Annotated in this window: 53 protein-coding genes and 1 pseudogene (1 of these 54 cut by a window edge); 29 read left to right on the plus strand and 25 right to left on the minus strand. The window is 63.1% G+C overall.

The window, feature by feature from the left end:
- The 6 genes in view from ROSMUC_RS05020 to ROSMUC_RS05045 are tightly spaced (at most 15 nt apart) and all read left to right on the plus strand, a layout consistent with a single transcriptional unit that may run on beyond the window.
- Positions 1-594, plus strand: the 3' end of a protein-coding gene (locus ROSMUC_RS05020) for a TRAP transporter large permease (protein ID WP_037270268.1). It extends 735 nt beyond the left edge of the window; the window shows 594 of its 1,329 coding nt (coding positions 736-1,329); the start codon falls outside the window, past its left edge; it ends in the stop codon at positions 592-594.
- Between the two features lie 9 nt (positions 595-603).
- Entirely contained in the window at positions 604-1,911 is a 1,308-nt protein-coding gene (gene hisD, locus ROSMUC_RS05025; RefSeq protein WP_037270270.1) for a histidinol dehydrogenase, read from the plus strand.
- The gene (locus tag ROSMUC_RS05030) at positions 1,904-2,662 is read left to right on the plus strand and encodes an SDR family NAD(P)-dependent oxidoreductase (RefSeq protein WP_037270272.1); all 759 of its coding nucleotides are present in this window, start codon (positions 1,904-1,906) and stop codon (positions 2,660-2,662) included. Before hisD ends, ROSMUC_RS05030 begins: the two co-directional genes overlap by 8 nt.
- Positions 2,659-3,642 (plus strand): zinc-dependent alcohol dehydrogenase, encoded by a 984-nt coding sequence (locus tag ROSMUC_RS05035; protein ID WP_037270273.1) that lies wholly within the window; start codon positions 2,659-2,661, stop codon positions 3,640-3,642. Before ROSMUC_RS05030 ends, ROSMUC_RS05035 begins: the two co-directional genes overlap by 4 nt.
- Before the next feature lie 15 nt (positions 3,643-3,657).
- Positions 3,658-4,062 (plus strand): universal stress protein, encoded by a 405-nt coding sequence (locus tag ROSMUC_RS05040; protein WP_037270274.1) that lies wholly within the window; start codon positions 3,658-3,660, stop codon positions 4,060-4,062.
- Positions 4,063-4,070: 8 nt separating this feature from the next.
- Positions 4,071-5,183: an alpha-hydroxy acid oxidase gene (locus ROSMUC_RS05045; protein ID WP_037270275.1), complete on the plus strand. Its 1,113-nt coding sequence runs from the start codon at positions 4,071-4,073 to the stop codon at positions 5,181-5,183.
- A 17-nt stretch (positions 5,184-5,200) separates the two neighbouring features.
- Here the strand turns inward: ROSMUC_RS05045 and ROSMUC_RS05050 are convergent, their stop codons facing one another.
- Positions 5,201-6,244, minus strand: a complete 1,044-nt coding sequence (locus tag ROSMUC_RS05050) for a transporter family protein (protein WP_245875113.1) — start codon at positions 6,242-6,244, stop codon at positions 5,201-5,203.
- A gap of 405 nt (positions 6,245-6,649) precedes the next feature.
- Positions 6,650-7,078 (minus strand): hypothetical protein, encoded by a 429-nt coding sequence (locus ROSMUC_RS05055; RefSeq protein ID WP_245875114.1) that lies wholly within the window; start codon positions 7,076-7,078, stop codon positions 6,650-6,652.
- Between the two features lie 398 nt (positions 7,079-7,476).
- On the opposite strand from ROSMUC_RS05055, the gene ROSMUC_RS05060 reads away from it, so the two are divergent.
- Positions 7,477-8,241 carry a Hint domain-containing protein gene (locus tag ROSMUC_RS05060; RefSeq protein WP_037270277.1) on the plus strand — a complete coding sequence of 255 codons (765 nt, stop codon included), beginning with the start codon at positions 7,477-7,479 and terminating at the stop codon, positions 8,239-8,241.
- 2 nt (positions 8,242-8,243) lie between these two features.
- Here ROSMUC_RS05060 and ROSMUC_RS05065 read toward each other — a convergent pair whose 3' ends face one another.
- A complete protein-coding gene (locus ROSMUC_RS05065) occupies positions 8,244-8,744 on the minus strand; it encodes an Lrp/AsnC family transcriptional regulator (protein WP_008279648.1) in 501 nt (166 codons plus the stop codon).
- Positions 8,745-8,942: 198 nt separating this feature from the next.
- Between ROSMUC_RS05065 and trxB the strand changes: the two genes are divergently transcribed.
- Positions 8,943-9,887: a thioredoxin-disulfide reductase gene (gene trxB, locus ROSMUC_RS05070; RefSeq protein WP_037270278.1), complete on the plus strand. Its 945-nt coding sequence runs from the start codon at positions 8,943-8,945 to the stop codon at positions 9,885-9,887.
- Between the two features lie 45 nt (positions 9,888-9,932).
- On the opposite strand, the gene yghU is transcribed toward trxB, so the two are convergent.
- Positions 9,933-10,796: a glutathione-dependent disulfide-bond oxidoreductase gene (yghU, locus tag ROSMUC_RS05075; protein ID WP_037270279.1), complete on the minus strand. Its 864-nt coding sequence runs from the start codon at positions 10,794-10,796 to the stop codon at positions 9,933-9,935.
- 112 nt (positions 10,797-10,908) lie between these two features.
- Complete coding sequence (locus ROSMUC_RS05080; protein WP_037270444.1) at positions 10,909-12,021, minus strand: S-(hydroxymethyl)glutathione dehydrogenase/class III alcohol dehydrogenase; 1,113 nt, start codon at positions 12,019-12,021, stop codon at positions 10,909-10,911.
- Positions 12,022-12,141: 120 nt separating this feature from the next.
- Between ROSMUC_RS05080 and ROSMUC_RS05085 the strand changes: the two genes are divergently transcribed.
- From ROSMUC_RS05085 to ROSMUC_RS05100, 4 genes are all read left to right on the plus strand, one after another.
- Positions 12,142-12,408 carry an I78 family peptidase inhibitor gene (locus ROSMUC_RS05085; protein ID WP_037270280.1) on the plus strand — a complete coding sequence of 89 codons (267 nt, stop codon included), beginning with the start codon at positions 12,142-12,144 and terminating at the stop codon, positions 12,406-12,408.
- A 303-nt stretch (positions 12,409-12,711) separates the two neighbouring features.
- On the plus strand, positions 12,712-14,358 hold the full coding sequence (locus tag ROSMUC_RS05090; RefSeq protein ID WP_037270281.1) for a Y-family DNA polymerase: 1,647 nt from the start codon (positions 12,712-12,714) through the stop codon (positions 14,356-14,358).
- A 52-nt stretch (positions 14,359-14,410) separates the two neighbouring features.
- Positions 14,411-14,758: a DUF2794 domain-containing protein gene (locus ROSMUC_RS05095; RefSeq protein WP_037270283.1), complete on the plus strand. Its 348-nt coding sequence runs from the start codon at positions 14,411-14,413 to the stop codon at positions 14,756-14,758.
- Positions 14,755-15,297 carry a GNAT family N-acetyltransferase gene (locus ROSMUC_RS05100; RefSeq protein WP_037270284.1) on the plus strand — a complete coding sequence of 181 codons (543 nt, stop codon included), beginning with the start codon at positions 14,755-14,757 and terminating at the stop codon, positions 15,295-15,297. Before ROSMUC_RS05095 ends, ROSMUC_RS05100 begins: the two co-directional genes overlap by 4 nt.
- Positions 15,298-15,301: 4 nt before the next feature.
- Here the strand turns inward: ROSMUC_RS05100 and ROSMUC_RS20970 are convergent, their stop codons facing one another.
- The 13 genes from ROSMUC_RS20970 to ROSMUC_RS05160 all read right to left on the minus strand — a co-directional run bounded on the left by ROSMUC_RS20970 (position 15,302) and on the right by ROSMUC_RS05160 (position 23,595).
- Positions 15,302-15,472 carry a hypothetical protein gene (locus ROSMUC_RS20970; protein ID WP_170062552.1) on the minus strand — a complete coding sequence of 57 codons (171 nt, stop codon included), beginning with the start codon at positions 15,470-15,472 and terminating at the stop codon, positions 15,302-15,304.
- A gap of 103 nt (positions 15,473-15,575) precedes the next feature.
- Positions 15,576-16,289 carry a ZIP family metal transporter gene (locus tag ROSMUC_RS05105; protein WP_037270286.1) on the minus strand — a complete coding sequence of 238 codons (714 nt, stop codon included), beginning with the start codon at positions 16,287-16,289 and terminating at the stop codon, positions 15,576-15,578.
- A gap of 13 nt (positions 16,290-16,302) precedes the next feature.
- On the minus strand, positions 16,303-17,082 hold the full coding sequence (locus ROSMUC_RS05110) for a succinate dehydrogenase iron-sulfur subunit (RefSeq protein WP_008279657.1): 780 nt from the start codon (positions 17,080-17,082) through the stop codon (positions 16,303-16,305).
- A gap of 14 nt (positions 17,083-17,096) precedes the next feature.
- On the minus strand, positions 17,097-17,417 hold the full coding sequence (locus ROSMUC_RS05115) for a hypothetical protein (RefSeq protein WP_037270289.1): 321 nt from the start codon (positions 17,415-17,417) through the stop codon (positions 17,097-17,099).
- On the minus strand, positions 17,417-19,219 hold the full coding sequence (gene sdhA, locus ROSMUC_RS05120) for a succinate dehydrogenase flavoprotein subunit (RefSeq protein ID WP_037270291.1): 1,803 nt from the start codon (positions 19,217-19,219) through the stop codon (positions 17,417-17,419). Before sdhA ends, ROSMUC_RS05115 begins: the two co-directional genes overlap by 1 nt.
- A 12-nt stretch (positions 19,220-19,231) precedes the next feature.
- Positions 19,232-19,603 carry a succinate dehydrogenase, hydrophobic membrane anchor protein gene (sdhD, locus tag ROSMUC_RS05125; RefSeq protein WP_037270293.1) on the minus strand — a complete coding sequence of 124 codons (372 nt, stop codon included), beginning with the start codon at positions 19,601-19,603 and terminating at the stop codon, positions 19,232-19,234.
- A gap of 10 nt (positions 19,604-19,613) precedes the next feature.
- On the minus strand, positions 19,614-19,997 hold the full coding sequence (gene sdhC, locus ROSMUC_RS05130; RefSeq protein WP_037270295.1) for a succinate dehydrogenase, cytochrome b556 subunit: 384 nt from the start codon (positions 19,995-19,997) through the stop codon (positions 19,614-19,616).
- A gap of 349 nt (positions 19,998-20,346) precedes the next feature.
- A complete protein-coding gene (locus ROSMUC_RS05135; protein ID WP_037270297.1) occupies positions 20,347-20,907 on the minus strand; it encodes a F0F1 ATP synthase subunit B in 561 nt (186 codons plus the stop codon).
- A gap of 5 nt (positions 20,908-20,912) precedes the next feature.
- Positions 20,913-21,446 carry a F0F1 ATP synthase subunit B' gene (locus ROSMUC_RS05140; protein ID WP_037270299.1) on the minus strand — a complete coding sequence of 178 codons (534 nt, stop codon included), beginning with the start codon at positions 21,444-21,446 and terminating at the stop codon, positions 20,913-20,915.
- Between the two features lie 84 nt (positions 21,447-21,530).
- Positions 21,531-21,767 (minus strand): F0F1 ATP synthase subunit C, encoded by a 237-nt coding sequence (locus ROSMUC_RS05145; RefSeq protein ID WP_008279665.1) that lies wholly within the window; start codon positions 21,765-21,767, stop codon positions 21,531-21,533.
- A gap of 100 nt (positions 21,768-21,867) precedes the next feature.
- Positions 21,868-22,650, minus strand: a complete 783-nt coding sequence (locus tag ROSMUC_RS05150; protein ID WP_037270301.1) for a F0F1 ATP synthase subunit A — start codon at positions 22,648-22,650, stop codon at positions 21,868-21,870.
- Positions 22,640-22,981: an AtpZ/AtpI family protein gene (locus tag ROSMUC_RS05155; protein WP_037270303.1), complete on the minus strand. Its 342-nt coding sequence runs from the start codon at positions 22,979-22,981 to the stop codon at positions 22,640-22,642. Before ROSMUC_RS05155 ends, ROSMUC_RS05150 begins: the two co-directional genes overlap by 11 nt.
- Before the next feature lie 200 nt (positions 22,982-23,181).
- Positions 23,182-23,595: a universal stress protein gene (locus tag ROSMUC_RS05160; protein ID WP_037270305.1), complete on the minus strand. Its 414-nt coding sequence runs from the start codon at positions 23,593-23,595 to the stop codon at positions 23,182-23,184.
- A gap of 147 nt (positions 23,596-23,742) precedes the next feature.
- On the opposite strand from ROSMUC_RS05160, the gene ROSMUC_RS05165 reads away from it, so the two are divergent.
- A complete protein-coding gene (locus tag ROSMUC_RS05165; RefSeq protein WP_037270446.1) occupies positions 23,743-24,078 on the plus strand; it encodes an ArsR/SmtB family transcription factor in 336 nt (111 codons plus the stop codon).
- Between the two features lie 12 nt (positions 24,079-24,090).
- Here the strand turns inward: ROSMUC_RS05165 and ROSMUC_RS05170 are convergent, their stop codons facing one another.
- Positions 24,091-24,984, minus strand: coding sequence for a DMT family transporter (locus ROSMUC_RS05170; protein WP_102105878.1), 894 nt, complete (start codon positions 24,982-24,984; stop codon positions 24,091-24,093).
- Positions 24,981-25,862, minus strand: a complete 882-nt coding sequence (locus ROSMUC_RS05175; protein WP_037270449.1) for a LysR family transcriptional regulator — start codon at positions 25,860-25,862, stop codon at positions 24,981-24,983. The genes ROSMUC_RS05170 and ROSMUC_RS05175 overlap by 4 nt, the downstream gene beginning before the upstream one ends.
- A gap of 120 nt (positions 25,863-25,982) precedes the next feature.
- Between ROSMUC_RS05175 and ROSMUC_RS05180 the strand changes: the two genes are divergently transcribed.
- The 14 genes from ROSMUC_RS05180 to ROSMUC_RS05245 all read left to right on the plus strand — a co-directional run bounded on the left by ROSMUC_RS05180 (position 25,983) and on the right by ROSMUC_RS05245 (position 39,356).
- On the plus strand, positions 25,983-26,531 hold the full coding sequence (locus ROSMUC_RS05180; RefSeq protein WP_037270308.1) for a hypothetical protein: 549 nt from the start codon (positions 25,983-25,985) through the stop codon (positions 26,529-26,531).
- 156 nt (positions 26,532-26,687) lie between these two features.
- Positions 26,688-28,193 (plus strand): signal recognition particle protein, encoded by a 1,506-nt coding sequence (gene ffh / locus ROSMUC_RS05185; protein ID WP_037270309.1) that lies wholly within the window; start codon positions 26,688-26,690, stop codon positions 28,191-28,193.
- Positions 28,194-28,266: 73 nt separating this feature from the next.
- Positions 28,267-28,830 carry a GNAT family N-acetyltransferase gene (locus ROSMUC_RS05190; RefSeq protein ID WP_037270311.1) on the plus strand — a complete coding sequence of 188 codons (564 nt, stop codon included), beginning with the start codon at positions 28,267-28,269 and terminating at the stop codon, positions 28,828-28,830.
- A 34-nt stretch (positions 28,831-28,864) separates the two neighbouring features.
- Positions 28,865-29,161, plus strand: a complete 297-nt coding sequence (locus ROSMUC_RS05195) for a chorismate mutase (protein ID WP_037270313.1) — start codon at positions 28,865-28,867, stop codon at positions 29,159-29,161.
- Between the two features lie 48 nt (positions 29,162-29,209).
- Positions 29,210-29,587: a 30S ribosomal protein S16 gene (rpsP, locus tag ROSMUC_RS05200; protein ID WP_037270315.1), complete on the plus strand. Its 378-nt coding sequence runs from the start codon at positions 29,210-29,212 to the stop codon at positions 29,585-29,587.
- Positions 29,588-29,605: 18 nt separating this feature from the next.
- Positions 29,606-30,235: a 5,6-dimethylbenzimidazole synthase gene (bluB, locus tag ROSMUC_RS05205; protein WP_037270317.1), complete on the plus strand. Its 630-nt coding sequence runs from the start codon at positions 29,606-29,608 to the stop codon at positions 30,233-30,235.
- A 34-nt stretch (positions 30,236-30,269) separates the two neighbouring features.
- A complete protein-coding gene (rimM, locus tag ROSMUC_RS05210) occupies positions 30,270-30,779 on the plus strand; it encodes a ribosome maturation factor RimM (protein ID WP_037270319.1) in 510 nt (169 codons plus the stop codon).
- Complete coding sequence (gene trmD / locus ROSMUC_RS05215) at positions 30,776-31,579, plus strand: tRNA (guanosine(37)-N1)-methyltransferase TrmD (protein ID WP_037270321.1); 804 nt, start codon at positions 30,776-30,778, stop codon at positions 31,577-31,579. Before rimM ends, trmD begins: the two co-directional genes overlap by 4 nt.
- A gap of 247 nt (positions 31,580-31,826) precedes the next feature.
- Positions 31,827-32,210, plus strand: a complete 384-nt coding sequence (rplS, locus tag ROSMUC_RS05220; RefSeq protein WP_037270323.1) for a 50S ribosomal protein L19 — start codon at positions 31,827-31,829, stop codon at positions 32,208-32,210.
- Between the two features lie 11 nt (positions 32,211-32,221).
- Positions 32,222-32,443, plus strand: a complete 222-nt coding sequence (gene rpmE / locus ROSMUC_RS05225) for a 50S ribosomal protein L31 (protein ID WP_037270324.1) — start codon at positions 32,222-32,224, stop codon at positions 32,441-32,443.
- A 464-nt stretch (positions 32,444-32,907) separates the two neighbouring features.
- Positions 32,908-34,263, plus strand: a complete 1,356-nt coding sequence (gene glmU / locus ROSMUC_RS05230) for a bifunctional UDP-N-acetylglucosamine diphosphorylase/glucosamine-1-phosphate N-acetyltransferase GlmU (RefSeq protein ID WP_037270326.1) — start codon at positions 32,908-32,910, stop codon at positions 34,261-34,263.
- Complete coding sequence (gene glmS, locus ROSMUC_RS05235) at positions 34,263-36,086, plus strand: glutamine--fructose-6-phosphate transaminase (isomerizing) (protein ID WP_037270328.1); 1,824 nt, start codon at positions 34,263-34,265, stop codon at positions 36,084-36,086. Before glmU ends, glmS begins: the two co-directional genes overlap by 1 nt.
- A gap of 106 nt (positions 36,087-36,192) precedes the next feature.
- On the plus strand, positions 36,193-38,505 hold the full coding sequence (locus tag ROSMUC_RS05240) for a rhamnosyltransferase WsaF family glycosyltransferase (protein ID WP_245875115.1): 2,313 nt from the start codon (positions 36,193-36,195) through the stop codon (positions 38,503-38,505).
- An 11-nt stretch (positions 38,506-38,516) separates the two neighbouring features.
- Positions 38,517-39,356, plus strand: coding sequence for a hypothetical protein (locus ROSMUC_RS05245; protein WP_037270330.1), 840 nt, complete (start codon positions 38,517-38,519; stop codon positions 39,354-39,356).
- 47 nt (positions 39,357-39,403) lie between these two features.
- Here the strand turns inward: ROSMUC_RS05245 and ROSMUC_RS05250 are convergent, their stop codons facing one another.
- A complete protein-coding gene (locus ROSMUC_RS05250; RefSeq protein ID WP_037270331.1) occupies positions 39,404-40,078 on the minus strand; it encodes an ABC transporter ATP-binding protein in 675 nt (224 codons plus the stop codon).
- A gap of 13 nt (positions 40,079-40,091) precedes the next feature.
- Positions 40,092-41,363, minus strand: a complete 1,272-nt coding sequence (locus ROSMUC_RS05255; protein WP_102105871.1) for a KpsE/RkpR family capsule polysaccharide export protein — start codon at positions 41,361-41,363, stop codon at positions 40,092-40,094.
- A 127-nt stretch (positions 41,364-41,490) separates the two neighbouring features.
- Between ROSMUC_RS05255 and ROSMUC_RS05260 the strand changes: the two genes are divergently transcribed.
- On the plus strand, positions 41,491-42,219 hold the full coding sequence (locus tag ROSMUC_RS05260) for an ABC transporter permease (protein WP_245875116.1): 729 nt from the start codon (positions 41,491-41,493) through the stop codon (positions 42,217-42,219).
- Here the strand turns inward: ROSMUC_RS05260 and ROSMUC_RS05265 are convergent.
- A complete protein-coding gene (locus tag ROSMUC_RS05265; protein ID WP_037270334.1) occupies positions 42,209-43,261 on the minus strand; it encodes a hypothetical protein in 1,053 nt (350 codons plus the stop codon). The genes ROSMUC_RS05260 and ROSMUC_RS05265 overlap by 11 nt on opposite strands.
- 147 nt (positions 43,262-43,408) lie before the next feature.
- Between ROSMUC_RS05265 and ROSMUC_RS05270 the strand changes: the two genes are divergently transcribed.
- Positions 43,409-44,242: a sulfotransferase family 2 domain-containing protein gene (locus tag ROSMUC_RS05270; protein WP_037270335.1), complete on the plus strand. Its 834-nt coding sequence runs from the start codon at positions 43,409-43,411 to the stop codon at positions 44,240-44,242.
- On the opposite strand, the gene ROSMUC_RS20810 is transcribed toward ROSMUC_RS05270, so the two are convergent.
- Together ROSMUC_RS20810 and ROSMUC_RS05280 are read right to left on the minus strand one after the other, a co-directional pair.
- Positions 44,229-46,625 (minus strand): calcium-binding protein, encoded by a 2,397-nt coding sequence (locus ROSMUC_RS20810; RefSeq protein ID WP_146005669.1) that lies wholly within the window; start codon positions 46,623-46,625, stop codon positions 44,229-44,231. The two genes, ROSMUC_RS05270 and ROSMUC_RS20810, sit on opposite strands and share 14 nt — an antisense overlap.
- 143 nt (positions 46,626-46,768) lie before the next feature.
- Positions 46,769-46,974, minus strand: a pseudogene (locus ROSMUC_RS05280) (calcium-binding protein); the annotation flags it as partial.

Here is a 46,974-nt window from a genome sequence, read left to right on the forward strand (position 1 = left end):
GGCATCTTTTCGGGACGGCTGACGCCGACCGAGGCGGGCGCGACTGCGGTCATTGTCACGGTGATCCTTGGCTTTATCCTTGGCACGCTCAAGCTGGCGGATTTTCCGGCCATGCTCATCAGTTCGGCCAAGGTCAACGGGGTGATCCTGCCGATCATCGCCTTTTCGCTGCCGCTGGCGCAGGCGCTGGCGATCATGGGCGTGCCGCAGGGGTTTGTCACCGCAGTCACGGGTCTGACCGACGATCCGGCGCTGCTCATCCTCCTGATGATCCTGATCCTGATTGCGGCCGGCTGTGTGATGGAGACGACGCCCAATATCGTCATCCTCGCGCCGATCCTGAAACCGCTGGCCGACAATATCGGCATGAATGAAATCCAGTTCTGCGTGATGATGATCACCGCGCTGGGTGTGGGATTCATCACGCCGCCGCTTGGCCTCAACCTCTTTGTCGTGTCGGGCATCACCGGCGAATCCATCCTGCGGATCGCGTGGCGGGCGGTGCCCTTTGTCTTCTTCATGCTGATCGTGGTGCTGCTGATTGCCTATATCCCGGCGATTTCGACCACGATGCTCCCCGAAATCTACAGATAGGACGCTCCAATGACCCGGGAATACCTCAAGAAAGCAACGCTGACCTCAACTTCGCACGCGAGCGATGTGCACGAGACCGTGCAGGGCATTCTGGCCGACATCGAGGCGGGGGGCGACAAGGTGGCGCTGGACTATGCCGCCAAGTTCGACCGCTACGAGGGCAACATCATCCTCACGCCCGAAGAGATAGCCGCCGCTACCGCGCTGGTGCCGGAAAAGCTCAAGCGCGATATAGAATTCGCCCATTCCAATGTGCGCCGCTTCGCGGAGGCCCAGCGCGAGACGCTGCGCGACATCGAAATCGAAGTGGTGCCGGGGCTGATTGCCGGGCAAAAGAGCATCCCCGTCCATGCCGCAGGCTGCTATGTGCCGGGCGGGCGCTATAGCCATATCGCCAGCGCCATCATGACCGTGACCACCGCCAAGGTGGCCGGCTGCAAGCATATCGTCGCTTGCTCGCCGCCCCGCCCCGGCGTGGGCGTGGCTCCGGCGATCATTTATGCGGCGCATATCTGCGGGGCCGATGTGATCATGGCCATGGGCGGCGTGCAGGGTGTGGCCGCGATGACCTTTGGTCTCTTTGGCCTGCCCCCGGCCAATATCCTTGTCGGCCCCGGCAATCAGTTCGTGGCCGAGGCCAAGCGCATCCTCTTTGGCCGCGTGGGCATCGACATGATCGCAGGCCCGACCGACAGTCTCATCCTGGCGGATGGCACGGCCGATCCGATGGTGGTGGCCACGGACCTGGTGGGACAGGCCGAGCATGGCTATAACTCGCCCGTCTGGCTGGTGACGGACGACCGCCCGCTGGCCGAAGAGGTCATGCGCCTTGTGCCCGATCTCATCGCCGATCTGCCAGAGGTGAACCGCGACAACGCCGCCGCCGCGTGGCGCGATTATGCCGAGGTGATCCTCTGCGCGGACCGCGAGGAAATGGCGGCCACCTCGGACGATTACGCGCCCGAGCACCTGACGGTGCAGGCCGAGGATCTGGATTGGTGGCTGGGGCGGTTGACCTGCTATGGCTCGCTTTTCCTGGGCGAGGAAACCACTGTGGCCTTTGGCGACAAGGCGTCGGGCACCAACCATGTGTTGCCCACCTCGGGCGCGGCCAGCTACACCGGCGGCCTCAGCGTGCATAAATACATGAAGATCGTCACATGGCAGCGCGCCACCCGCGAAGGGGCCAAGCCCGTGGCCGAGGCCACCGCGCGGATTTCGCGGCTAGAGGGAATGGAGGGCCATGCCCGCACCGCAGACATTCGCCTGCGCAAGTATTTCCCCGACGAAACATTCGACCTGACCGCCAATGGCTGAACGCGGGCTATTCGACGTCGCAGGCCGGGTGGCGCTGGTGACAGGGGCCAGTTCCGGCCTTGGTCGGCGGGCGGCCACGGTTCTGGCGCAGCACGGCGCGCAGGTGGTCGGCGTGGCCCGCCGCGCCGATGCGCTGGCGGGTTGGCAGGCCGAGGTGGGGGACAAGGGCGCCGTAATCGCGCAGGATCTGGCAGAGCGCGACGGCCTTGCCGATCTGGCGCGGCGCGCGGCAGAGCCGTTTGGCGCACCGGACATCGTGATCCATGCGGCGGGCATCAACACCCGACAGGCGGCCGACGAGGTGACGCCCGACGGCTGGGATGTGACGCTGGCGCTGAACCTCACCGCGCCGTTTTTCCTGAGCCAGCATCTTGTGCCCGCGATGCGGGACAAGGGCTGGGGCCGGATCGTCAATTTCGCGTCGCTGCAATCGTTCCGCGCCTTTCCCGGCGGCATCGCCTATGGGGCCAGCAAGGGCGGCGTGGCGCAGATGACCCGCGCCATGGCCGAGGCGTGGTCGCGCCACGGCATCTGTGTCAATGCGCTGGCCCCCGGTTTCGTGCGCACGGAATTGACCGCGCCGGTGTTCAACGATCCCGAGCGCGCGGCGCGCAATGCGGCGCAGACCTGTATCGCGCGCAATGGCGAGCCCGAGGATATGGATGGGCCGCTGCTCTTTCTGTGCTCGGAGGCCTCTGCCTATGTCACTGGCCAAATCCTGATGCTCGACGGGGGGTTCACCGCGAAATGAAGGCTTTAGTCTATACCGGGCCAGAGGCGCTCGACTATCGCGAGATGGCGGATCCGGAACCAAGAGAAGGCGAGGCCCTGATCCGGGTGGAGAGCGTGGGCATCTGCGGGTCGGACATGCATGCCTATCTCGGCCATGACGAGCGCCGCCCGGCACCGCTGGTTCTGGGCCATGAGGCGGCGGGCGTGGTGCTGAGCGGGGCGATGACAGGCGCGCGGGTAACGGTCAATCCGCTGGTGACATGCGGCAGCTGTCCGGCCTGCCGGTCGGGGCGCGACAACCTGTGCAGCACGCGGCAGATCATTTCCATGCCGCCGCGCGAGGGGGCCTTTGCCGGGCTTTTGGCGATGCCCGAGCGCAATCTGGTGCCCCTGCCCGATCATGTGACCACCCATCAGGCGGCCCTGGCGGAACCGATTGCCTGCGGCTGGCATGCCGTGCGGCTGGGGCGGGCGGTGCTGGGCGATGGCCCGCACCGCGCGCTGGTGCTGGGCGGCGGCGCGATTGGTCTGGGCGCGGCGCTGAGCCTGGCCGCCCAGGGCATCAGGGATGTCACGATGATCGAGCCGCACGCGGCGCGGCGGGCGTTTCTGGACCTGCGCTGCGATCAGAAAACGCTTGCGCCCGACGCGCTCGACCCGGCGGAGCAGTTCGACATCGTGGTCGATGGTGTGGGCTATGAGGCCACGCGCGCGCAGGCCTCTGCCCATGCGCGCCCCGGCGGTGTGATCGTGCATATCGGCTTGGGGCAGGCAACGGGCGGTTTGGACATCCGGCGCATGACGCTGCAGGAAATCACCTTTATCGGCACCTATACCTATACCGCGCAGGATTTTCGCGACTGCGCGCAGGCGATGTTCGAGGGGCACCTGGGCGCGCTCGACTGGATCGAGGAGCGGGCGCTCAGCGATGGCGCGCGCGCCTTTGCCGATATTCGCGGCGGTCGTGTGACCAGCCCCAAAATCGTCCTTGTCCCCTGAAGAGGAGTGAGCCCCATGTATCGCAAAATCATTGTCGGCCTGTCGCTGGAACATGGAATCAGCGAGAGCGCGCTGGAAATTGCCCGCGCCCTGCGCGCCGAAGGCGGCGAGATCATCGCGCTGCATGCCTATGAGCCGGTCCAAAGCTCGGTGCGCGCCTATCTCGATGAGGAGGTGGTCGAAGGCGCCTACAAGCGGGCGCAGGCGCTCTTGGTCGAGCGGGTGAAAGGTGCGCCGGATGTGACGCCTGTCATGCTGCGCGGTCATTCGGGGCGGGCGATCACCGATTACGCCGAGAAACACGGCGCGGATTGCATCATCGTCGGCTCGCACAAACCGGGCCTGAGCGATTTTCTCTTGGGGTCCACGGCGGCGCGAGTGGTGCGGCATGCGCCCTGCGCCGTGCATGTGCTGCGCTAGGTAAGGCGATGGGGGCCGATGCCATTCATTCCGCCGAGGATGCCCGCCGCCTGGCGCGGCGGCACCTGCCGTGGATGGTGTTCGACTATATCGACGGGGCGGCGGGCACGGAACATGGCGAAGCGCTCAATCGCGCGGCGTTGCGGGATTTGCGGCTGAAACCGCGCGTCTTGCGGAATGTCACCACGCGGGATTTGTCCTGCGACGTGTTCGGACATGCGGCGCGGGTGCCTTTTGGCATCACGCCGATGGGCATGTGCAACCTCAGCACGCCGGGGGCGGACCTGATGCTGGCGCGACTGGCGGCACGGGATCGCGTGCCCTTGGGTGTCTCGACCGTCGCCTCTACTCCGCTTGAACGGATGATCGAGGTGGCCGAGGGCCATGCGTGGTTTCAGCTCTATTTCAGCGGCGATGGCAGCGGCACCATGGCGCTGGTCGAGCGGGCACGCGCGGCGGGGTATCAGACCCTTGTCGTCACGCTCGATGTGCCGGAGGTGGGCCGACGCCCGCGCGAATTGCGCCACGGGTTCAAGATGCCGTTCAAGATCGGCCCCCGGCAATTCGTCGATTTCGCGCTGCATCCGCGCTGGTCGCTGGGCACGCTCTGGCATGGCAAGCCCGAGATGGCGAATTTCCGGCAAGGGGGATTTGACCGCACAGCCAGCCGGGCGGCGGCGGATTGGTCCTATCTCGACTGGCTGCGCGCGGCCTGGCCCGGAAACCTGGTGATCAAGGGGGTTCTGGACGTGGAGGATGCCGTGCGGCTGCGGGATGCGGGCGTAGATGCGATACAGGTGTCCAGTCATGGCGGGCGGCAGTTGGATGGCGCGCCGGAGCCGATCCTGATGCTGGGAGAAATCCGAGCGGCGCTTGGGCCGGAGTTTCCACTGTTTTTCGATTCCGGGCTGCGGTCGGGCGAGGATATCGTCAAGGCGCATGCAATGGGCGCGAATTTCGCCTTTCTCGGGCGGCCGTTGCTCTATGCTATGGCGGCGGGGGGCGAGCGCGGTCTCAACCGGCTGTGGGAGGTGTTGACCGAAGAGGTCAGCCTGACACTGGCGCAACTGGGTCGCAGGGATATGTCCGGCCTTGCCGATACGGTGCGGCGCGCGGCCTGAACCGCGCGCCAAGGGCGTCAGAACGCGTATTGCCAGCCAAGCGTTGTGGTCCAGTCGGTTTCAAGCTGGAGGCCGTTCAGATCCTGATAGACCGGCGCGCCGATCTCGAGCGCCAAGCGGTGCCCGCGCAACGCGCCCTTTTGTGCCACGAGATTGACCCCGGCAAAAAGCGTCACCGTCTCGCCGCCGTAATTGTCGGGGTTGAGGGTGGGCGACGGGCCGACCATACGGGAATCGCGCCCGCTGATGTCGCCCACGCTCTTGGCCTCGATCCGGCCCGAGAGGCTGATCCAGGGTTTCGGCTGATAGCTGGCCCATGTGGTCAACGCCACCTCATTGCCCAAGTGATAGCCGTTGTTCTTGCCGGTGCGGATCACGCCGGTCAGTTGCGCGCCCCAGCCGGTGTTGCCCGACCGCGCGCTATAGGTGATGCCGGGCAAGAGATCGAAGGTGCCGGACCCAAGCTGCATCCCGTAGGGCATGCGCATATTGGCAAAGGTGCCGGCGGGCGTCAGGACGGTTGCCCGCTCCGTCGTGGACCCGGTCGGAAGGCTGAAACCGAAATTCAGATGCAGCTTGTGATTGCCCCAGTCCTTGAGGCCGTAGAGTGCGGAAACCTTGAGATCGCCCCAGCCTTCGGATTGGGTGTTGAACGTGCCCAACCGCACGGTCCCGGCAGGCCCGGCAAAGGTGATGTGATCCATCTGCTTGGTGATATAGGGCAGCATCGCCATCAGGGTGATGCGGTCATTCGGGGCATACATCGCGCCGAACATATGCATATCCATCGTCATGCTGGTGGGCACGATGCGGATATTGGGCGGCTGGCCCGGCAGGCCAAAGAACGCATTGGGCGTCACCGCCACCTGTTCGGGGCTGAGGCCGTTGGTGCCGCTGCGATACCCCTCCATGTCCATATGCATGAAGCGATAGGACAGCATCACCTCACCGGTCTTGTGGCGGTGTTCGCCCATCACACCGATGGGGGCATGGCCATCGGCGCGCAGCGGCGGCAGGTCGGTCACGCTGACGCGCAGCCCGTCCTTGGGGGGGCGTGGCACCGTCATGCGCCATGGCGGGCGCGGTCAGGCATAGGGAAAGCGCGGCGCAAACTGCACCGGCACGCAGGAAAACCTGTGTCATGGTCTTGGTCTCTTTTATTTGTGGATGCGCGTCGGACGGGGCACCAATAGGCCCGCAAACGTAACGACGTCGATCAATTGAAAATCACGGTCTCACTCAGAGGTCATTCGGAGGGCCAATCGGGGCTGGCATGGGCCACATCGGGCCTGATGCTGCGGCGCTTGTCCCGCCATCTGGCCCGCTGGAGACGGCCCGAATGGCGGTAAGCATGGCGAAACGATCATGCGAGGGTGTATTGCCCTGTCACCGAAGCTCCCGCTGGAGTGGCCCCTTGCCGATCAACGGCGAGGCGCACGGGGTGGACCCGGTGGCACGCATGCCAGCTATCCCAAGGCCACCACAGGCGGCGCGCGCGGGCTATACCCGGCGGGCAGGTCGCCCGCCGCCGCGCGCATATCGTCGAACACACGGACGACACGCGAAAATGTGAAATGACGCGCCTCGGGCGCGATGCGCACCTCTGTCAGCGCCGCTTGCGACTTGAAGAAAGGACAGGGCGTGTTGAGATGCGGGCCTTCATGATCGGCCTCGGCGGTGGGGGTTGTCAGCGCGTCGGGATGCTCTTCGACCAAACAGAGCTCGCCCCCAAGGGCGGCAGCCTCAAGCTTGATCTGCTCTTGCACATGCAGGTTGGAGCGGGCGGCATCCGCCAATTCGTGCTGGCAATCAACGGCGGCGGCGGTGGCGACCCGCACGCTCAGCAACAGAATCAGAAGTGCCGGCCCAAGGCCAACCCCTCTTAGTCTGCGCATCCAGCGTCCAAATCTCATTTTCACCAATCCCGTGGGCCCAAGGCCCGCGTCACCATTTGAAATGGGTTTCGTCACTGCGCGACTCGTAGTTTGCGCATTATCGAAACATTCTAACTTTAGAATACTGTCGGGATTGTGATTGCGTCAAGCGGGACGACAAGGGCGAAGGTGATTCGTGGACACGCCTGAAAATTATGGCAAGCAGATTGGGTGCTGCGGCGACAATCACGGCGCTTTGCGATCACTTCTCACAAGCCGCGAACAATTACCTCGAAAATTTGACGCAAAGCCCGTCCTTCCCCCATATTGATCCGACTAAACAAACAGATTTGTCCATCTGTCGTTGTCGGTGGGGGCCGACGCGGTTGTGACATCCTTGAATTTGAGGTGACACAGCAATGAGTATCCCCCGTCTGACGGCCAACGCCGCCTATGCGACGCCAGTGCGCCGCAGTCCCGCACGCCCTGAACCCTCTCGCTTGCCGATGCGGCGTTACACGCACCTCTGGCTGACCGCCGATGGCGGCATCGAAGAGCGCGAGCAGATGGCGCCGGCGCTACCGCTCTTTGACGCAGCACATTCCGCCTTTGCGCGCGGCACGCTGATCACCACAACGCGCGGGCCGGTCGCGGTCGAGGATTTGCTGCCCGGCGATCTGTTGCAGACCTCTGCGCATGGGCCGCTGCCTGTGCTCCGGATTGGCCGGATGACGCTGCGCCCCGAGGATATTGCCAGCCGTTCAGTCAACCTAACGCGGATCATGGCCGATGCCTTTGGTATTGCGCGGCCGATGGCCGATTTGCTGGTGGGTCCGGGGGCGCGAATCCTTACGCGGCCGCGCGATCTGCGTAACAGCATCGGATCGGACCACGTACTTAGCCCCGCGCATGTGCTGGCCGATGGGATGCACGCCTTTGGTGTCACCCCGCCGCGCGCGGCCACGTTCTATCACCTGTGGCTGCGGCGGCATGCGCTGATCACCGCCAACGGCCTGGAAGTCGAGAGCTTTCACCCCGGTGCCGGGTTTGAGCGCGACGTGGGACCGAGCATGCTGTCGCTCTTCCTGTCGCTCTTTCCGCAGATTCAGGAGCCGCATCAATTCGGCCCACTTGCGCAACTGCGCTTGCCGCTCGATGCGCCCGATACGCTGAGCGTCGCCTGAGATCAGGCCGACTGACTGAGCCGCGCCTCGAGGATTTCAAAGGGCACGCCGGGTTCGTCCTTGGCCCCGCGAATGACAAGCGATGTCTTGACGCTGGCGACATTATCGGCAGCGGTCAATTCCTCGGTCAGAAAGCGCTGAAAGGTGCTGAGATCGGGCGCCACGCATTTGAGGATGAAATCCACCTCGCCGTTGAGCATGTGACATTCGCGCACGAGAGGCCAGGCGCGGCAGCGCGCCTCAAAGGCGCTCAGATCCGCCTCGGCCTGGCTTTGCAACCCGACCATGGCAAAGACCTGCACCTCGAACCCCAGTTCGCGGGGGTCAACATCGGCGTGATAGCCACGGATATAGCCCTGCTCCTCGAGCGTTCGGACGCGCCGCAGGCAGGGCGGCGCCGAAATACCCACACGCTTGGCCAGTTCCACATTGGTCATCCGGCCATCAGCCTGCAACTCCGCCAGAATCTTGCGATCTATGGGATCAAGACGGGACGCGGCCATTTGGGGGACTCCTTGTTCGATTTCGCGATTGTTATAGCATCATGGCCTGCATGCGCAATTATGTTTCGCTGATGCGCAAGATCATTTCCCGAAAAGCCCCTGAGCCTGAGGCGCATATCCGCCTTGCAAGGGGTTACATGCCCCGCGTCAGAGGGCTATATCATGCGCCAAATCCGCAGATCACATGAGAGAGCGCCCATGTCCGACACCCGCCATACCAAATGCCTGATCATCGGTTCCGGCCCTGCCGGCTATACCGCAGGCGTCTATGCCAGCCGTGCCATGCTCTCGCCCATTCTCGTGCAGGGGATCGAGCCGGGCGGGCAGTTGACCACCACGACCGAGGTCGAGAACTGGCCCGGCGACACCGAGGTGCAGGGGCCGGACCTGATGGTGCGGATGGAGGCGCATGCAAAGGCGATGGGATGTGAGATCATCGGCGATATCATTTCGTCGCTCGATCTGGACAGCCGCCCCTTTGTGGCAAAGGGTGACAGCGGCACCACCTATACCGCCGATGCCGTCATCCTCGCCACCGGCGCGCGCGCCAAATGGCTGGGCCTGCCATCGGAAGAGGTGTTCAAGGGCTTTGGCGTCTCGGCCTGCGCCACCTGCGACGGGTTCTTTTATCGCGGGCAGGAAATCGTGGTGATCGGCGGCGGCAATACCGCCGTGGAAGAGGCGCTCTTTCTGACCAACTTCGCCTCGAAGGTCACGCTCATCCATCGCCGCGACGAACTGCGCGCCGAAAAGATCCTGCAAGACCGTCTGATGAAGAACCCCAAGATCGAAACGCTTTGGTTTCACACGCTGGACGAGGTTTTTGGCAGCGACAACCCAAAAGGGGTCGAGGGCGTGCGCGTCCGCCATGTCGAAACCGGCGAGATCACGGAAATCCCCTGCAAGGGCGTGTTCATCGCCATCGGCCACGCGCCCGCGAGCGAGTTGGTCAAGGACAGGCTCGAATTGCACAACGGCGGCTATGTCAAGGTCGTGCCGGGCAGCACCCGCACCTCGATCCCCGGTGTCTTTGCGGCGGGTGATCTGACCGACCACGTCTATCGTCAGGCGGTGACATCGGCGGGCATGGGCTGTATGGCCGCCCTCGATGCCGAGCGGTGGCTGGCCGAAAACGAGGGCTGAGACCGAGGCATTGCGGCCCTGTCAGGCAGGGCCGCAGCGGCGGGATCATCCGCCGATCTTGTCTTGCGTGCGCGTGTCGAAATCCGAGGCCGCGTGGCGTTCGCGCAATTGCATTTCCGGCTCGCCAAAGCTGCGGTTGACCATGCGGCCCCGTTTGACGGCAGGGCGCGCGTCGATCTTTTCCGCCCAGGCCATGACGTGTTTGTAGCTGGCCACATCCAGAAACGTCGCCGCATTATAGAGCCGCCCAAGGCAAAGCTGGCCATACCAAGGCCAGATCGCCATATCGGCAATCGTATACTCATCGCCCGCGATATAGGGCCGCTCCGCCAGTTGCCGGTCGAGCACGTCTAGCTGGCGCTTCACCTCCATCGCGAAACGGTCAATGGGGTATTGCCATTTCTCGGGCGCATAGGCGTAGAAATGGCCAAATCCACCGCCCAAGTAAGGCGCGCTGCCCATCTGCCAGAATAGCCAGTTGAGCGTTTCGGTGCGCGCAGGGCCACTCTTGGGCAGGAAGGCCCCGAATTTCTCGGCCAGATGCATCAGGATCGACGCGCTCTCGAACACGCGCAGGGGCGTGTCGCCGGTGTGATCCAGCAGCGCCGGGATCTTGGAATTGGGATTGACCGCGACAAAGCCAGAGCCGAACTGATCGCCCTCGCTGATGTCGATGCGCCACGCGTCATATTCGGCCTCATGGCCGGCGGCGAGCAGTTCTTCGAACATCACGGTGACCTTGACGCCATTGGGTGTCGCCAGCGAATAGAGCTGAAAGGGATGCTGGCCCACCGGCAGATCCTTGTCATGGGTCGCGCCTGAAATGGGGCGGTTGATCGAGGCGAATTGCCCACCGGAAGGAGCCTCCCATGTCCAGACTTCGGGCGGGGTATAGGTGCTGTCGCTCATAACGTGATCCTCTCCATCGGGTTTGGCGGCAAATGTAATCACTGGCTTGCCCCCCGCAATGCAAAACGCCGCACAGGGGCTGTGCGGCGCTGCATGGTCTGCCGTCGTGGGCTTAGTAGACCACCACGCTGCGGATGCTTTCGCCGGCGTGCATGAGGTCGAAGCCCTTGTTGATGTCCTCGAGCGGCATGGTGTGGGTGATCATCGGGTCGATCTCGATCTTGCCCTGCATGTACCAATCGACAATCTTGGGCACATCCGTGCGCCCGCGCGCGCCGCCGAATGCCGTGCCGCGCCACGACCGCCCCGTGACCAGCTGGAACGGCCGGGTGCTGATCTCGGCGCCCGCAGGCGCCACGCCGATGATGATGCTCTCGCCCCAGCCCTTGTGCGCCGCCTCAAGCGCCGTGCGCATCACGCCGACGTTGCCGGTGGCGTCAAACGTGTAATCCGCACCGCCCCCGGTCAGCGCCACAAGATGCGCCACCAGATCGCCCGAAACCTCCTTGGGGTTCACGAAATCGGTCATGCCAAAGCGCGTCGCCATCTCGATCTTGCCGGGATTGAGATCAACCCCCACGATCTGATCCGCCCCCGCCAGCCGCAGGCCCTGAATGACGTTGAGCCCGATGCCGCCAAGGCCAAAGACGATCGCCCGGCTGCCGATTTCCACCTTGGCGGTGTTGATCACCGCGCCGATACCCGTCGTCACGCCGCAGCCGATGTAGCAGATCTTGTCGAAGGGCGCGTCCTTGCGCACCTTGGCCAGCGCAATCTCGGGCAGGACCGTGTGATTGGCAAAGGTCGAGCAGCCCATGTAATGCAGGATCGGCGTGCCATCCAGCATCGAGAATCGGCTGGTGCCGTCAGGCATCAGGCCCTGTCCTTGGGTCGAGCGGATCTTCTGGCAGAGGTTGGTTTTCGGGTTGAGGCAATACTCGCACTCGCGGCATTCGGGCGTGTAGAGCGGAATGACGTGATCGCCCGGTTGCAGGCTGGTGACACCGGGGCCAACCTCGAGCACGACACCCGCGCCCTCATGCCCCAGAATGGCCGGAAACGCCCCCTCGGGATCCGCCCCCGACAGCGTGAAATCATCCGTGTGGCACAGGCCCGTCGCCTTGATCTCCACCAGAACCTCGCCCGCCTTCGGGCCCTCGAGGTTCACCTCCATGATCTCCATCGGCTTGCCCGCCTCAACAGCAACCGCCGCTCGTGTGCGCATGATCTGTCCTTTCCTTGAAAATTTGCGGCAGTCTTGCGCCATGTGGCGCGGTGATTCAATATCGAGAGCGTCACGCAGACCCCGGACTGCGGCAATTTCTGCGGCAAGAGAGGCGAAACCATGAAGAAACCCCTTGGCACCGCCCTGATGATCGGGGCGCTGGCGGGCTGTATCGGCCCGCAGGACACGCCCCCTGAGGAGAACGCCTGCGGCGCGGCACAGATGCAGGCGCTGATCGGCACGCCAGTCGCGGCGCAGGATTTCAGCGGGCAGGCTGCGGTGCGCATCCTGCCGCCGGGGTCGATGGTGACGATGGATTACCGCCCCGACCGGCTGAATGTCGAACATGACGCAGACGGGGTGATCACGCGGATCGCCTGCGGGTGAGGGGGCACCACGTCGAAATTCGATGTGACGGCTTTGATCAGCGCGGTGCGGCGGTGTCGGCTATCCCCCGCGCGGAACAAGGCGCGGCACGCGCCGCCGCGCGGATCGCTGGGCCGTCCCGCGGCCTAGCGATTTGGAGAGGGAGCGCTATGCTGTGGGATCACACGAACTTTGCGGGCATAAAGTGCAAGACGGTGCCGCTGCTTCGCTAGTCCCCGGCCCAGCAATCCGCGCTGCTGCTGACTCGACTCCGCCCCTCCCTCGCTCTATTTGAGTAAGAACAAATAGAGAACATCACTCACCATGCCCACCCGCCGCATCCTGTCGATCTGGTTTCCCCGGCTCGGGGCCGAGCGCCTGCTACGGCGGGTAACGGACCCGGACGCGCGGCTCTTTGCGGTGGTCAGTGCCGAAGTGCAGACTCAAGTGCTGACCTCTGTCTCGCAGCGCGCCGAGGCGCTGGGGCTCAGGCCGGGGCAACCGCTACGGACGGCGCAGGCGCTCTGCCCCGATCTCATCACCCGGCCGCGCGACCGCGCCGCAGAGGCGGCGTTTCTGGCCGCATTGGGGCGGTGGGCCGGGCGGTTCTCGCCCTTGGTGGGAGTCGAGGGCACGGCGGGCCTGCTCTTGGATGTTACCGGCTGCGCGCATCTCTTTGGCGGCGAGGCCGGGCTGATCGCCACGCTGCGCACAGAGGCGGGGGATCTGGGGCTGAGCCTGCGCTGTGGGCTGGCCGATACGGTCGGTGGGGCCTGGGCGCTGGCGCGCTATGCCGGGCAAGGGGTGGCCGCGCACCGTTCCGGCGATGCCATCGACCAGGAGGCCCGCGCCACCCGGTCGCGCGCCGTCAAGCGGCGGCATTGGGAGCGGGGCGGCGCGGCCCCTGCGGTAGGCGTCACGGCAGAGGCCGCCGAGATCGCCCCGCCGGGGCATCTGCCCGCGATGCTGGCCCCCCTGCCGGTGGCGGCACTGCGCCTGCCGCCCGCGCTGGTGGCGGATCTGGCGCGGCTGGGGTTGCGGCGGATCGGCGAGCTGGCGGCGCAGCCGCGCGCCAGCCTTGGCCGCCGCTTTGGCCCCGAGGTGATGTTGCGGCTGGATCAGGCACTGGGCCATGTGCCGGAACCGATGTCGCCCTCTGCCCCCGCCCCCCGCTTTGCCACGCGATTGAGCCTGCCCGAGCCGATCGGGCTGCGGGGCGATATGGAAGCGGCACTCTGCCGCCTGACAGAACGGCTCTGCCAGCTCTTGCAGAGCAAGGGACAGGGCGCGCGGCACCTGCGGCTGGAGGCTTACCGCGCCGATGGCGGGCTGCAAGCGGTCGAAGTGCGGCTGGCGCGCGCGGTGGACCAGCCCGAGGCGATGCGCCCACTTCTGGACATGCAGCTTGACGGGATCGACGCCGGGTTCGGTATCGACATGCTGCGGCTCGAGGCGGTTGTCACCGCGCGGATGGAAACCCGGCAAGGCGAGAGCGGTCTGGGCCAAGGTCGAGGGGCCGGGGCGCAAGAGGCCGCGCTGGCCGATCTGATCACCCGGCTGGGCGGGCGCATCGGGCTGGAGGCGATCACCCGCCGCCATCCCGCCGAGAGCCATATCCCCGAAAAATCCGCGCTGACCCTTGCGGCGGCCTGGTCGGAACCCGCCCGCGGCCCCTGGCCCACACCCGAGGCACGCCGCCCGCTGCTGATCTGGTCGCCAGAGCCGGTGATGCGGCCCGAAGCGGGAGAGGCCACGCTGCCGTTTCGCTGGCGCGGGCGGGCGCATGAGGTGGTGGGGGCCACCGGGCCAGAGCGGATCGCGCCGGAATGGTGGCTGGAAGACCCGGAATGGCGCAGCGGGGTGCGCGATTACTGGCAGGTGGTGACGACGCGCGGCGAGCGGCTCTGGCTCTTTCGCGCTCATGGCGGGCAAATCTCGGGCGGATGGTTCTGTCAGGGGCGGTTTGCCTGAACATGCACGGAAAGCGCTTGATTTGCCGCAGGATTGGCGCAACTCTGAAAGCATGAATTTGCAAAGCCTTGGCCCGCTTGCGGGCGCTCCTTCCTCGGCCCCACAAGTGGCGTTCCAGCGCAGCGAACTGGGTGTGATCCTGTCGCTCTACGGGCGGATGGTCGCAGCGGGGGAATGGCGCGATTACGGCATATCCTGCCTGCGCGAGGTGGCGGTCTTTTCAGTCTTTCGGCGCACCGCCGAACATCCGCTCTACCGGATCGAAAAACGGCCAAAATTGCAGGGCAAACAGGGGCAATATGCGGTGATCGGCATGGATGGTCAGGTGCTCAAGCGCGGCCATGACCTGCGCACCGTGCTGCGGGTGCTCGAGCGCAAGCTGATCCGGGCGGTGGAATGACGCCGCAGCAAACCAAGCCGGCACAAGATCGCAACGCCGCGATCGCCCGACTTTTCGAAACCACCTTCACCGCCTCTGAGGGACCAGAGGAAGGCGTGTTGATCGGCACCTTGGTCCGAAGCCTGATGGACACGACCGATCCGGACGAGTTGCACGTCTTTTACATCGAGGACGAGGGGTTTGTTGGTGCCTGTATCCTGACGCGGCTGCGCCATGACGGTGAAACAGGGATCGCCTATCTTCTGTCTCCGGTTGCTGTGGCCCCGGAACGACAGGGCCAGGGCATCGGGCAGCGTATGATTTCAGAGGCGCTGGAGGCGCTGCGCGCCGCCGGGGTCGAAGCGGTAGTGACCTATGGGGACCCGGCATTTTACAGCCGGGTGGGGTTTTCTCCGGTCACGGTGGATGAGGTGGCCGCGCCCTTTGCGCTGTCACAGCCCGAGGGTTGGCTTGCACAATCGTTGACAGGCCAACCCCTGACACCGCGCAAGGGGCGCGCGCGTTGCGCGCCCGCGCTCAGCGATCCGGCCTATTGGTAGGCTGTCACGCCTCGTAATAGGCATACATCTGTTCGAGTGCGTCCAGACCGGGGGCTTGGGGCGCTTGGGGCAGGTTGGCGGGGGTTTCAGGCGTGTAATAGACCGCGACCCAATCGGGTGTGATCGGGGCCGGTTTCGGATCGGGGGCGGCGGGGGTTTTAACCGGGTAAGCCATGGGTTTATCTCCATATTTCCATGACACCTACATAATCCTCTGCGCTGCGGCATAAACCGCCAAGGACGCAGTCTCGCCATGCGCCCGGCGCAAGGCACGCCCCTCAGCCGATCAGCATATCCCCGGCCAGACCGAGCGTGAAACCAAAGACCGCACCGAGGGGCGGCAACCAACTGCGGCGGGCATGGGCCGCAGGCGCGATATCCTGAAAGATCAGGTAGAGGATACCACCCGCCGCGAACATCATGATCCCCCCAAGCACCTGCGGCATTTGCGACAGGAAGGAAAAGCCAAGACCCGCGCAGACCGGGCCAAGCAGGGCAAGCCCGGCAAAGAGCAAGACGATCCGATACCCCCGGACCGCCCCACCGCGCCGGATATCGCGAAAGGCGGCAAAGCCCTCGGGCAGGTTTTGCAGGAAAATCAGCCCCGCCAACAGCAAGGCACGCTCGGCCTGCGCCGTGAGCATGGCGCCGATGGCCATGGCCTCGGGCAGGAAGTCGAGCAGCATCGCCATAAGCTGCGCGCCGCGTCCGCCCCGCGACTCGAGCGCGCGGTCAATCGCAAAGAACGCGACCCCGCCCGCCGCGAAGGCCGAAAGCGCGACCGGGGCAGAGAGCGTGTCGCGCGCGTGCGGCACAAGCACCAGCGCAATGGCCGCCAAGAGCGCACCGCCGCCAAAGGCGACGATGCCATGGGTTGCAGGTGCGGGCAGCCGCCGACAGGTTGCGGAGAGCGCGAGCGCCGCCCCGAGAGGCATGGCCGCGCCTGCAAAGAGGGCCAAGAGCAGCGCGGACCATAATCCTTCGCCTGCCATGACCCCTGCCCGCTTACACGTGCCGCTCGACCATCATCTTCTTGATTTCGGCGATGGCCTTGGCGGGGTTGAGACCCTTGGGGCAGGTCTTGGTGCAGTTCATGATCGTGTGGCAACGATACAGTTTGAACGGGTCTTCGAGATCATCCAGACGCTCGCCCGTGGCCTCGTCACGGCTGTCGATGATCCAGCGATAGGCATGGAGGAGTGCGGCCGGTCCAAGGTATTTGTCGCCGTTCCACCAATAGGACGGGCAAGAGGTAGAGCAGGAGGCGCACATCACACATTCATAGAGCCCGTCGAGTTTCTCGCGGTCCTCGATGCTCTGCCGCCACTCCTTTGCAGGGCGGTTGGTCTTGGTCTCGAGCCAGGGCATGATGCTGGCGTGCTGCGCGTAGAAATGCGTGAGGTCGGGGATCAGGTCCTTGACCACCGGCATATGCGGCAGCGGGTAGATTTTCACATCGCCCTTGATCTCGTCCATGCCATAGATGCAGGCCAGCGTGTTGATCCCGTCGATATTCATGGCACAAGAGCCGCAAATCCCCTCGCGGCAGGAGCGGCGGAAGGTCAGCGTGGGATCAATCTCGTTCTTGATCTTGATCAGCGCGTCCAGAACCATCGGGCCGCAGGTGTCCATATCCACGAAATAGGTGTCGACGCGCGGGTTTTTGCCATCGTCCGGGTTCCAGCGGTAAATCTGGAACTTGCGCACAGTCTTGGCACCCTCGGGCTTGGGCCATGTCTTGCCCGTGGTCATGCGCGAATTCTTGGGGAGTGTGAGTTGAACCATCTTGCTACTCCTTGTCAGCCGCCCAGCAGGGTCAGGCTATTTTGGGCAATACATTGCACGGCCTCGGGGCGCTGTGCGATTGCGATCACTTGCTGCGTGGTTTCAGGCGTGACACCGGCCACGCTGGCGCTTGCGATCTGAATGATCTCTCCGGCAGAGGCGGCATCAATCACGCAATCGGTGATCGGGGCGGCGTTGAGACCCGGAAAGCGCTGTGCGACGACCGTGTTGACCACGCTCTTGGCCCGCTCGCGCGCGAGGGTGTCGGCGACCTGATTGGTCGCGTCACAGGCACCCAGCGTCGCAAGCGCAAGACAGGCCAAGAGGATCCGCATCAGAACGTCCGTTCCTTCGGCGCGATCTTCTTGAGGCTGATGCCACCCTTGTCCTCGGCAGTCAGAGGATCGGTGATGATCGGGCGATAGCTGAGGTCAACGCTATTGCCCTCGACCCGTGCGATGGTGTGCACGCGCCAGTTTTCATCGTCGCGGGTGCTGAAATCCTCATGCGCGTGGGCGCCGCGGCTTTCCTTGCGGGCCTCGGCCCCAAAGATCGTGGCCAGCGCATTGGGCATGAGATTGGTCAGCTCCAGCGTTTCCATCAGGTCGCTGTTCCACACAAGGCTGCGGTCCGTGACCTTGATGTCATCCATCTTGGCCGCGACGGTCTTCATCTTCTCCACGCCTTCGGCCAGCGTTTTCGAGGTGCGGAACACGGCGGCATCGGCCTGCATCGTGCGCTGCATTTCGAGCCGCAATTCGGCGGTGGGCACGGTGCCGGTGGCGTGGCGCAGCCCGTCAAAGCGGCTGAGCGCCTTGTCCACCTCGGCCTTGTTGGTGGCGGGCACCGCCGCGTCGCGATCCACGACCTTGCCTGCGCGAATGGCGGCGGCGCGGCCAAAGACCACAAGGTCGATGAGCGAGTTGGAGCCAAGCCGGTTCGCGCCATGCACAGATGCGCAGCCCGCCTCGCCCACGGCCATGAGACCGGGCACGACGGCATGGGGATTGTCCTGAGTGGGATTGACCACCTCGCCCCAGTAATTCGTCGGCACGCCGCCCATGTTGTAATGCACGGTGGGCAGAACCGGGATCGGTTCCTTGGTCACGTCAACGCCCGCAAAGATGCGTGCGGATTCGGAAATGCCGGGCAGGCGCAGGTGCAGCGCCTCGGGCGGCAGGTGGCTGAGGTTGAGGTGGATGTGATCGCCATCCGCCCCCACGCCGCGCCCTTCGCGGATTTCCATGGTCATGCAGCGGCTGACATAGTCACGCGGGGCGAGATCCTTGTAGTTAGGCGCGTAGCGTTCCATGAAACGCTCGCCCTCGGAATTGGTGAGGTATCCCCCCTCGCCGCGCGCACCCTCGGTAATCAGGCAACCAGCCCCGAAAATGCCCGTGGGGTGGAACTGCACGAATTCCATGTCTTGCAGCGGCAGACCGGCGCGAGCCACCATCCCGCCACCGTCGCCGGTGCAGGTATGGGCAGAGGTGGCGCTGAAATAGGCGCGGCCATAGCCGCCGGTGGCGAGCACGACCATCTTGGCGTTAAAGACATGGATGGTGCCATCGTCGAGTTTCCAGCAAACGACGCCGGTGCAGGCGCCATCGGTCATCACCAGATCAATGGCGAAATATTCGATGTAGAACTCGGCCTTCTGCTTGAGGCTCTGACCATAGAGCGTGTGCAGAATGGCGTGGCCAGTGCGGTCGGCGGCGGCACAGGTGCGCTGCACGGGCGGGCCTTCGCCAAATTCGGTGGTATGGCCACCAAACGGGCGCTGATAGATCTTGCCCTCTTCGGTGCGCGAGAACGGCACGCCGTAATGTTCGAGCTCGTAGACGGCCTTGGGCGCCTCACGCGCGAGGTATTCCATCGCGTCGGTATCGCCCAACCAGTCCGAACCCTTGACCGTGTCATACATATGCCACTGCCAGCTATCGGGGCCCATGTTGCCAAGGCTTGCGGCGATGCCGCCCTGTGCGGCGACAGTGTGCGAGCGGGTCGGGAAAACCTTGGTCACGCAGGCCGTGCGCAGGCCCTGTTCGGCCATGCCGAGCGTGGCCCGCAGGCCCGCGCCGCCCGCGCCCACAACCACGACGTCATAATCATGCGTCTCGTATTCATAAGCAGCCATTTGTTCAGGTCCTCACAGCGCGATCTTGGCGAGGGCGAAAAGCCCGGTGGCGATCAGCCCGTAACTCAGAACGGTCACGGCAATAATCAGGCCGCGGCGTGTGCTGCCGTGGCTGTAATCCTCGATCATCGTCTGCGCGCCGCTGGCAAAGTGCCGAAGGCCGAAAAAGATCACGAGGCCGGTGAGAATGGCCATCGCCGGATGCGAAAATGCGGCCAGCACCTCGGCGCGGTCGCCGCCAAGCGCGCGGCCAAAGGCCACCAGAAACACCGGGATAATCAGCGCAAGGCCGACGCCGGACAGTTTCATATACCAGAAATGTTCGGTCCCGGTGCCAGCAGCGCCTTTGCCCTCGGCGCGTTTGCGTGCGGTCAGATATCGCATGATGCTCTCCTCAGACCAGAAGCAGGGTGATGACGGTCAGAACGACCGAACCGATGATGCAGCCCCAGCCGAGTTTCTCGGCGGTTGGAATATCCATCCCCTTGCCCGCATCGAAATAGAGGTGCCGCAGCCCGGCGAGATAGTGGTACCATATCGCCCAGACCGAGAGCGACAGGACCAGATCGCCGAACCAGGAGGTAACGACCGCATCGGCCATTGCGAAATAGGCGTCAGAGGTGGAAGCCGCCAAGAGCCACCACACAATCAAGAGCGCCGCCACGATCAGCGCATTGCCGGTAATCCGGGTCAGGATCGAGGTGATCGAGGTTAGTTGCGGGCGGTAGATTTGCAGGTGCGGCGAAAGCGGGCGTTCAACCGGTTTGGTTTCAGCCATGGAGCAACTCCTTTGCAGATGGCGGGCGGCGCGACAGCCGTCTTTTGCTGCGTTTCTTGTTATACTTTTTCTCAGGCATGTCACCTGCCCGACGCGTCAAAACCCCGGTTTTGGGTCAATTGGCCGCAAAAATCTTGCGTTTGTGATCACGAAAATAATCGTGTGATCACAAATAAGCATAATGGGAATCAGGTTTTCCGGGTGGGTTTGCCTGAGTCTCTGGATGAAACTGTCAAAAGTCGAACAGAGTCGCTTGGGCGATCTGAGTTTTTGTGATCACAAAAGCCAAACAGATATGAAAAAGCCCGGGACGTTTCCGACCCGGGCCAGTTCTGTAAAATACGGTTGCTTAGTGCAGCTTGGCTTCGACATCCGCGATGGCGGCGTCGATCAAAGCATTGCCATCAGCGGCGGTCATCTGCTTGGCGATCACGTCGCGCGCCGCAGCGACGGCCACGACAACAGCCTGATCGCGCACGTCGCGGATGGCGCGTGCCTCGGCGCTGGCGATCTGCTCTTCGGCGGCCTGCATACGGCGGGCGATCGAAGCCTTGATCTCATCCTTGGCCTCTTCGGCGGCGGCGTTGGCCTCTTCCTTGGCATGCGCCACGATACGGTCGGCCTGCGCCTGCACATCCTTTTGCTTGCGCTCATAGCTGGCAAGCAGGGTCTGTGCCTCTTCGCGCAGCGCGCGCGCCTCGTCGAGTTCGGCCTTGATATTATCGGCCCGCTCGTCGAGTTTCTTGCCCAAGAGTACGGGCACCTTGACGTAAATCAGGAAGCCGACAAAGAGCAGGAAGGCGAGCAGAACCACGAAATTGGTATTGGCGAGCGAGAAGAACGGACCCGAAGCCGCCAGCGCGGGGCTGGCGAAGACGGCGGCAACCATGGTCAGAAGCGTCTTTTGCATGGCGGTTATCCCTTCATCCGGTCGGCAACAGCGGCCCCGACGGTTTTCGCGTCGGCCTTGCCACCCATGACGGCAACGATCTCGGCTGCGGCCGCGACGGCCACTTCCTTGACGCTGTCCATGGCACTGGCCCGGATGTCGGCAATCTTTTGTTCGCCTTCCGCTGCGCGGGCGGCAATCTCGGCATCCGCCTTGGCGGTGGCGGCGTCCAGCTCGGCCTTGATCTCGGCCTTGGCCTGACCCACGATGGTCTGTGCCTCGGCACGGGCATCGGCCAGCGCCTTGAGATAAGCCTGTTCCGCCTCAACCGCCTTGGCCTTGAGGTCCTCGGCAGCGGCGAGGTCGTTTGTGATGGCTCCCTTACGCTCTGCCAACACGGCCGCGATGCGCGGCAGCGCGATGCGTGACAGGACAAAGTAAATCACGACCAGCGTGACGAGGAGCCAGAAAATCTGGTTGCCAAAGGTCGAAAAATCCAGCTGGGGCAGGCCCGGCGTGGATGCGGCTTGACCAGCGGCGTCATGCGTTTCGCTTGCCATGTCGTCCTCCTAGGGAAAGTTCCGTGTCACCGAGGGGTGGCGGTGCGCCACCCCCCAGCCGTAAGGATCAGCTACCCGAGAGACTTAGACAGCGAACATCAGCAGAAGCGCGACGAGGAACGAGAAGATCCCCAGAGCTTCTGCGAAGGCGATGCCGATGAACAGCGTCGCGGTCTGGCCAGCAGCGGCCGAAGGGTTGCGCAGCGCGCCAGCGAGGAAGTTGCCGGCAACATTGCCCACACCCATCGCAGCCCCGCCCATGCCCATGCAGGCCAGGCCAGCGCCGATATATGCACCCATTTGAACGATATCGCCTTCCATAGTGATGTCTCCTTACGTTGGAATTGGCATTGGTCGGTTGGTCGTGAGACGGGCGAACCCGCCGTCGTTTCGTAAGGTGGGCGAAACCCACCGCCTCCTGTTAGTGGCTCGGATGCAGGGCATCCTTGAGATAGACACAGGTCAGGATGGTAAAGACGTAGGCCTGAATGAAGGCCACCAGCACCTCGAGCGCATAGATGGTCGAGATAGCGAGGATCGAAAGCGGCGTCACCACGATGCCGATCCCGGTCGAGATCAGGATCATCGGCGCGAAGGCCGCGAACACTTTGACCACGGCGTGACCGGCCATCATGTTACCGGCAAGACGGATCGAGTGGCTGACGGGACGCACGAAGTAGGAAATCACCTCGATCAGCGCCAGAACCGGGCGCAGCGCGAGCGGCGCGGAACTGACCCAGAACAGCCCAAGAAACCCCGCGCCATGCTTGACGAAGCCCACGATGGTCACGGTCAGGAACACCATCACCGCCATCACAGCCGTCACCGCGATATGGCTCGTGGTGGTGAAGGCCATCGGCAGAAGGCCGAGGAAGTTGGCGAAGAGGATGAACAGAAACAGCGTCATGATATAGGGGAAGAACACCAGCGCGTCCTTGCCCGCGACATCCTCGACCATCTTGCGGACGAAATCATAAAGAAGCTCGGCCACGGATTGCGTGCGCGTGGGGATTGTGGCCCGGCGCGAGGTGCCCATGACCAGAAGTGCGATGATCGCCAGAACCGTCAGCGCCATCCAAAGCGTGACATTGGTCAGGGTAAAGACGCCCACGGCACCGTCGCCAAAGAGCGGCTTGACCATGAACTGATCCATCGGGTGGAAAACCAGACCGGGTTCCCCGGCACCGTGCGCTTCAGTCGCCATTCTTTGCCCTCTCATCCCCGCCTTGCGCGGGCTTGTCCATGCCTTGCTGGATCTCGGCGGCGCTGCGCATCATCGTCTTGACGCCCGCGGCCACCCCCAGCAACGTGAAGATGACAAGGAACACCGGCATCGTCCCCAAGAGGATATCCAGCCCGTATCCCATGCCGAAGCCGATCAAAAGACCGGCCACCAGCTCGATCACCATCCGCCAGGCCATTTGCGCCTGAGAATAATGCTCTTCCTGATGAGGCTTGGGCGCGTCCTTCGCCTTGAGCTTTGCGATCTTCGCCTCCAGCTCTGCCAGTTGCGCGCGCTGCTCGGGATCGGTCACGAAAGCCCCCTCAGGATGTTGCGCACTTGCTAGGGCTAAGGGCGGCATGAGTCAAGCACTCCGGGCGCACCTGCAGCATTGGCGCAAGCCTATGTTTTATTGAGTTTTTTTGCTTAAATGAAACTGGGGAGCCATTCGGCCGCAACCGCCCCAAAGGCCATTTGGGGCGGTTTGGCATATTCAACCGATTGGTTGAGTTTTTACCGCACCACCAGGACCGACACCTTGGCATGTGCGGCGATATAACCTCCGTGCGAGGCAAAGATATGCTCAAGAAAGCCGGGCACGTGGCTGGCCACCACCACAAGATCCGCACCGGTCCGCTCAATCGCGTGCATCAGTGCCGATGTGGTTTCGACCTCGGGGTCATGGCTGATAATCGGTTCGGCTTCGACCGTGACGGCATATTTGTCACGCAGATCATCGGCAAAACGATGGAGTGTCTGCGTGAACTCGGCGGCGTTATGGCCAAGCTCGTTGGGCAGCTCTCCTCCCACGCCCACCACTATGATACGGGCACCGTGGCGTTTGGCGATATCGCCCGCCACATCAAGCGCCTTGGCCAATGTGTCCTTGTGGAGCAGATCGACCGGAACCAGGATTGTCGAGAACATGGTCTTTCCTTTCGTGTTTCCGTTTCGCGTCTGCCCAGCCTAACGGCTGGCGCGCGCGCCCACCTTGTCACAGATCAAGGCCGATTTCAGCCCTTGCACCATGGATCAGCCGTTGACGCAGGGCGTACGCTTGGGCTTATGAAGGGCATGCACACTGCGCCCGCCCTCGATATGGTCTTTGCCGCCCTCGCCGATCCCACCCGGCGCGCGATCCTGTCGATGCTGCTGGAGGATGACATGGCGGTGACGGATGTGGCCGAACCCTTCGAGATGAGTCTTGCCGCGATTTCCAAGCATCTGGTCATTCTGGGCCGCGCCGGGCTGATCACTCAGGAACGCCGGGGCCGCGTGACATGGTGCAAGCTGGAACCGGACGCACTGCGCGATGCCTCGATCTGGATGCAGAGCTTTGGGCAGTTCGAGGCGGTCAATCTTGATGCGTTCGAGCGGTTTCTCAAGGCAGAACTGCCGGATGAGGGCTGAGGCGCGGTGGCGCTATCTGATCGCGGCACTTTCATCCTTTAGCAACAGCACCAGCGCAACCACCGTCAGCCCCACCCCCATGAGCACCACCGGCTGTGGCAAGGGATGCCCCAACGCCGTCTGCCAGAGCGCAACCCAAGTGGGGGTGAGATAGGTATAGGCCATCACCTTGGCACTGGGCAGGTTGAGGCTGGCGTATTGCAGGCAGACAAAGGTTATCGCCGTGGCAAAGACCGCCGTGTAGACAATGGTGATCCAGACGATGGCGGGCAAGCTTGACCAATCGGTCGCGCGCAGGTCGCCCCAACCTGCGGCTGTCACCAAGAGCGCCGCCCCAAGCATCGTCCCAAAGGAAAACACCACCGGGCGCTCGCCGCGATTGAGGCGGCGCACCAGCGGCGTATAGATGGCATGGGCCGCGCAGCCGAAGAAATAGATCGCCTCGCCGCGCCCGACCTCGAACGCCATGAGCGCCGAGACATCAGCGCGAAAGATGACCCAAAGCGCGCCCATCGCCCCAACGCCCAAGGCAACCGCCATGCGCGGAGTTGTGATCTGGCGCAAGAGCAGATAGCCGGCGATGCCCGCCATGATCGGGGTGAGGGTAAAGACCGCCGCTGCCGACACCGGCGCTGCGGTCTTGAGCCCCTCGAACATCATCACGAAATAGAGTCCCATCGCACCGCCAAGCAGCAAGTAGCGCCACGGGGCCGACCATGTGCCGCGCGGAATGCCTCGGCCCAGCATCGCCCCCGTGCCGAGGATCACGGCGGCCAGCAGAAATCGCGGTGCGTTGAGCGCGGCAGGCGCAATATGCTGCGCCGCCATGGACCCCAGCGCGAACGACCCCGCCACCAGCCCAGAGAAACAGAGCATCGCGAGATGCCCCTTGAGGGCTGGTGTCACGCCACTGGCCACGCCGCTGCGCGCTCCTTGAGATGGCTCAGGAACGCCTGAACCTTGGTGGTGCGGTGCAGGTCCATATGCGTCACCAGCCAGAGGGGTGCGACCCATTCGGGACGGGGCGGCATCACCTGAATGAGCCCCGGCATTTCCGCCGCCTGCAGGACGGAGGTGAACCCGATCCCGGCCCCGGCGAGAATTGCATTACGCTGTGCGTGCACATCGCCCGAGCGAAACACGATGGCCTCAGTCGGCACATTCTCTTGCAGCCAGCGCAGGAACGGCGCGCGCGTCTTGGGGTCATCGGCCCCGATGAACCGGTGCTTGGCCAGTTCCTCGGGCCCCTTGAGCAGGCCGTGGCGTGCCACATAGCCCTCGCTCGCATAAAGGGTGAATTGCTGTTGAAAGAAGGGCTGTACCACATTGTCGGGTTGATCGGGCACCGAGCCTGCCCGGATCGCCACATGCGCCTCGCCATATTCCAGCCGAAACAGGCGGTCGCCGGTCAGATAACGCACCACCAATGCCGGATACATCTCTTGAAACGCGGCCAGCACCGGCACGAGCAGATGGCTCAGACCGCCGACCGAGGTCACGACAAGCTCGCCCGACACGTCATTGCCCTGCCCCTTGATGCGACCGGCCAACTGGTTGAACTGATCATCCGTCGCCTGCGCCACCCGGAGCAGGTCTTCGCCCGCCTCGGTGGGCGTATAGCCGCGCGCATGCCGCTGAAAGAGCTTGACGCCCAGCCGCTCTTCGAGCGCGTCGATATGGCGGATGACGGTTGCATGATGCACGCCCAGCACCTCTGCCGCGCCGCTTACCGTGCCGATCCGCGCCACGTTATAGGCGGTCCGCACCTCGTCCCAATTCTCCATCATACCGATCACCCCGCCCGGCCGCCTCATTGCCGCGCAACTATGCTGCGGCGGCACGGCGGTTGCAATCACCCGCAATGCGCGTAGCATGTCTAAACCCTCACCCAGAACAGAACGCTGATGAAAGTCACGCATAACAGTCCGGATCTGCTGATCCTCGAAGAGATGCCATGGTTCATCGCGATCATGCTCAGCCTCTTTACCCTCACATTCGCGGCGATCGGGCTCTTGGTTCTGTCGCAGACGCTGGTGGGTGGTCTGGTGTTCCTGCTGGTGGGCGGCGGCATGGGGTTGGCGGGCATCGGGGTCTTTGTCGAGCGGTTGCAACTTATCCTCGATGCGGGCACGGACCGTGTGACCCAGCGCTCGCGCACCATCTTTCGCCACCGCGAGACGGTCTTTGACCTCTCGGACCTGATCCGCGCCACGGGCGAGAGCACGCTGTCGGGCGGTGAGACCAGCACCGATCCGTCGCGCGTGCGCCGGCGCGTGCACCGCCCCACGCTCGTGCTGCGCGACGGGGCGGGCGGCCCCCCGCTCTTACACCCGATCACCGAGATCTATGACAGCAGTCGCTCTTCGGCGCAGGCGGTGCGCGCGATCAACCAATGGCTTAGTGAGCTGCGCGGCTCCGACCCCACGCTTGACTCTGCCCCACCCTCGCGCTAAACGCCCCCCAATTCCCGGAGGCCAATGCTTCCGGTCCCGGCCCTGTGTCGGGATCGCCCCCCGTCAGCGCGTTGCGCCCACGGGGGCGTTTATCGTTTGAACCGTTGCCCTTATGTTGGGGGTGACATGGCAGCAACCGGCAAAGGAGCCTGAGCGATGTTTGAAAATCTATCCGAACGCCTCTCTGGGGTCTTTGACCGGCTGACGAAACAGGGCGCGCTATCCGAAGAGGATGTGAAAACCGCCCTGCGCGAAGTGCGCGTGGCGCTCTTGGAGGCCGACGTCTCGCTGCCGGTCGCGCGCGATTTCATCAAGACCGTCGAGAGCCGCGCCACCGGGCAGGCCGTCACCAAATCCGTGACCCCCGGCCAACAGGTCGTCAAGATCGTGCATGACGCACTGGTCGAGACCCTGCGCGGCGCGGGCGATCCCGGCGCGCTCAAGATCGACAACCCGCCTGCGCCAATCCTCATGGTCGGCCTGCAAGGCTCGGGTAAAACCACAACCACCGCCAAACTCGCCAAGCGGCTCAAGGACCGCGAGGGCAAGCGCGTGCTCATGGCGTCGCTCGACACCAATCGCCCGGCGGCCATGGAACAGCTGGCCATCCTTGGCAAGCAGATCGGCGTCGATACCCTGCCCATCGTCAAGGGCGAAGACCCGGTTCAGATCGCCAAACGCGCCAAGACGCAAGCGGCGCTTGGCGGCTATGACGTCTACATGCTCGACACTGCGGGCCGGTTGCACATCGACGCAGAGCTGATCGCGCAGGCGGCGGCGGTGCGCGATGTGGCGCAACCGCGCGAGACGCTGCTGGTGGTCGATGGCCTGACCGGTCAGGACGCGGTCAACGTGGCCACAGAGTTTGACGACAAGATCGGCGTGACCGGCGTGGTCCTGACCCGGATGGATGGCGATGGGCGCGGCGGTGCCGCCCTCTCGATGCGCGCGATCACCGGCAAGCCCATTCGCTTTGTCGGTCTCGGCGAAAAGATGGACGCAATCGAAACCTTCGAGCCAGAGCGTATCGCGGGCCGTATCCTCGGCATGGGCGATATCGTGGCGCTGGTGGAAAAGGCGCAGGAAACCATCGAGGCGGCCGAGGCCGAAAAGATGATGCGCCGCATGGCCAAGGGTCAGTTCAACATGAACGACCTCAAGGGCCAGTTGGAGCAGATGCAGAAGATGGGCGGCATGCAGGGCCTCATGGGCATGATGCCCGGCATGGGCAAGATGGCCAAACAGGTCGAGGATGCCGGCTTCGACGACAAGATGCTGACCCGCCAGATCGCCATGATCCAGTCGATGACCAAGAAAGAGCGCGCCAATCCCGCGCTGCTTCAGGCCAGCCGCAAAAAGCGCATCGCCGCCGGGTCGGGCATGGAGGTGTCTGACCTCAACAAGCTGCTCAAGATGCATCGCCAGATGGCGGACATGATGAAGAAAATGGGCAAGATGGGCAAAGGCGGCATGCTGAAACAGGCCATGAAGGGCATGTTCGGCAAGGGCGGCATGCCCGACATGAACGACCCGCAGGCGATGGAAGAGGCGGCCAAGGCCCTTGGTGGCAAGCTGCCCGGTGGCCTGGGCGGCAAATTGCCGGGGCTTGGCGGTGGCATGGGTCTGCCCCCCGGCCTCTCGGGCTTTGGCAAGAAGAAGTGACCATGGCTTCTTCTTGGCATAAATACTCGGATCCGACCGTGCAACCGGCACCCCGCCAGCGGGGGGACCGGCCATGACCCTCACCCAGGCCCCCGTCTTGGAAACCGCGCGCCTGATCCTGCGTGGGCCAGAGGCGCGGGATATCGAGCCGACCATCGCCTTTCTGCTCGACCGGGACCGGTCCGAGGGCTTTGGCTCTTCGCCCAACCGGGGCGATGCCTGGCGCTGGTTCACGCTCAACGTCGGGCACTGGCATATCCACGGCTATGGCTATTTCACCATCGAGATGAAGGAGACCGGCGAGACAGCCGGCATCGCCGGCATCTGGAATCCCGAAGGCTGGCCTGAACCGGAATTGGGCTGGGCGCTCTATGCCGGTTTTGAAGGCCGCGGCATCGCCTATGAAGCCGCGCACCGCGCGCGCCGCTATGCCTATGAGGACTTGGGCTTTGACACGCTGACCTCGAACATCGTGCCGGGCAATACGCGCTCGGTCGCCCTTGCCGAGCGCTTGGGCGCATGGTTCGAGCGGGAGTATGACAACATCCACATGGGCCGTGATCTGCTCTACCGCCACCCCGGCCCCGATGCCGCCTTGGGCCGTGACGACGACGGCTCGGTCGAGGCCTACGCATGATGCACGCTCATTCTTTCAGCCGCCGGAGTCTTGCATGACTGACGCAATCGCGCTTGCCGCGCAGCTTCTCAAGGAACATCGTCAGAGCATCGACCGCCTCGACGCGATCCTCGTCTTCACGCTGGCCGAACGGTTCAAGCACACGCAGGCCGTGGGGAAACTCAAGGCTGAATACGACCTTCCCCCGTCCGATCCCGCGCGCGAGGCGCAACAGATCGAACGGCTCGAAGAATTGGCAAAAGCGGCCGATCTCGATCCCGCCTTTGCCAAGGAGTTTTTGAACTTCATCATCGCAGAGGTGATCCGGCATCACCAGAAGCATCAATCGTAAGGTGGATCTGACCCCCGCCAAACCCACGCCATTAAAGGAGAATATCAAATGGCCATGAAAATCCGTCTCGCCCGTGGTGGCAGCAAGAAACGCCCCTCTTACCGGATCGTCGCCGCCGACAGCCGCATGCCGCGCGATGGCCGCTTTATCGAAAAACTGGGCACCTATAACCCGCTCCTGCCCAAGGACAGCGAAGACCGCGTCAAGATGAACGTCGAGCGCGTGCAGCACTGGCTGGCGCAGGGCGCACAGCCGACCGACCGCATCAGCCGCATGCTGGAAGCCGCTGGCGTCATCGCCAAGAAAGAGCGCGCCAACCTGAAAAAGGCCGTTCCCGGCAAGAAGGCGCAAGAGCGCGCCGCCGAGAAAGCCGCCAAGGCCGAGGCCGCCAACGCCCCTGCCGAAGAGGCAGCCGCCGAGGAATAAGACCGGGAAGGCGCTGGAATGTCGCAATTTTCCAAGGACTTCCAGATTGGCCTGCGCGATCTCATGCGATGGCGGCGCGATGTGCGCCGCTTTCGCCGGGACGCGGTGGACGAGGCTGTGTTGCAAGACTGCCTCGACACCTTCCTTCTCTCGCCCTCTGTGGGGCTGAGCGAACCGTGGCGCGTGATCCGGGTGCAATCACCCGGCGCGCGGGCTGCGGCACTAGAGAATTTCACCGCCGCCAATGCACAGGCCTTGGCGGGGTATGACGGTGACAAGGCGCGCATTTACAGCGGCCTCAAGCTCTCGGGGATGCAAGAGGCCCCGGTGCAACTGGCGGTCTATTGCGACGAGGCGACCGACAAGGGGGCCGGTCTGGGCGCGGGCACGATGCCCGAGATGCGGCGCTATTCCGTGGTGGGCGCGATCACCCATTTCTGGCTGGCGGCGCGGGCACAGGGGCTGGGCGTGGGCTGGGTGTCGATCCTCGATCCCGTGCAATTGTCACGCGATCTCGATGTGCCCGACAACTGGGCCCTCGTGGCCTATCTCTGCGTCGGCTGGCCCGAAACCACAAGCGAAACGCCCGAACTGGAACTGGCCGGATGGGAGAGCCGCCGGCCCACTCTGCCGACCGAGGTGCGCTGATCATGCCCCTATCCGCACAACCGGAGACAAGCCGATGAGCGACAGTGACCGCATTTGCGTAGGGGCCATTGGCGGCGCCTTTGGTGTGCGCGGCGAGGTGCGGCTCAAGAGCTTTACCGCCATGCCCGAGGATATCGCGGCCTACAGCCCGCTCAGCACCGAAGATGGCGCGCGCACCTTCGACGTTACCCTGACGGGCCAGACCACCAATGGATTTACCGCGCAGTTGTCGGGCGTCACCACCAAAGAGGCCGCCGATGCCCTGCGCGGCACGCGGCTCTATGCGTTGCGGGCACAATTGCCCAATCTGCCGGATGACGAATTCTATCACGCCGACCTGATCGGCCTTGAGGTGTTTGACACCGGCGGCGCGATGCTGGGACGGGTCAAGGCGGTGCTCAACCATGGTGCGTCGGACATTCTGGAAATCCACGCGCCGGGGCTTTCCTCGACCATCCTCCTGCCCTTTACCAAAGAGGCGGTGCCAACCGTCGATCTGGCCGCAGAGCGCATCATCGCCGACCCGCCCGATGGTCTGACATGAGCGATACCCCCCGCTCGCATGGGCGCAAATCCATCCGCGCCACCATGACCCCGCGCGAGTTGATCACGCCCACACCAGAGCTGGCGGGCGTCTGGACAGCACGCGTGATCACCCTCTTGCCCCAAGCCTTTCCGGGCGTTCTGGGCGAGAGCCTGACAGGACGCGCGTTGCAGAACGGTCTCTGGGCGCTCAATCCGATCGACCTGCGCCCTTACGGCGAGGGGCGGCATCGCAATGTCGATGACACCCCTGCGGGCGGCGGCGCGGGCATGGTTCTGCGGGCCGATGTCATGGGCCGCGCGATTGACGAGGCGATGGCAGGCACACCGCCCGGCTGGCCCCTGATCTATCTCAGCCCGCGGGGGCGGCGGTTTGATCAGGCGATGGCGCAAGAGCTGTCGCAGCGCCCCGGTGTGACCCTGATCTGCGGCCGGTTCGAGGGGCTCGATGAGCGCGTGATCGAGCATTACGGCATTCAAGAGGTTTCCTTGGGCGATTTCGTGATGACCGGCGGCGAGATTGCAGCACAAGCGTTGATCGACGCCACAGTGCGCCTTTTGCCCGGCGTGCTGGGCAATGCCGAGAGCACGGCCGAGGAAAGCCATTCCAACGGGCTGCTGGAACATCCGCAATATACCCGCCCCGCCGACTGGAAGGGCCGCGTGATCCCCGAAGTGCTGACCTCGGGCGATCACGCAAAGGTCGACACATGGCGGCGCGAGATGTCCGAGCGCCTGACGGCCGAACGGCGCCCCGATCTGTGGGAAAAACACCGTCGCGGCCAATCTGACAAGGCTTGATCCATCCGGCACTTGCCCCTATACACCGCCTAGCTTGGAATCGCTTGGCGGCTCCGGGCGCGTTTGTTATTGGCTACATCTTCCGCCTGACTTTCTTCGGTCGCCTGCGGCAGCCCCGGCAAACGGATCACAGACAAGGACGACCTGATCTCTGGCGGGCGCATCTGCGAACCCGGAAGAAGACCAAGAGCTCTTAGGACGCGAGACACTTTGCGGAAAAAACCGCAAGCAAATCAGGAGAGAAGCGATGGATATTATCGCTCAGTTGGAGGCGGAACAGATTGCCGCCCTCGGGAAGACCATTCCCGATTTCAAAGCCGGCGACACGATCCGCGTCGGTTACAAAGTGACCGAAGGCACCCGCAGCCGCGTGCAGAACTTTGAAGGCGTGTGCATCAGCCGCAAGAATGGCAAGGGCATCGCCGGTTCGTTCACGGTCCGCAAGATTTCCTTTGGCGAAGGCGTGGAGCGTATGTTCCCGCTCTATTCGACCAATATCGACAGCATCGAGGTTGTACGCCGTGGTCGCGTGCGCCGCGCCAAGCTGTATTACCTGCGCTCGCGTCGCGGCAAATCGGCCCGCATCGCCGAGGACGCCAATTACAAGGCCCTGTCGGGCACTTCCGCGTAAGGATTGGTACGATGAAAAAAGACATCCACCCCGATTATCACGTCATCGACGTCAAGATGACCGACGGCACCATCGTTCAGATGCGCTCGACCTATGGCAAAGAAGGCGACACGCTGTCGCTTGACATCGACCCCTCGGTGCACCCCGCCTGGACGGGCGGTAGCTCGCGTCTGATGGATGCTGGTGGCCGTGTGTCGAAGTTCAAGAACAAATACGCTGGCCTCGGGTTCTAAACCCTGTTTCCAGCCGGATACGACAAACGCCGCCCTTTGGGGCGGCGTTTTGCTTGGGGCACAGGCGCAGCTTTACTTTTTGGTAGGAATTGGGGTATAAACAGGACATCCGAAAATCGGTTTTCAGTGTCCGCACCGAAAACGTGACCCTGCGGAGTTGGCGCTCCGCAGGGTCTTTTCTTTCAGGGGGTCAGAGCCCCATCAAGAGCCGGATGATCCCAACGAGCAGCGTCCCCGCTGCAAGTAACACCATCCATTTCCGAAATTCGGTTTCTCTCAGTTTCCTCGCCTCCTTGCGCTGCAATGGGTTGCAGAAAAATTACACCACCCAGTTGACGTGAAGGAAAGGTTAAAACCCATAAATGGGCAGATAAATGCGCAGAAGTAAGTGCCCATTCGGCCCCCGCCCTTGCACCTGTGCCGCAACCGGATAAAACGGACGCAACCGAGGCAGAGGGCGCAGAATGGCGACGGCACTGATCATACTGGCCGCAGGTCAGGGGACGCGGATGAATTCCGACCTTCCCAAGGTGCTGCACCCGATCGGCGGTGCGCCGATGCTGGGGCATGCGATGCAGGCGGGCGCGACATTGGAACCCGACCAAGTGATCGTTGTGGCCGGACATGGCGTCGAGGCGGTGCGTGCCGCCGCACTTGAGTTTGACGAGAGCGCGGAAATCGTGATCCAGTCGGAGCAACTGGGCACCGCCCATGCGGTGGCGCAGGCCGCGCCGCGTCTGGCAGGATACGAGGGCGATGCGCTGGTGCTCTATGGCGACACGCCCTTTATCCAGCCTGATACGCTGGAACGGATGCAGGCGGCGCGCGGCGCCCATGACATCGTTGTGCTGGGGTTCGAGGCCGCCGATCCGGGCCGCTATGGGCGATTGGTGGTGCAGGGCAACGACCTGCTCCGGATTGTCGAGTTCAAGGACGCGACCGAAGCCGAGCGGGCCGTAACGCTTTGCAATAGCGGCGTGGTTCTGGCACCTGCGGCCTTGCTTTTTGATCTGATCGCAGAGGTCGGCAACGCCAATGCGGCGGGTGAATATTACCTGACCGACATCGTGGGTCTGGCCCGCGCGCGGGGGCTGTCGGCCACCGCCGTCACCTGCGACGAAGCCGAGACCATGGGTATCAATTCACGCGCCGAACTGGCGCGGGCAGAGGCCGCGTTTCAGGCCCGCAAACGGGCCGAGGCGCTGGAAACCGGCGTGACCCTCGTCGCGCCGGACACTGTGCAATTCGCCTATGACACATGGCTGGGCCGCGACAGCCTGGTCGAGCCCTATGTGGTCTTTGGCCCCGGCGTGACCGTCGAGACCGGCGCGCATATTCGCGCGTTTTCGCATCTGGAGGGCTGCCATGTGGCGCGCGGTGCGGTGGTTGGTCCCTATGCCCGGCTGCGCCCCGGCACCGAACTGGCCGAACACGCTCGCATCGGCAATTTCGTCGAGGTCAAGAATGCGCTGATCGGCGAAGGGGCCAAGGTCAATCACCTGAGCTACATCGGCGATGCGCGCGTGGGCGACGAGAGCAATATCGGCGCTGGCACCATCACCTGTAACTACGACGGTGTGAGCAAGCATGAAACGGTGATCGGCGCGCGCGTATTCGTGGGCTCGAACACCATGCTGGTGGCCCCCGTCACCTTGGGCGACGGGGCCATGACCGGATCAGGATCGGTGATCACCCGCGATGTGGCCCCGGATGCGCTGGCCATTGCCCGAGCGCCGCAAGTGGACATGCCCGGGCGCGCGCGCAAGCTCTTCGATCTGTTGAAGGCTCGCGCCGGAAAACGCGACAAAGGGGCAATGTGATGTGTGGGATTGTCGGGGTTCTGGGGGATCACGAGGCGGCGCCGCTGCTGGTTGAGGCGCTCAAGCGGCTGGAATATCGTGGCTATGACAGCGCCGGGATCGCCACGATCAACGACGGGCGTCTGGATCGTCGCCGCGCGGTGGGCAAGTTGGTGAATCTGGCCGATCTGCTGGTCCATCATCCGCTGGCGGGCAAGGCAGGGATCGGACACACCCGCTGGGCCACCCATGGGGCCCCGACCGAGGCGAACGCCCATCCGCACCGATCCGGACCCGTGGCGGTGGTGCATAACGGCATCATCGAGAATTTCCGGGCTCTGCGGGCCGAACTGGCCGCCCATGGCATCGCCCATGAGACCGAGACCGACACCGGGACCGTGGCCCTTCTGGCGCATCATTATATGCAGCGCGGCATGAGCCCGGTCGATGCAGCGCGCGCCACGGTTGGCCGTCTTGAAGGGGCCTATGCGCTCTGTTTCCTGTTCGAGAATGAGCCCGATCTGCTGGTCGCCGCGCGACGCGGCAGCCCTTTGGCGGTGGGCCATGGCACGGGCGAGATGTTCGTCGGCTCAGACGCCATTGCGCTGGCCCCGATGACCGACCGGATCACGTATCTGGAAGAGGGCGACATCGCGGTTGTGACGCGCCAAAGCCTGGAGGTCACGGACATCCATGGTCATCTGGCCAACCGCCCCATCAAGACCATCGAGATCGAGGCCGCCCGTGTCGACAAGGCGGGGCACCGGCATTTCATGGCCAAGGAAATCGCCGAGCAGCCCTCGGTCATCGGAGCAGCCCTCGGGCATTATCTGAGCAGCGACGGCACCAGCCTGACCCTGCCCGAGGGCGTGCCGAACTTTGCCCAGATCGAGCGGCTGACACTCGTCGCCTGCGGCACCGCCTATTATGCATGTCTCACCGCGAAATATTGGTTCGAGCAATTGGCGCGTCTGCCGGTCGAGGTCGATATCGCCTCGGAGTTTCGCTATCGCGAGCCACCCGTGAGCCCCGGCACCGTGGCGGTCTTTGTCAGCCAGTCGGGCGAGACCGCCGATACGCTGGCCGCGCTACGCTATATGCAGGGGCGTGCCCGAGAGATCCTCTCTGTGGTCAATGTGCCAGAGAGTTCCATCGCCCGCGAGAGCGATCTCGTCCTGTCGATTCATGCTGGGGCCGAGATCGGCGTGGCCTCGACCAAGGCCTTTACCTGTCAGTTAACCGTGCTCCTGCTCTTGGCGCTCAAGGCTGCGCAGGACCGGGGCCATATCGGGCCGGAACGTCTGGCCGATCTTCTGTCCGGGCTGCGCGCCCTGCCGGCCGCGTTCAACACCGCGATGGAGTGCAGCGACCAGATCAGAGCCATCGCGCGGCAGCTTGCGACCGCCCCAAGCGCGCTCTTTCTTGGGCGTGGCCTGATGTATCCTCTGGCGCTGGAAGGGGCGCTGAAACTCAAGGAAATCAGCTATATCCACGCCGAGGCCTATGCTTCGGGCGAGTTGAAGCACGGGCCGATCGCGCTGATTGACGAGACGATGCCGGTGGTTGTCATGGCCCCCTGCGATGCGCTGTTCGACAAGACTGTCTCGAACATGCAAGAGGTCATGGCGCGCGGCGGGCGAATGGTGCTGGTGTCGGATGCGCGGGGCGTTATGCAGGCGGGTGATTGCGTCTGGCAGACCATCACCCTGCCCGATACAGACCCCATGCTGGCCCCCATCCTCTATGCGCTGCCCGCGCAGTTGCTCGCCTATCACACCGCCGTGGCCAAAGGGACCGATGTGGATCAACCCAGAAACCTTGCAAAATCTGTTACGGTTGAATGACACGGCGGGCAACACAGGTCAGAGACCTTGTGCCGGATGCGCCCGGCTTGCATTGGCAAGAGCGCTCGGTTAGAGCGCAAGCGGTATTTTGATTACTCAGGACATAATGGCACCGCGCATTTTCATCATAATGGCCGTGTTCCAGCCCGAGTCTGCATATCTGGCGGCGCAAATCAGGTCGCTTGCGGATCAGACCCATGCCGAGTGTCATTTGGTGGCGGTCATTGCCGATACGTGTTCCGAGGCGCTGGTCGCCGCGACAGCAGCGGCCGCAGCCCCAAACCTACCCCTGACACTGGTTCCCAGCGACGTTCCACTCGATGCGGTGCGGGCCTTTGAGGCGGGGCTGAGCGAGGCGCTGAACCTGATCGACGCCGAGGGGTTGGACGAGGATGCGGCGTTGATCGCGCTCTGCGATCAGGATGACATTTGGCATGTCGATCGTCTGGAGCGCGGGGTTGCGGCGCTGGCAGCCAGCGGTGCGGATCTTGTTCACAGCGATGCACGCCTTGTCGGGCCGGATGGGACGACCGAGTTGCACCGCTCGATGTTCGCCTTTGAGCGGCGCAAGAAGAAACCCGGCCTGCGTGGCCTGCTGTATCGCAACAATATCACCGGCATGACCACGCTGATGCGGCCCCGGCTGGTGCGGCTGGCGCTGCCCTTTCCACCGCAGAGCGGGGTGCATTTCTACCATGACCTCTGGCTTGGCCTCTTGGCCTCGGCGACGGGCGGAGTGCATCTGATCGACGCGCCGCTGGTGGATTATCGCCAGCATCAGAGCAACGTGATGGGTGCGATTGATCGCAGCCGGGCCAAAGGCCCACGCTGGAAGCGCCCCGACGCCATGTGGATGCGCAAAGAAGCGACTGCCTATGCGCTGGCGCGATACCTTGGACAGTCGACCTATAACCGGCTGAGCGATGCCGTCACCGACGGCCGCCTGAAACATGGCGAGGCCAAAACCGCGCCGCTGCGCCCCTATCTGCGCCGCATGCGCGGGATGGGCATACATCTGCGCGATGCCTTCGCCTTGGGGCTGCAGGGGCACGCAGGGTTGGCGCGGATCGCGGCCGGATTCGCCGTGGTCAGCGTCGGACGCGCCATCTGGAGCCTGCGGGAAGCGCTTGGACCGGGGCTGCGAAATGCTATCGACGCATTTGACACGCGGCTCTATTCGCTGTCGCCGGGCATGTCACCGCGCCCGCCCAAGAGTTTCTCCGGTCCGGCAAAGGCACCGGTCAAGCACGAGTCCATTATCGATCTACGCAAGGAACCGCGCTTTGTGCCAGAGTTCACGGCACCGCATGCCGCGCTGAACATCCTTGTGCCGACACTCAACCCGACCGAGATCTTTGCCGGGATTGCCACCGCGCTCGACATTGGGCTTGGACTTGCGGTGCGCGGCTATGCCGTGCGGTTTATCGCCACCGATCTGCCGTTGTCCTCTCCGGGCACGTCGCGCAGTTTCGTGCTGGGGCGTCTTGGACAGGGCCATGACCGAGAAGCGGCTGCCGCGCGCATCAGCCTGCTATGCGGCGTGCAGAGCAAGACGCTCTCGCTCCATGCCGAGGATATGTTCATGGCTACTGCCTGGTGGAGCGCGCATGTGGCGGAAAAGCTGATCCGGCGGAACGAGATGCCACAGGCACGGTTTCTCTATCTCATTCAGGACTATGAGCCGCATTTCTATGCCTGGGGTCCGGAATTCGCCGATGCCATGGCCAGCTATCACTTTGATTTCGATCCGGTGTTCAACACGACCCTTTTGCGTGACTGGTTTGCCCAGCAAGGGTTCGGGTTTGCCTCAGGGGATGCTCTGTCGTTTCATCCGTCGATCGACATCGCGCGCTATAGCCATGTCGCGCGCCATGCGGCGGGCAACGGGCCACGCCGTCTGGCGCTCTATGGGCGGCCCGATGTGCCGCGCAATATGTATGCCACTGCAATCGAAGCGCTCGCACGGTTTGTCACCCTAGAGAATCTGCGCCCCGAGGAAATCGAACTCATATCCATCGGACAGCATCACGGCGATGTTACCCTGCCGGGGGGCCATGTGCTTCGGAGTCTCGGCAAACTGCCGTGGGAGGATTACCCCGACTATCTGGGCACGGTCGATCTGGGTCTGTCACTGATGTATTCACCGCATCCCAGCCACCCACCGCTGGAAATGGCAGCCGCCGGGGTGCGGGTCGTCACCAATGGCTTTGGCCCCAAGGACCTGAGCCGGTTGAGCCCCGCGATCCTGTCCGTACCCGCCACGGCACCAGATCTGGCCGATGCGCTTAGCACAGCGTGGCACGCCGCCCCGGTAAGCAATTCTGAGCGAGAAATTGACCTGCGCGACCTTGGCAGTCATCCGGAGGACATGATCGACGATCTTGCCAATCGGCTTGCCACACGCCTTGCACGACCCTAGAAGCCTGCCACATGACCCAAAAGATCATTCTGCATATCGGCTCGCCCAAATGTGGCTCGACCTATCTCCAGCGCGTGATGCTACAGAATTCCGAGGCGCTGTTGCAGCAGGGCATTCACTATCCCGCGCCGCCCGGAACCCATCCTGGCAATGCCGGTGATATCGCCGAAATTACCAAGGCCGAAGTGGCCGCCATGTTCGTGGATGGGGTGCACACCGTGGTGCTGAGCCATGAGGATCTCTATTCGCTCTCAAAGCGGGGCATTGCACTTGCAGAGATCACCAAGGAGGCAGGGATTGCGGTGCAGCTTCTGGTTTTCCTGCGCCCCTTCAGTGATTTCGTGTTTGGCGATTATTCGCAATTCATGAAGCAGTTCTTCGATACCTTTCTGGCCGAGCGCAAACCCTATGGCGGGCGTGATTTCGAGACCTTTGCCAAGCGTCGGATCGACACGATGAAGCCCGCAGCGTACCTGACAAACTGGGGCAGGCTGTTTCCCGGTCTGCCACTCATCCTCGACAGTCACCGCAATATCCAACCCGTGCTCGACGCGGTTCTGGGCCATCCCGAGGGCATGATCTGGGAGGTCCCGCATCACGATACCAATCCCTCGTTGCGGATGCAGGATTGCGACATCATCGCGGCATCCATGCTGGATCCGGCCTGTGCGGATGACGATATCCGGCAAATGTTTCTGACCGCGTTTCACCACACGCAAGAGCCGGACATGGGCCGCAGCGCAGAGCGGATCGCATGGCTGGAAGAGCAGTTTCGCCCTCATAACGAGGCTCTGCTGACACAATTCGGGTTTGACAACCGGGCCCCTGTGAGCCGCGAAGACGACACCTGAAAAAGCCCAAAGGGCGGCAGAGGTCGCCCGCCCCGCTAGGACAGGTATCAACCAGAATTTGCTCTGCTGGCTTTCATCAATTCCTGATGGTGCGCGATGGCCTCGTCCACGTCGTCATAGAAGCTGAGGCGTCCATCCTCGAGCACACCGGCAAGGGTGCAGAGGCGTTTGACCTGCGCCATGTTATGCGTCACCATGACCGCCCCGCTCTGCGTGATCCGTTCTGCAAAGAGCAGTTCGGATTTTTCACGAAAGGCAGCGTCGCCGACCGCTGTAACCTCGTCCACGAGATAGGTTTCAAAGTGAATGCCCATCGACACCCCAAAGGCGAGGCGCGAGCGCATCCCGGAGGAATAGGTGCGCACAGGCAGGTTGAAATGCTGGCCCAGCCCAGCAAAGTCCGCGACGAAATCGACAAGCTCCGCCGTGTCCACGCCGTAGACCCGCGCGATGAAGCGGACATTCTGTAACCCGGTCATCTCGGGATGAAAGCTCCCGGCGAAGCCCACTGGCCAGGAAATCGTGCCAGTGCTGATCACCTCGCCGCTGTCGGCGTCCATGGAACCCGCCAACATCTTGAGCAGGCTTGATTTGCCGGCGCCGTTGCGTCCGAGAATGGCCACCGCGGTGCGATCCGGGAACACGGCAGAGATGTTGTCCGCAACCACCTTGCGCCGCCCGTTGAGCACGAAGGTCTTGCACAGGTTGCGTATCTCGATCATCGGACGTGTCCGCTCAGCGCCTGTCGCGCAGGGAGTAGTAGACCATCACAAGAATCGACCAGGACAAAAGCAAGAAGCCCGCAATCATCAAGAGCAACAATTCGCGCCGCGGATACTCTGCGGTTTCGGCCAAGGTCGGCGAAATATGGGTGGCGAGATAGCGCGACTGCCGCTGCGCCTCGGCCAAAGCGACATCGCGCGCGGCAAGCGCCGAAAGATAGCTCTTCTCGGCGAACTGCCGTTCGAGTTCGAGGGCCTGATATTCTTCGATCAGTTCCGAATACTGCTGAACACCGGACACGCCAGACGCCCCGCCGAACGTCGAACGCTCTTCGTCGATCAATTTCTGGATCGCCGCGATCTTGCGGTTGGCCTGATTGACGCGCGGATCGTTCTGGTTGGCGTTATCGAGCAAAAGCTCTAGCTCGATCTGTGCCTCGGCCATCTGCGCGTTGAGCGAGTTCAACAGGCCCATCTGACCCTGAACATCGGCCGCCGGATCGACAATCTGTGTCCGATTGCGGAAACTGGTGAGCGACCTGTTGGATACCTTGAGCCGATCCTCGGCGCGCGCCAGTTCTTCCTCGGCATAGCGCATGGCATCAGCGCGGGCGATGGCCGACAGCTGATTTATCATGTTGCTGCTCTCGGCAAACACCACTTCGGCCACGGCCTTGGCATCCTGTGGCTCAAAGGCGAGCACACGGATTTCCACCAGGCCACTGCTGCGGTCATAGAAAATCTTGACCATGCGCTGCCAGTAAGACAGCAGCGCCTCGATCCTTGTATCTTCTCCGAGCGTGAACACCGGATCGCCAGAGCGCTGGTAAATCCGCGCCATGTCGAGTTGATCGTCCACGGCGCGCACGATTTGCGGGCTCTGGATGAATTCGTAGAGAATGTCCGTGTCTGAGGAACTGGACCCCGACAACTCGGTGATGCCGCCCAAAAGTTCGATGGCAGAGCCGATTTCCTCTGTACGCACCGAAAAGCCGACATGGCTTGCGTATTGGTCGCGCGCGACAGTGTAGAGATACCAGCCCGACACCGCCACAGGCAGGACCACCCAAAGAACAAAGCTGAGAACAATGATCACATGCCGCAGGCGCAGGCGCGCTGGTTTGGCAGGCGGCCGCACGGGCGTCTTGGGGGACGGGGCCTGAACCACGTTCGGACCCGGTCCGGTTTTGGGGGCGGCACCCTGCTCAGAGGGTTGGGCCACTTTTTCCGCAGGTGAATTGGACTGGTTCAAATCGTGCTCTTTGGTCTGTTGTTGTCCGATCATATCTGTCGGATGGGGATTTTCTATCAAAGGACAGGGTGATACACCATCCGTCAAGATGACAAATGTAACCTTTCCCCCTGCCCTGCCCCGCAAGCGGACGGGCACCGTCCAGACGGTAATCGCGCTGATGCTGCGCGAGATGTCTGCGACCTATGGGCGCTCTTCACTGGGGTATCTCTGGGCCATTCTGGAACCGGTGGCGGGTATTTTCCTACTGACCTTCGTCTTTTCCCTGGCGTTCAGAAGTCCAAGTCTCGGCACCAGCTTTCCGCTGTTTTTCGCGACGGGTATTTTGCCGTTCATGGCCTATATGGATGTGAGCAACAAAATGTCGGTTGCGCTGCGCTACTCCAAGCAGTTGTTGTTCTATCCCGGGGTCACATACACCGACGCACTCATTGCGCGTTTTCTTCTGAATGCCATCACAAGCATCATGATTGCGGTGATCCTCTTGCCCCTGATCATCATTTTCTATGATCTCAATGTCATCATCGACATGAAGGCTATTGCCTGGGGCTACATGCTCGCGTTTGCGCTTGGGGCGGGTATCGGGACGCTAAATTGCTTTCTGCTATCGGTCCTACCGATCTGGGAACGGGCATGGGCGGTCTTGAACCGCCCTCTTTTCTTGGTTTCCGGCGTCATTGTCCTGTTTGATACTGTGCCTCTGCCCTATCGGGACTGGATGTGGTGGAATCCGTTGACCCACCCCATCGGACTGGTGCGCAAGGGAATTTACAGCACCTATGACGCCACCTATGTCTCGTCGGTTTATGTGCTGGCCGTGTCGGGCGTCACGCTGGCGCTTGGTCTGTTGCTGCTGCGCCGATATCACCGGGATATCATCAACTTCTGATCCGCAATCCCGTCACAGAGCGTTTGAGCCGGCTCAAGCCGCGCAAGATTTGACTGTGCCTGCGCAAGTGGCTTTGGCCGTCTACATGATAAGCCGCAAGAATGCCTGCGGCCTCGGCCCCCAGCGGAATTTCGCTTGGGTCGTCGTGCTCTGGCACCATGTCGAACGCTGGAACACCGCCAAGAAAGTTGCGCGCGAGCGCGGCATTCGAGGTCTCACAATTCTGCAAGAGACGTTGCCGGCGGATATGGGTCAGCAGGAACCGCCGCTTTGGCACGTGGACCAACCGTGGGGCCACGTCAAAGAAGCGGTCCACCTCCTGCTGAACAAGCGACATGGAAACGCCCCGATCCAGCATCGCACGCTTGAGGTAGCGCGCAGGCTCTATAAGGCCGGTCGGCGGGCTGACATTGTGATGCCTTCGGCCGGCGGCCCCCTGTGGCAGCATATCCGCAACACCCAGCACCTCAAGAAACCGGCGCACGGCGTAGTCAGGCCCTTGCTCTGGTCTCAAGGGCACCGCGATCACATTGTCATGCCCCACGAAGCGGGACCAGTTCATCAGCATGGCGTTATAGTTCAGCACCTGCTTTTCGACCCGTTCGTCCAGCAGCGCCACGATTCCCCGGCGCCAGTTTGCGCCGCTTTTGACATGCTGCTTGTAGTCGGACTCGATCCACAGATCCTGACGGCGGAAATAACAGATCAAACTGACATCGAAGCCGGCATGGCGGATGCGCGCAATCAGATCCTCCGCGACAGATCCACGGGAGACGCCAAAGAGATACTCGGAACTGAGGATCACATCGCCTTCGGCACGCAGGAAATAATCGAGAAGCGCCCACCCTTGCCGAGGGTCGCCCGTGATCAAGGCATTGGCGAGATGGCTGGCATTCCCCTGCTCGGGAACCTGCGCGCCGGGGGCGAAGGCATAATGCAGCCCACGCGCAGCCAGATCGTTGGCATGCTCTGCGAGAAAGGCCTGAATCGACGTCGTGGCACATTTCGGCATTCCGACATGCAGAAAAAGGCGCTTGGCCATGATGATCGAATGCCCTCCAGTCGGTCTGGCGCAACCTAATAACCCAAGCCGCGCGAGACAAGGCGCAAAAACCCCACCTGCGCGTTGCCAACCAAGGCCCCGCGCATTAAGCCATGAAGGACGAACCTTGGGTCAAAGGCGGGGCGCATGGGCTGGCGCGGCTATATTCATGATGACAGCAGAACCGTGTTCTTTTGGTCGCAAAAGGCGGCCTGCACCACGCTGTTCAACTTTATCGCCGATAACATGCCGTCGCGCCCGGCCCAGAAGCAGTATTTTCACACCAGCAGCGCCCCTTTTCGCGGCTGTGCCGAGGCACTTGTGACACGCAACTATCGGTCGGTGATCGTCGTGCGACATCCGGTAACACGGATCACCAGCGCCTATTTCAACAAGTTCTGCATCTATCGCGGCAGGCCACTGCACTCCCGTGCGGATCTGGAGCCCTTTGCGCAGGACCTCCATGATATCTATTGCGCGCGCACCGGGGCCGATGCGCAGGACAACAGCATGTCGTTTGAGGCGTTTCTGGACACGATCGCGCATCTGCATGCCAGCCGTCCGCGCCCTGAGAACCTGATCAACGGTCATTGGGAAACGCAGGTGCCCGCCTTTTACAAGGAGGTGGGCATCCACTACGATTACGTGGTTCATGTCGAGCGGTTGGATGTGGAGCTATCGCGGGTCGCGCGTAAGCTGGGATTGCGGCATACACCGCGCGTGCTCAACCGCACCCGCCTGCCGGAAACCCCGGTCGAGGGCTATCTTGGCAAGCTCTCGGCGCGCCAGTTGAGCGGCATGAAATTCAACTACGAAAATTTCATTTCGCCCGAAACACTCGCGACGATCCGGGGCATTTACGACATTGATTTCAAGACGCTGGGTTATCCACTCGATCCGCGGGACGGGTTTCATGGCACCGGATGGGCCGGTGTGCTGAACCGGACCTTTCCAGCCTTGGGGCGCCTCACAGGAAGATGAAATCGTCGCGCGACAGACTGGCCGCCGTCACATCATCCAGCAGGATTTCATGGCCCGCGTGGCGCAAGAGTGCACCCGCGTCGGCATCCTGAATGTCGAGCGCGAGAAAGCGGCCCGTCAACCCCTGCCCTTCGATCCCAGCCAAGCGTAAGCGATCCTCTCCAACCTGAAAATCAACGATCACATCACGTTCGCCTGCGGTGAATTCGTTGAACACAAAGACATCGGCCCCCTCTCTGCCGATAAGCCGGTCATGGCCAGCACCGGCGTTGAGCGTATCATTGCCGGGCCCTCCATCCAGCAAGTCATTGCGCCCGCCGCCTGCCAGAAAATCATCCCCCGCACCACCCAGCACGGTATCGTCGGCCTCGCCTCCGCCCAGCGCGTCGTTGCCGTCGCCCCCGTCGAGCAGATCGCGCCCGGGACCACCGCCGATACGGTCATCGCCGCTGCCGCCGCGCACCGTGTCATGGTCGAAGCTGCCCGCGAGCCGGTCATTGCCCGCCTCGCCTTCGAGCAGATCGCGCCCCGGCCCGCCGCTCAGAATATCGGCACCGTCGCCGCCAAAGAGGGTGTCATCGCCCGCGCCGCCCCCCATCGTGTCATTTCCCGCCTGTCCGTCGAGCCGGTCCGCCCCATGACCGCCACCCAGATTGTCATCGCCCGCCCCGCCATCAATGCGGTCATTCCCGTCGCCCCCGGCAAGGCGGTCGTTGCCTGCATCGCCGCGCAGGGTGTCATTGCCAGCCTTGCCCGCCAGCGTGTCGGCCTCGGCTCCGCCTTCGAGCAGGTCATCGCCCGCGTCACCCACAAGCAGACGCGGAGCAACACCGGGCAGCACAGGCGGCGGCACGGGTGGTGGCGGCACGGGTGGCAGGCTCAACTGAGGTGGGGCCACCTGCACCGGCCCCAGGGTCACATCGAGATGCGAGACCAAAGGCAAGAGCAGATCGGGTAGATCCGTGACGGCAAAGGCCCCGCCTGCCGCATTGCGCAGCTCCAACTCCTCTTGCCCAGAGCGCAGCACGCCCCCCGTGCTTGTCGAGACAAAGTCCAACTGCCCGAGATTGCGCAACATCGGCCAGAGTGAGAGGTCGAGCCGATCCTCGCCAAGGGTGAAATCGGCAATGACATCGCGCAGCCCATCCGCCCTGAGGACAAAGACATCGGCCCCCGCGCCCCCAATCAGCGTATCCGCGCCGGGACCATCGCTCAGCGTATCGTCGCCCTCTGCACCGTCGAGCACCCCGTTTCCGCTGCCGCGCGACAAGAGGTCATCGTGTGCGCCACCTTCAATCCGAGCCGCATTGCCGTGCAGAACCAGACCCAAAGGACCGAGATCCACACGAAAGAGACTCAGCCCCGCCTCACCCGCTGCCGTCACCAGAATGTCGATCCCGCCTGCTCGGACCTGCGCCGCAAGACCCGAGACACCGTTAAGGGCAAAGGCCGCCTCGTCCGCAAGCGTATCGAGATGCAACAGCCGCCCCTCTGCGGTCAGGCGCAAAAGGCTGAGCCCTGCGTCCCGGCCTGCGACCAGCACGAAAACATGCCCCTCAACGGTCACCACCTCGAGATGGGACACCCCAGCGAACCGCGTCGCAAGCCCGTCGATCACGTGATCCACGACATCTAACGCGCCGCTGCTGCCGACGCGAAGCACCGTCAGGCTGGAGCTGTCCGCTGCGGCGAGGATCAGAAAGGACTGCCCGGCAATCTCCGCCGGGGCGAGCGCCGTGATCGTCTGCACCGGCAGGCTGTCATTGTGCCCAAGGCTGGTCACGGGTTCAAGCCCACCATCCTCCAAGAGACGCAGGGCCGTTATGCCGTGTTCCCGGGCAGAGGCGGCAAAGACGAATACCTCGCCAGCCCTGTCAATCACCGCGATGTCGGAAATGGCGCGCAGATAGAGCGTATCGCTATCCGACACCGTGATGCCTGCCTGCACGCTCTGATCGGGACCAAGGACAAAGCTCGAAAGACCCGCGCCATCTGCGGCGGCAACAAGCAAGAGATCTCGCCCCCCGAACCGGCCAGCAAGAAGGGTAGAAGCCTGCGTTTGCACCGCACCCTGCCCCAGAAACCCCGGCACGCCGCTGCGCAGCCCGGCATCCCATGCAACAAGCAGATCCGACAACAGGCCCGGGGGCAGCGCGCCCTGCCTATCCCCGACCGTGACGGCAATGCGTGGTGTTGCCTCGTGAAACCACGGCGCGTCTAGCAACGGGCCGGAGGCGGTGGCGCGCACGGCACGGCTCTGACCAGCGGCGAAATCGGCCAGTAAAAATCCCCCGTCCGGCAGGGGCGTGATCGCCACCACTGGACGCGCAACCTCGAAAGTCGCCGCGCGACTCGTCCCGATATGGGCCAGATTGACCGCCATGTATATCCACCCGTTTCCCGCGTCCCCACGCGAGACCCAAGGTGGCAAAGCAAGGCTGCCATGCGCTTAACAAATCATGGCAGCCTTGCGGCATTTACCGAAAGTTAAAAGAAAACAGGCGGCGGCGCAGAGGCCGATGTCGACTACAGGAACTGGAAATCCTCGACCGTCAGCTGCGCCGCCGTGACGCCCTCGACAAGGATGGTGTTGCCATTCACACTCATCTGCGCACCGCCCTCTACATCAACGATATTCATCGCCGCAACGAAACCTGCTAGGCCATTGCCACCGTTGGTGATATTGGTCTCGCCCGTATCCGGGTCTACGCGGCGGATGAAGAAGCTGTCGA

This window comes from Roseovarius mucosus DSM 17069, from assembly GCF_000768555.3.
In the GTDB taxonomy this organism is placed as follows: domain Bacteria; phylum Pseudomonadota; class Alphaproteobacteria; order Rhodobacterales; family Rhodobacteraceae; genus Roseovarius; species Roseovarius mucosus.

Excerpts from the sequence above, each read along its gene's own strand:
- hisD (WP_037270270.1), top strand. The coding sequence starts at position 604 with ATGACCCGGGAATACCTCAAGAAAGCAACGCTGACCTCAACTTCGCAC.
- ROSMUC_RS05175 (WP_037270449.1), bottom strand. The coding sequence starts at position 25,862 with ATGGAGAATTGGGACGAGGTGCGGACCGCCTATAACGTGGCGCGGATC.
- ROSMUC_RS05195 (WP_037270313.1), top strand. The coding sequence starts at position 28,865 with ATGACTGACGCAATCGCGCTTGCCGCGCAGCTTCTCAAGGAACATCGT.
- ffh (WP_037270309.1), top strand. The coding sequence starts at position 26,688 with ATGTTTGAAAATCTATCCGAACGCCTCTCTGGGGTCTTTGACCGGCTG.
- ROSMUC_RS05065 (WP_008279648.1), bottom strand. The coding sequence starts at position 8,744 with ATGGCCGCGTCCCGTCTTGATCCCATAGATCGCAAGATTCTGGCGGAG.
- ROSMUC_RS05270 (WP_037270335.1), top strand. The coding sequence starts at position 43,409 with ATGGGCTGGCGCGGCTATATTCATGATGACAGCAGAACCGTGTTCTTT.
- bluB (WP_037270317.1), top strand. The coding sequence starts at position 29,606 with ATGTCGCAATTTTCCAAGGACTTCCAGATTGGCCTGCGCGATCTCATG.
- ROSMUC_RS05115 (WP_037270289.1), bottom strand. The coding sequence starts at position 17,417 with ATGCGGATCCTCTTGGCCTGTCTTGCGCTTGCGACGCTGGGTGCCTGT.
- ROSMUC_RS05265 (WP_037270334.1), bottom strand. The coding sequence starts at position 43,261 with ATGGCCAAGCGCCTTTTTCTGCATGTCGGAATGCCGAAATGTGCCACG.
- ROSMUC_RS05045 (WP_037270275.1), top strand. The coding sequence starts at position 4,071 with ATGGGGGCCGATGCCATTCATTCCGCCGAGGATGCCCGCCGCCTGGCG.
- ROSMUC_RS05250 (WP_037270331.1), bottom strand. The coding sequence starts at position 40,078 with ATGATCGAGATACGCAACCTGTGCAAGACCTTCGTGCTCAACGGGCGG.
- glmS (WP_037270328.1), top strand. The coding sequence starts at position 34,263 with ATGTGTGGGATTGTCGGGGTTCTGGGGGATCACGAGGCGGCGCCGCTG.
- ROSMUC_RS05160 (WP_037270305.1), bottom strand. The coding sequence starts at position 23,595 with ATGTTCTCGACAATCCTGGTTCCGGTCGATCTGCTCCACAAGGACACA.
- ROSMUC_RS05135 (WP_037270297.1), bottom strand. The coding sequence starts at position 20,907 with ATGCAAAAGACGCTTCTGACCATGGTTGCCGCCGTCTTCGCCAGCCCC.
- ROSMUC_RS05090 (WP_037270281.1), top strand. The coding sequence starts at position 12,712 with ATGCCCACCCGCCGCATCCTGTCGATCTGGTTTCCCCGGCTCGGGGCC.
- ROSMUC_RS20810 (WP_146005669.1), bottom strand. The coding sequence starts at position 46,625 with ATGGCGGTCAATCTGGCCCATATCGGGACGAGTCGCGCGGCGACTTTC.
- ROSMUC_RS05255 (WP_102105871.1), bottom strand. The coding sequence starts at position 41,363 with ATGATCGGACAACAACAGACCAAAGAGCACGATTTGAACCAGTCCAAT.
- ROSMUC_RS05060 (WP_037270277.1), top strand. The coding sequence starts at position 7,477 with ATGAGTATCCCCCGTCTGACGGCCAACGCCGCCTATGCGACGCCAGTG.
- ROSMUC_RS05080 (WP_037270444.1), bottom strand. The coding sequence starts at position 12,021 with ATGCGCACACGAGCGGCGGTTGCTGTTGAGGCGGGCAAGCCGATGGAG.
- rplS (WP_037270323.1), top strand. The coding sequence starts at position 31,827 with ATGGATATTATCGCTCAGTTGGAGGCGGAACAGATTGCCGCCCTCGGG.
- ROSMUC_RS05055 (WP_245875114.1), bottom strand. The coding sequence starts at position 7,078 with ATGCGCAGACTAAGAGGGGTTGGCCTTGGGCCGGCACTTCTGATTCTG.
- ROSMUC_RS05180 (WP_037270308.1), top strand. The coding sequence starts at position 25,983 with ATGAAAGTCACGCATAACAGTCCGGATCTGCTGATCCTCGAAGAGATG.
- ROSMUC_RS05030 (WP_037270272.1), top strand. The coding sequence starts at position 1,904 with ATGGCTGAACGCGGGCTATTCGACGTCGCAGGCCGGGTGGCGCTGGTG.
- ROSMUC_RS20970 (WP_170062552.1), bottom strand. The coding sequence starts at position 15,472 with ATGGCTTACCCGGTTAAAACCCCCGCCGCCCCCGATCCGAAACCGGCC.
- ROSMUC_RS05035 (WP_037270273.1), top strand. The coding sequence starts at position 2,659 with ATGAAGGCTTTAGTCTATACCGGGCCAGAGGCGCTCGACTATCGCGAG.
- yghU (WP_037270279.1), bottom strand. The coding sequence starts at position 10,796 with ATGAGCGACAGCACCTATACCCCGCCCGAAGTCTGGACATGGGAGGCT.
- sdhA (WP_037270291.1), bottom strand. The coding sequence starts at position 19,219 with ATGGCTGCTTATGAATACGAGACGCATGATTATGACGTCGTGGTTGTG.
- ROSMUC_RS05095 (WP_037270283.1), top strand. The coding sequence starts at position 14,411 with ATGAATTTGCAAAGCCTTGGCCCGCTTGCGGGCGCTCCTTCCTCGGCC.
- rpmE (WP_037270324.1), top strand. The coding sequence starts at position 32,222 with ATGAAAAAAGACATCCACCCCGATTATCACGTCATCGACGTCAAGATG.
- trxB (WP_037270278.1), top strand. The coding sequence starts at position 8,943 with ATGTCCGACACCCGCCATACCAAATGCCTGATCATCGGTTCCGGCCCT.
- trmD (WP_037270321.1), top strand. The coding sequence starts at position 30,776 with ATGAGCGATACCCCCCGCTCGCATGGGCGCAAATCCATCCGCGCCACC.
- sdhC (WP_037270295.1), bottom strand. The coding sequence starts at position 19,997 with ATGGCTGAAACCAAACCGGTTGAACGCCCGCTTTCGCCGCACCTGCAA.
- ROSMUC_RS05165 (WP_037270446.1), top strand. The coding sequence starts at position 23,743 with ATGCACACTGCGCCCGCCCTCGATATGGTCTTTGCCGCCCTCGCCGAT.
- ROSMUC_RS05145 (WP_008279665.1), bottom strand. The coding sequence starts at position 21,767 with ATGGAAGGCGATATCGTTCAAATGGGTGCATATATCGGCGCTGGCCTG.
- glmU (WP_037270326.1), top strand. The coding sequence starts at position 32,908 with ATGGCGACGGCACTGATCATACTGGCCGCAGGTCAGGGGACGCGGATG.
- ROSMUC_RS05240 (WP_245875115.1), top strand. The coding sequence starts at position 36,193 with ATGGCACCGCGCATTTTCATCATAATGGCCGTGTTCCAGCCCGAGTCT.
- ROSMUC_RS05110 (WP_008279657.1), bottom strand. The coding sequence starts at position 17,082 with ATGGTTCAACTCACACTCCCCAAGAATTCGCGCATGACCACGGGCAAG.
- ROSMUC_RS05100 (WP_037270284.1), top strand. The coding sequence starts at position 14,755 with ATGACGCCGCAGCAAACCAAGCCGGCACAAGATCGCAACGCCGCGATC.
- ROSMUC_RS05190 (WP_037270311.1), top strand. The coding sequence starts at position 28,267 with ATGACCCTCACCCAGGCCCCCGTCTTGGAAACCGCGCGCCTGATCCTG.
- ROSMUC_RS05245 (WP_037270330.1), top strand. The coding sequence starts at position 38,517 with ATGACCCAAAAGATCATTCTGCATATCGGCTCGCCCAAATGTGGCTCG.
- ROSMUC_RS05040 (WP_037270274.1), top strand. The coding sequence starts at position 3,658 with ATGTATCGCAAAATCATTGTCGGCCTGTCGCTGGAACATGGAATCAGC.
- ROSMUC_RS05140 (WP_037270299.1), bottom strand. The coding sequence starts at position 21,446 with ATGGCAAGCGAAACGCATGACGCCGCTGGTCAAGCCGCATCCACGCCG.
- sdhD (WP_037270293.1), bottom strand. The coding sequence starts at position 19,603 with ATGCGATATCTGACCGCACGCAAACGCGCCGAGGGCAAAGGCGCTGCT.
- rpsP (WP_037270315.1), top strand. The coding sequence starts at position 29,210 with ATGGCCATGAAAATCCGTCTCGCCCGTGGTGGCAGCAAGAAACGCCCC.
- ROSMUC_RS05105 (WP_037270286.1), bottom strand. The coding sequence starts at position 16,289 with ATGGCAGGCGAAGGATTATGGTCCGCGCTGCTCTTGGCCCTCTTTGCA.
- ROSMUC_RS05150 (WP_037270301.1), bottom strand. The coding sequence starts at position 22,650 with ATGGCGACTGAAGCGCACGGTGCCGGGGAACCCGGTCTGGTTTTCCAC.
- ROSMUC_RS05085 (WP_037270280.1), top strand. The coding sequence starts at position 12,142 with ATGAAGAAACCCCTTGGCACCGCCCTGATGATCGGGGCGCTGGCGGGC.
- rimM (WP_037270319.1), top strand. The coding sequence starts at position 30,270 with ATGAGCGACAGTGACCGCATTTGCGTAGGGGCCATTGGCGGCGCCTTT.
- ROSMUC_RS05260 (WP_245875116.1), top strand. The coding sequence starts at position 41,491 with ATGCTGCGCGAGATGTCTGCGACCTATGGGCGCTCTTCACTGGGGTAT.